Source organism: Bacillus sp. AFS077874 (assembly GCF_002566505.1).
Taxonomy (GTDB): domain Bacteria; phylum Bacillota; class Bacilli; order Bacillales; family Bacillaceae_G; genus Gottfriedia.
In genome coordinates this window covers 1-57,671 of record NZ_NUYF01000047.1, presented here as the reverse complement: position 1 = coordinate 57,671, position 57,671 = coordinate 1, and the positions used below count along the sequence as shown (strand labels likewise).

56 protein-coding genes and 2 other annotated features (1 of these 58 running past the window's edge) are annotated in these 57,671 nt (G+C 33.4%); of the genes, 46 read left to right on the top strand and 10 right to left on the bottom strand.

Annotated elements, in window-relative coordinates; all coding sequences use genetic code 11:
* The 3 genes in view from queA to yajC are tightly spaced (at most 27 nt apart) and all read left to right on the top strand, a layout consistent with a single transcriptional unit that may run on beyond the window.
* Positions 1–584: the 3' portion of a tRNA preQ1(34) S-adenosylmethionine ribosyltransferase-isomerase QueA gene (queA, locus tag COJ46_RS20170; RefSeq protein ID WP_097978899.1), read on the top strand. It extends 445 nt beyond the left edge of the window; 584 of the gene's 1,029 nt are visible here — the last part of the coding sequence; the start codon falls outside the window, past its left edge; its stop codon occupies positions 582–584.
* 20 nt (positions 585–604) lie between these two features.
* Positions 605–1,744 (top strand): tRNA guanosine(34) transglycosylase Tgt, encoded by a 1,140-nt coding sequence (gene tgt / locus COJ46_RS20165; RefSeq protein ID WP_097978898.1) that lies wholly within the window; start codon positions 605–607, stop codon positions 1,742–1,744.
* Positions 1,745–1,771: 27 nt separating this feature from the next.
* Positions 1,772–2,044, top strand: coding sequence for a preprotein translocase subunit YajC (gene yajC / locus COJ46_RS20160; protein ID WP_286133679.1), 273 nt, complete (start codon positions 1,772–1,774; stop codon positions 2,042–2,044).
* 248 nt (positions 2,045–2,292) lie between these two features.
* On the opposite strand, the gene COJ46_RS20155 is transcribed toward yajC, so the two are convergent.
* Entirely contained in the window at positions 2,293–2,676 is a 384-nt protein-coding gene (locus COJ46_RS20155) for a TIGR04086 family membrane protein (protein ID WP_069035161.1), read from the bottom strand.
* 223 nt (positions 2,677–2,899) lie between these two features.
* Between COJ46_RS20155 and COJ46_RS20150 the strand changes: the two genes are divergently transcribed.
* Entirely contained in the window at positions 2,900–3,550 is a 651-nt protein-coding gene (locus COJ46_RS20150) for a DUF421 domain-containing protein (RefSeq protein WP_097978897.1), read from the top strand.
* Positions 3,551–4,215: 665 nt separating this feature from the next.
* On the opposite strand, the gene spoVB is transcribed toward COJ46_RS20150, so the two are convergent.
* Entirely contained in the window at positions 4,216–5,772 is a 1,557-nt protein-coding gene (gene spoVB / locus COJ46_RS20145; RefSeq protein ID WP_097978428.1) for a stage V sporulation protein B, read from the bottom strand.
* Positions 5,773–5,928: 156 nt separating this feature from the next.
* Between spoVB and COJ46_RS20140 the strand changes: the two genes are divergently transcribed.
* The 13 genes from COJ46_RS20140 to COJ46_RS20080 all read left to right on the top strand — a co-directional run bounded on the left by COJ46_RS20140 (position 5,929) and on the right by COJ46_RS20080 (position 20,764).
* Positions 5,929–6,207, top strand: a complete 279-nt coding sequence (locus tag COJ46_RS20140) for a post-transcriptional regulator (protein WP_097978429.1) — start codon at positions 5,929–5,931, stop codon at positions 6,205–6,207.
* Between the two features lie 102 nt (positions 6,208–6,309).
* Positions 6,310–8,547 carry a protein translocase subunit SecDF gene (secDF, locus tag COJ46_RS20135; protein ID WP_097978430.1) on the top strand — a complete coding sequence of 746 codons (2,238 nt, stop codon included), beginning with the start codon at positions 6,310–6,312 and terminating at the stop codon, positions 8,545–8,547.
* 134 nt (positions 8,548–8,681) lie between these two features.
* Positions 8,682–9,593 carry a cation diffusion facilitator family transporter gene (locus COJ46_RS20130; protein WP_097978431.1) on the top strand — a complete coding sequence of 304 codons (912 nt, stop codon included), beginning with the start codon at positions 8,682–8,684 and terminating at the stop codon, positions 9,591–9,593.
* Between the two features lie 39 nt (positions 9,594–9,632).
* Complete coding sequence (recJ, locus tag COJ46_RS20125) at positions 9,633–11,984, top strand: single-stranded-DNA-specific exonuclease RecJ (protein WP_097978432.1); 2,352 nt, start codon at positions 9,633–9,635, stop codon at positions 11,982–11,984.
* On the top strand, positions 11,984–12,496 hold the full coding sequence (locus tag COJ46_RS20120; protein ID WP_069035154.1) for an adenine phosphoribosyltransferase: 513 nt from the start codon (positions 11,984–11,986) through the stop codon (positions 12,494–12,496). The genes recJ and COJ46_RS20120 overlap by 1 nt, the downstream gene beginning before the upstream one ends.
* Before the next feature lie 162 nt (positions 12,497–12,658).
* On the top strand, positions 12,659–14,854 hold the full coding sequence (locus COJ46_RS20115) for a RelA/SpoT family protein (protein ID WP_097978433.1): 2,196 nt from the start codon (positions 12,659–12,661) through the stop codon (positions 14,852–14,854).
* 15 nt (positions 14,855–14,869) lie between these two features.
* The gene (gene dtd, locus COJ46_RS20110) at positions 14,870–15,310 is read left to right on the top strand and encodes a D-aminoacyl-tRNA deacylase (RefSeq protein WP_097978434.1); all 441 of its coding nucleotides are present in this window, start codon (positions 14,870–14,872) and stop codon (positions 15,308–15,310) included.
* 132 nt (positions 15,311–15,442) lie between these two features.
* Entirely contained in the window at positions 15,443–15,622 is a 180-nt protein-coding gene (locus COJ46_RS20105) for a hypothetical protein (RefSeq protein ID WP_097978435.1), read from the top strand.
* 274 nt (positions 15,623–15,896) lie between these two features.
* On the top strand, positions 15,897–16,070 hold the full coding sequence (locus COJ46_RS24640; protein WP_088013656.1) for a hypothetical protein: 174 nt from the start codon (positions 15,897–15,899) through the stop codon (positions 16,068–16,070).
* Positions 16,071–16,141: 71 nt separating this feature from the next.
* Positions 16,142–16,369 (top strand) — a binding site (T-box leader).
* A 67-nt stretch (positions 16,370–16,436) separates the two neighbouring features.
* Entirely contained in the window at positions 16,437–17,702 is a 1,266-nt protein-coding gene (hisS, locus tag COJ46_RS20095) for a histidine--tRNA ligase (RefSeq protein WP_097978436.1), read from the top strand.
* A gap of 19 nt (positions 17,703–17,721) precedes the next feature.
* A complete protein-coding gene (gene aspS / locus COJ46_RS20090) occupies positions 17,722–19,491 on the top strand; it encodes an aspartate--tRNA ligase (protein WP_097978437.1) in 1,770 nt (589 codons plus the stop codon).
* 165 nt (positions 19,492–19,656) lie between these two features.
* Positions 19,657–20,424, top strand: a complete 768-nt coding sequence (locus COJ46_RS20085; protein WP_097978438.1) for a tRNA threonylcarbamoyladenosine dehydratase — start codon at positions 19,657–19,659, stop codon at positions 20,422–20,424.
* 91 nt (positions 20,425–20,515) lie between these two features.
* Positions 20,516–20,764, top strand: coding sequence for a hypothetical protein (locus tag COJ46_RS20080; protein ID WP_097978439.1), 249 nt, complete (start codon positions 20,516–20,518; stop codon positions 20,762–20,764).
* Between the two features lie 169 nt (positions 20,765–20,933).
* On the opposite strand, the gene COJ46_RS20075 is transcribed toward COJ46_RS20080, so the two are convergent.
* Both COJ46_RS20075 and COJ46_RS20070 read right to left on the bottom strand, forming a co-directional pair.
* Positions 20,934–21,152, bottom strand: a complete 219-nt coding sequence (locus tag COJ46_RS20075; protein ID WP_097978440.1) for a hypothetical protein — start codon at positions 21,150–21,152, stop codon at positions 20,934–20,936.
* Between the two features lie 99 nt (positions 21,153–21,251).
* Entirely contained in the window at positions 21,252–21,683 is a 432-nt protein-coding gene (locus COJ46_RS20070) for an SANT/Myb-like DNA-binding domain-containing protein (RefSeq protein ID WP_097978441.1), read from the bottom strand.
* A gap of 138 nt (positions 21,684–21,821) precedes the next feature.
* Here COJ46_RS20070 and COJ46_RS20065 point away from each other — a divergent pair, with 138 nt between their 5' ends.
* Positions 21,822–23,111: a replication-associated recombination protein A gene (locus tag COJ46_RS20065; RefSeq protein ID WP_098566222.1), complete on the top strand. Its 1,290-nt coding sequence runs from the start codon at positions 21,822–21,824 to the stop codon at positions 23,109–23,111.
* Between the two features lie 44 nt (positions 23,112–23,155).
* On the opposite strand, the gene COJ46_RS20060 is transcribed toward COJ46_RS20065, so the two are convergent.
* Together COJ46_RS20060 and COJ46_RS20055 are read right to left on the bottom strand one after the other, a co-directional pair.
* Positions 23,156–23,788 carry a DUF2306 domain-containing protein gene (locus tag COJ46_RS20060; protein WP_097978443.1) on the bottom strand — a complete coding sequence of 211 codons (633 nt, stop codon included), beginning with the start codon at positions 23,786–23,788 and terminating at the stop codon, positions 23,156–23,158.
* 225 nt (positions 23,789–24,013) lie between these two features.
* On the bottom strand, positions 24,014–25,774 hold the full coding sequence (locus COJ46_RS20055; RefSeq protein ID WP_097979033.1) for a hypothetical protein: 1,761 nt from the start codon (positions 25,772–25,774) through the stop codon (positions 24,014–24,016).
* Positions 25,775–26,082: 308 nt separating this feature from the next.
* Between COJ46_RS20055 and COJ46_RS20050 the strand changes: the two genes are divergently transcribed.
* Together COJ46_RS20050 and COJ46_RS20045 are read left to right on the top strand one after the other, a co-directional pair.
* Entirely contained in the window at positions 26,083–26,415 is a 333-nt protein-coding gene (locus tag COJ46_RS20050; protein ID WP_056472677.1) for a DUF4257 domain-containing protein, read from the top strand.
* 43 nt (positions 26,416–26,458) lie between these two features.
* Positions 26,459–26,671 (top strand): hypothetical protein, encoded by a 213-nt coding sequence (locus tag COJ46_RS20045; RefSeq protein WP_056472680.1) that lies wholly within the window; start codon positions 26,459–26,461, stop codon positions 26,669–26,671.
* Between the two features lie 70 nt (positions 26,672–26,741).
* Here the strand turns inward: COJ46_RS20045 and COJ46_RS20040 are convergent, their stop codons facing one another.
* The 3 genes from COJ46_RS20040 to COJ46_RS20030 form a co-directional block, all read right to left on the bottom strand.
* The gene (locus tag COJ46_RS20040) at positions 26,742–27,359 is read right to left on the bottom strand and encodes a dockerin type I domain-containing protein (protein WP_097979032.1); all 618 of its coding nucleotides are present in this window, start codon (positions 27,357–27,359) and stop codon (positions 26,742–26,744) included.
* 127 nt (positions 27,360–27,486) lie between these two features.
* Entirely contained in the window at positions 27,487–28,389 is a 903-nt protein-coding gene (locus COJ46_RS20035; RefSeq protein ID WP_097979031.1) for an Fn3-like domain-containing protein, read from the bottom strand.
* Between the two features lie 122 nt (positions 28,390–28,511).
* Positions 28,512–30,440: a S8 family serine peptidase gene (locus COJ46_RS20030; RefSeq protein ID WP_097979030.1), complete on the bottom strand. Its 1,929-nt coding sequence runs from the start codon at positions 30,438–30,440 to the stop codon at positions 28,512–28,514.
* 444 nt (positions 30,441–30,884) lie between these two features.
* Between COJ46_RS20030 and cymR the strand changes: the two genes are divergently transcribed.
* The 26 genes from cymR (at position 30,885) to COJ46_RS19900 (ending at position 56,231) form a co-directional block, all read left to right on the top strand.
* Positions 30,885–31,301, top strand: coding sequence for a cysteine metabolism transcriptional regulator CymR (gene cymR, locus COJ46_RS20025; RefSeq protein WP_056472685.1), 417 nt, complete (start codon positions 30,885–30,887; stop codon positions 31,299–31,301).
* A 52-nt stretch (positions 31,302–31,353) separates the two neighbouring features.
* Positions 31,354–32,499, top strand: coding sequence for a cysteine desulfurase family protein (locus tag COJ46_RS20020; protein ID WP_097979029.1), 1,146 nt, complete (start codon positions 31,354–31,356; stop codon positions 32,497–32,499).
* 28 nt (positions 32,500–32,527) lie between these two features.
* Complete coding sequence (gene mnmA / locus COJ46_RS20015) at positions 32,528–33,646, top strand: tRNA 2-thiouridine(34) synthase MnmA (protein WP_097979028.1); 1,119 nt, start codon at positions 32,528–32,530, stop codon at positions 33,644–33,646.
* A gap of 207 nt (positions 33,647–33,853) precedes the next feature.
* Positions 33,854–34,513 (top strand): tetratricopeptide repeat protein, encoded by a 660-nt coding sequence (locus tag COJ46_RS20010; protein WP_098566221.1) that lies wholly within the window; start codon positions 33,854–33,856, stop codon positions 34,511–34,513.
* Between the two features lie 37 nt (positions 34,514–34,550).
* Positions 34,551–36,908: an SF1B family DNA helicase RecD2 gene (recD2, locus tag COJ46_RS20005; protein WP_098566220.1), complete on the top strand. Its 2,358-nt coding sequence runs from the start codon at positions 34,551–34,553 to the stop codon at positions 36,906–36,908.
* A 51-nt stretch (positions 36,909–36,959) separates the two neighbouring features.
* Complete coding sequence (locus tag COJ46_RS20000; protein WP_097979025.1) at positions 36,960–37,208, top strand: hypothetical protein; 249 nt, start codon at positions 36,960–36,962, stop codon at positions 37,206–37,208.
* A gap of 13 nt (positions 37,209–37,221) precedes the next feature.
* On the top strand, positions 37,222–37,356 hold the full coding sequence (locus tag COJ46_RS19995; protein WP_082459514.1) for a DUF3918 family protein: 135 nt from the start codon (positions 37,222–37,224) through the stop codon (positions 37,354–37,356).
* A gap of 689 nt (positions 37,357–38,045) precedes the next feature.
* The gene (locus tag COJ46_RS19990) at positions 38,046–38,600 is read left to right on the top strand and encodes a GNAT family N-acetyltransferase (RefSeq protein WP_098566219.1); all 555 of its coding nucleotides are present in this window, start codon (positions 38,046–38,048) and stop codon (positions 38,598–38,600) included.
* Positions 38,601–38,639: 39 nt separating this feature from the next.
* A complete protein-coding gene (locus COJ46_RS19985) occupies positions 38,640–39,707 on the top strand; it encodes an AI-2E family transporter (protein ID WP_097979023.1) in 1,068 nt (355 codons plus the stop codon).
* A 356-nt stretch (positions 39,708–40,063) separates the two neighbouring features.
* Entirely contained in the window at positions 40,064–42,715 is a 2,652-nt protein-coding gene (gene alaS, locus COJ46_RS19980) for an alanine--tRNA ligase (protein ID WP_097979022.1), read from the top strand.
* Positions 42,716–42,829: 114 nt separating this feature from the next.
* On the top strand, positions 42,830–43,096 hold the full coding sequence (locus tag COJ46_RS19975; protein ID WP_056472706.1) for an IreB family regulatory phosphoprotein: 267 nt from the start codon (positions 42,830–42,832) through the stop codon (positions 43,094–43,096).
* Positions 43,097–43,099: 3 nt separating this feature from the next.
* On the top strand, positions 43,100–43,516 hold the full coding sequence (ruvX, locus tag COJ46_RS19970) for a Holliday junction resolvase RuvX (protein ID WP_097979021.1): 417 nt from the start codon (positions 43,100–43,102) through the stop codon (positions 43,514–43,516).
* Between the two features lie 108 nt (positions 43,517–43,624).
* Complete coding sequence (locus tag COJ46_RS19965; protein WP_056472710.1) at positions 43,625–43,915, top strand: DUF1292 domain-containing protein; 291 nt, start codon at positions 43,625–43,627, stop codon at positions 43,913–43,915.
* 122 nt (positions 43,916–44,037) lie between these two features.
* On the top strand, positions 44,038–45,132 hold the full coding sequence (gene mltG / locus COJ46_RS19960; protein WP_286133684.1) for an endolytic transglycosylase MltG: 1,095 nt from the start codon (positions 44,038–44,040) through the stop codon (positions 45,130–45,132).
* 367 nt (positions 45,133–45,499) lie between these two features.
* Positions 45,500–46,159: an O-methyltransferase gene (locus tag COJ46_RS19955; RefSeq protein WP_097979020.1), complete on the top strand. Its 660-nt coding sequence runs from the start codon at positions 45,500–45,502 to the stop codon at positions 46,157–46,159.
* On the top strand, positions 46,152–47,084 hold the full coding sequence (locus tag COJ46_RS19950) for a peptidase U32 family protein (RefSeq protein WP_098566218.1): 933 nt from the start codon (positions 46,152–46,154) through the stop codon (positions 47,082–47,084). The genes COJ46_RS19955 and COJ46_RS19950 overlap by 8 nt, the downstream gene beginning before the upstream one ends.
* A 93-nt stretch (positions 47,085–47,177) precedes the next feature.
* Positions 47,178–48,455, top strand: coding sequence for a peptidase U32 family protein (locus COJ46_RS19945; RefSeq protein WP_097979018.1), 1,278 nt, complete (start codon positions 47,178–47,180; stop codon positions 48,453–48,455).
* A 20-nt stretch (positions 48,456–48,475) separates the two neighbouring features.
* Positions 48,476–49,111, top strand: coding sequence for a uridine kinase (gene udk, locus COJ46_RS19940; RefSeq protein WP_056472723.1), 636 nt, complete (start codon positions 48,476–48,478; stop codon positions 49,109–49,111).
* A gap of 211 nt (positions 49,112–49,322) precedes the next feature.
* Positions 49,323–49,799 carry a transcription elongation factor GreA gene (gene greA, locus COJ46_RS19935; RefSeq protein ID WP_097979017.1) on the top strand — a complete coding sequence of 159 codons (477 nt, stop codon included), beginning with the start codon at positions 49,323–49,325 and terminating at the stop codon, positions 49,797–49,799.
* A 73-nt stretch (positions 49,800–49,872) separates the two neighbouring features.
* Positions 49,873–51,633 carry a peptidoglycan D,D-transpeptidase FtsI family protein gene (locus COJ46_RS19930; protein ID WP_098566217.1) on the top strand — a complete coding sequence of 587 codons (1,761 nt, stop codon included), beginning with the start codon at positions 49,873–49,875 and terminating at the stop codon, positions 51,631–51,633.
* A 67-nt stretch (positions 51,634–51,700) separates the two neighbouring features.
* Positions 51,701–52,297, top strand: a complete 597-nt coding sequence (locus COJ46_RS19925; protein WP_097979015.1) for a YrrS family protein — start codon at positions 51,701–51,703, stop codon at positions 52,295–52,297.
* Positions 52,298–52,498: 201 nt separating this feature from the next.
* A complete protein-coding gene (mtnN, locus tag COJ46_RS19920) occupies positions 52,499–53,191 on the top strand; it encodes a 5'-methylthioadenosine/S-adenosylhomocysteine nucleosidase (protein ID WP_097979014.1) in 693 nt (230 codons plus the stop codon).
* Positions 53,192–53,361: 170 nt separating this feature from the next.
* Entirely contained in the window at positions 53,362–54,081 is a 720-nt protein-coding gene (locus COJ46_RS19915; protein WP_097979013.1) for an ABC transporter ATP-binding protein, read from the top strand.
* Positions 54,078–55,094 carry an ABC transporter permease gene (locus COJ46_RS19910; RefSeq protein ID WP_097979012.1) on the top strand — a complete coding sequence of 339 codons (1,017 nt, stop codon included), beginning with the start codon at positions 54,078–54,080 and terminating at the stop codon, positions 55,092–55,094. Before COJ46_RS19915 ends, COJ46_RS19910 begins: the two co-directional genes overlap by 4 nt.
* 3 nt (positions 55,095–55,097) lie before the next feature.
* On the top strand, positions 55,098–55,742 hold the full coding sequence (locus COJ46_RS19905; RefSeq protein WP_097979011.1) for a TetR/AcrR family transcriptional regulator: 645 nt from the start codon (positions 55,098–55,100) through the stop codon (positions 55,740–55,742).
* Between the two features lie 255 nt (positions 55,743–55,997).
* The gene (locus COJ46_RS19900; protein WP_176522677.1) at positions 55,998–56,231 is read left to right on the top strand and encodes a YrhC family protein; all 234 of its coding nucleotides are present in this window, start codon (positions 55,998–56,000) and stop codon (positions 56,229–56,231) included.
* Positions 56,232–56,303: 72 nt separating this feature from the next.
* On the opposite strand, the gene sigK is transcribed toward COJ46_RS19900, so the two are convergent.
* On the bottom strand, positions 56,304–57,023 hold the full coding sequence (gene sigK / locus COJ46_RS19895; RefSeq protein ID WP_069035122.1) for an RNA polymerase sporulation sigma factor SigK: 720 nt from the start codon (positions 57,021–57,023) through the stop codon (positions 56,304–56,306).
* Between the two features lie 258 nt (positions 57,024–57,281).
* Positions 57,282–57,509 (top strand) — a binding site (T-box leader).
* Positions 57,510–57,671 lie beyond the last annotated feature (162 nt).

The following is a 57,671-nucleotide window of genomic DNA, read 5'->3' as shown; positions in this document are numbered from 1 at the left end:
CGCTTCCTCCATATATTAAAGAAAAATTAGAAGATAAAGATCGTTATCAGACTGTATTCGCAAAAGAAATTGGTTCAGCGGCGGCACCTACGGCAGGTTTACATTTTACAAAAGAACTCTTAGCTAAAGTTCAAGAAAAAGGTGTAAAGTTAGCATTTATTACATTGCATGTAGGGTTAGGTACATTTAGACCGGTAAATGTAGAGTCCATTGAAGAACATGATATGCATTCAGAATACTACTATATGTCTGATGAAACGGCTAAACTGTTAAATGAAACGAAAGCAAACGGTGGTAGAGTCATTACTGTTGGAACAACTTCTACACGAACAGTTGAAACGATTGCTACGGCAAATAACGGTAAGTTTGAAGGGTCTAGTGGTTGGACGTCTATCTTCATTTTCCCAGGATATAAATTTATGGGAATTGACGGGATGATTACGAACTTCCATTTACCAAAATCAACTCTAATTATGCTAATTAGTGCTTTAGCTGGAAGAGAACCAGTTTTATCTGCTTATAAAGAAGCAGTAGATCAAAAATATCGCTTTTTTAGCTTTGGCGATGCAATGTTAATACTTTAAGAATTGAAAGGAATCGAAAAATGACAGCAATTCGTTATGAACATATTAAAACTTGTAAGCAAACAGGTGCGAGATTAGGAATTGTCCATACTCCACATGGTTCATTTGAAACTCCAGCATTTATGCCTGTTGGAACTTTAGCCACTGTTAAAACAATGTCTCCTGAAGATTTAAAAGCAATGGGATCAGGTATTATTTTAAGTAATACTTACCATTTATGGTTAAGACCAGGACATGAGATTATTAAAAAAGCTGGTGGCTTACATAAATTTATGAACTGGGATCGAGCAATCTTAACAGATTCAGGTGGATTCCAAGTATTTAGCTTAAGTCAATTCCGAAAAATAGAAGAAGAAGGCGTACATTTCAGAAATCACTTAAATGGCGATAAATTATTCCTTTCACCTGAAAAGGCGATGGAAATTCAAAATGCATTAGGTTCTGATATCATGATGGCGTTTGATGAGTGTCCACCATACCCTGCTGAGTATGATTACATGAAACGTTCAGTTGAAAGAACTAGCAGATGGGCAGAGCGTTGTTTAAATTCTCACCAAAGACCAGAGGATCAAGGATTATTTGGTATTGTACAAGGTGGAGAATACGAAGAACTTCGTAAACAATCCGCAAGAGACTTAGTTTCTTTAGATTTCCCAGGCTATGCAATTGGTGGATTATCAGTTGGTGAACCAAAGGATGTAATGAATAGAGTTTTAGAATTTACGACTCCTTTACTACCAACGGATAAACCAAGGTATTTAATGGGGGTAGGTTCTCCTGACTCATTAATTGATGGTGCAATTCGTGGAGTGGATATGTTTGACTGCGTACTTCCTACGCGTATTGCTCGAAATGGTACATGTATGACGAGTGAAGGTCGATTAGTAATTAAGAATGCAAAATATGCAGAGGACTATTCTCCACTTGATCCTAATTGTGATTGTTATGCATGTAAAAACTACACACGAGCATATATCCGTCATTTAATCCGATGCGAAGAGACGTTTGGAATGCGTTTGACTACTTACCATAACTTACATTTTCTGTTACAATTAATGGAACAAGTTCGCCAAGCAATCCGCGAAGACCGTTTAGGTGATTTCCGAGAAGAGTTTTTTGAACAATACGGTTTTAATAAGCCGAACGCTAGGAACTTCTAAAATTTACATATTGAAAGGAAGATTAAGATGGGTAATGGTTTAATGGGGATTTTACCTCTAATATTAATGTTCATAGTTTTCTACTTCTTACTAATCCGTCCACAACAAAAGCGTCAAAAGCAAACAGCTAATATGCAAGCTGGAATTAGCAAAGGCGATATGGTTGTAACAATCGGTGGATTACACGGTTTAGTTGATGCTGTTAACGAAGAAAATAATACAATTACTTTAAAAACTACTGATGGATCACGTATGGTATTTGAAAAAAGCGCAATTCGTGAAACAAGAACACAAGCTTAATTTTAATTAATTGTATCGTAAGAAACGCTAGTTCCATTTCGGAAACTAGCGTTTTGTTTATTTTGTAAGAAATTTAAATTAGTGTTCTAGACAAAACCCAAAAAAGTTGAGATTAGACTGATTGCAAGCGTTTGTCTTTCGAGGCGCGAAGCCTGATGAGGAGCGGAGTTACCTTAGAAGGTAATGAGCACCGCGCAGGCAGGCGAAGAAACGAAGAAAGCGAGCGTTTTCGGGCAGTCTGAGACTGATTATTTATTATAAGATTTATTACTTGCTGCATTCACTCCAAAAATTGACCCTAACATACAAACACCTAAGAAGATCCCATGATACATTATTTGTTCCTGTGAAAAAGTTCGGTCATAGCCAAGAAACTGTACAAAAAATACAAAAATAGAATACGCCCCACTCGTTAGTAATCCAAGAATCCAACCCTTTTCTTTCCCTTTCGCTCCTGTAACAAAACCACCAATTAACATAACGATAAATGATAGGATAAGAGTTGTTGTTGTGACACTTGCTTCTGTAAGTGAAGTTAGTTTAAGTAATAATGATAAAATCAAACTAATTGACAATACTAATAATAGAATAGTTAAAAAGCCAAAAGAGACAGCTACAGCTGTTTTTTTCATTCATATTCCCCCTTGTACACTCTTTTAATACAAGCATATTCATGAGATGAATTTTTAGAATACTTATAGGGCAATTACAAATAGTAAAATTATAAATAAAATTCTACTATTATTTTCTTTATGGAAAATTAGTTGTATTTTAACTCATATTTACAGGTATTAAGTGCTAGCTAAAGAACATGTTTTTTAAAATCAACAAGTTTTGGATGTGAGGGTAAGAAAAATGGAATTAGGTTCTATGACGATTCGGACGATTTCAATCTATTTAATCATTGCACTTTTCTTTCGATTAATGGGTAAAAGAGAAATTGGGGAGTTAAGTTTGTTAGATTTGGTAGTATATATTTTGTTAACTGAAATAGCAGCTATCGGAATTGAAACCCACAATGAACCGATTATAAAAGTGATTTATCCAATGTTTTTAATTGTGGTTATACAAATAATTTTTTCTCTTATCTCATTAAAAAGTGTTATGTTTAGAAAAATATTAGATGGACATCCAGTATTAATTATTAGTAAGGGAAAAGTACTAGAGAAAGAGATGAAAAAACAGAGATACACATTTGATGATCTATTACTACAACTAAGAGAGAAGGATATTGGGGATGTTAGGGATGTTGATTATGCATTACTAGAGCCTACAGGAAAATTATCAATATTTAAAAAAGAAATAAACGGTGATATAAACTATAGTTCACTCACATTTCCATTAATATTAGACGGTGTCGTTCAAGAAGATAATTTAAATCAGTATTATAAAGATAAACAATGGTTATTAGAGCAGTTAAAAAAACATGGCTATGATGATTTTAAACAAGTATCTTATTGCAGCTTACGAGGCGGAGAAATATTTTTTGATAAAAAAGACGAATAATGAAGGATCTAGGGTTGTATCTGCAGTGGAAATTAACCAACATATACATAAAAGAAAATTAATAAACCACAAAGCACATTTAATTATTTTGTGGTTTCAGAGTTTTGAAATATAAAACGGTCAGTAACAAGACGTACATTAAGTGAACATTTTAATGATTAAATTATCAATTTTGGTGAGAAATTAATGATTTTAAATGTTAATATGTTTGTGCAGTTATATATATCAACGAACTCTAGGAATTGATTATTATTGATTAGTTAAAAATAAATAAGAGCTAACTCATAGAAAAACAATTTCAAATGATTATTATAATACGTTGGTGTTCGATCTTAATTGACCTACAAACTGAATAACGCTACCCTTAGTAATGGATATTAAATTAGGTTTTTTAGTGTAAACTTTTTTTGATGAAAAAGTTGATTGGAACGGAAGGATGCTCGACTCCTATGGGATTAGCGGGAAGGCTGAGACCCCGCAGGCTTGCCGAGGAGGCTCAGGTCTCGCCCCATGGAAAGCGAGCATCCTGNNTGTAGTGGAAATCAACATCAATCAACTCCTTTACGAAAATTTGATAACTAGTTTACAAAAGTGTTTTTCAACAGAGTGAAACCACAAAGTGTATTATTACTTTGTGGTTTTGTTATGATCTATTCTATTGTCAATTATCTTGTAATTAGCTTTTTAAAAAATGGGATTCGGATGATCTCATCTTTCTTAACTAGGTTAAATAATAAAATTAATAAGATATACATTAATGTAACAACAGAAATACTCACTAAGGTTTGTACTAATAATGAAGGTGAAAAAACTACATATTCTTTGATGAATTTTCCGACATAAATACAAATTCCTAAAATGATTAGACAATAAACATAATCCTTAACAAAAATTGAAAAGTTGATGGCCTTTAATACAGTGAAATAGTGAAGAACTGTTATTGTTACAATGCTAATATTCATAGCTAAGGCAACACCGTTAATACCGAACTTTGGATTTGTAGCTAGTAATAAAATACTAGCGATTTTAACGACTGAACCGACAAAGCTATTTATCATAGCTGAATTTGCAAGATTAAGTGCCTGCAATACAGCTTGTAGTGGTCCTTGGAAATAGTAAAATATAAAGCATGGTGCTAAAAGTAATATAAAATTCGTAGCTTGGTCACTTTTGTACATTAGTGTTAAAATCGGTGAAGCAAAGACGTATAAAATGACAACAGACCAACCACCAGCAATCATTGAGTAACGTAGTGCTTGTTGCAATCTTCTTTCAACAGTTACACGATCTTTTTTGGCCATTGCTTCACTAATCGCTGGCACAAGTGCAGTAGATAGTGCATAAGTAATAAACGCTGGTAAAAGTAAAAGTGGTAAAGCGTATCCTGCAAGTAATCCATATTGTTTTGTTGCAACAGCTGCAGTTACCCCTGCAATCGCTAAACTTTGTGAGACAACGATTGGTTCTAAAAACATTGATATTGAACCAATTAAACGACTTCCAGTTGTTGGTAATGCAATACTTAATAGATCGCTAAGCGTTTTTCTTCCATCTTTAATATTGTTCTTAAATCCAGAAATGAACTTTGCATTTTTTTCTTTCTTAAAAACATAAAGCATATAAATTAAAGAAGCTAATTCTCCTAATACTGAAGAGATAATGGCGCCACTAGCGGCAAATTCAACTCCATATGGTAAAAAAGTTTTAGTACAAACTGCAACTAGTACAATACGAACAACTTGTTCAATAACTTGGGAAAAGGAAGAAGGGCGCATATTCTGTACGCCTTGAAAATATCCGCGTAAAACTGATGAGATTGCGATAATTGGAACAACCGGAGCGATGGCAATTAATGGGTACATAGTCCTTGCATCCGTTAATAAGTTTTTAGCGATGAAAGGGGATAAAAAGATCATTGCAGTAGTAAAAATAATACTTAAAATGCCAGTTATTGACATTGAAACAGCTAAAATCTTTTTTATCCGATCTTGTCTATTTTGAGCAACTGCTTCTGCAATTAATTTTGAGATGGCAATTGGTAGGCCGAGCTGTGTTAGTGTCATGACCAAAAATAGTGTTGGTACTGCCATCATAAATAATCCTACGCCTTCTTCACCCATAATTCTTGCTACAACAATACGATTAAAAAATCCTAATATTCTTGTGATGAGCCCTGCAATAAGTAAAAAAAACGTTCCTCTTAAAAACGTTTGCTTTGTCATTACTTTTACCACCTTCTCAAACAGCCTAGAATGATTTACAATTATATATATGCTAGAAATGTAGGCAAGCATGACAAGTTAGTTCAACATCTAGGAAATGAATGTGAAGGTCTAAAATCATTTTTCTAAAAATACAGAAAATTAGGAGGGAAGAGTATGTCGACTTTTCATCAACAAGCTGCAGAATTTAAACCACAGCTACAGGTAGTAATTGAAAGTAAACTGGATGAATTTAGAATGCTTGGATTCGATACTGTCAGTGAGGATGACTTATGGGAATGCCTCGAAAGAACTATATGGCGAAAGAAAGAGGATGAACCAAAGCTTTTTCAACTGGTAGAAGACATACTCTCATTAACTGTAAACGATTATATGAATTATATTCGAATCGAAGCATTTAAATCACCTACTTGGCAGTTTGGTGAGTCAGTTTAACCATTAATTGACAATAAAAAAATTGCATTTGTATAATATAAGAATGAAAACATACCATTTTCGTACTAGAACTTGAACTAGTTAGAGGAGGAAATTCACAACATGGTGAAGCGTAACAGGATTGTTGCCTTCTTCTTAATTATTGCTGTGTTAGCAGCAGTAATTGGCACAACTGTATTTGGTACCGCGAAAAATATTAAACTTGGTCTGGATTTACAGGGCGGGTTTGAGGTGCTTTACAAAGTTAAGCCGATTAAGAAAGGCGATAAAATTAACAAAAATGTTTTAGTAAGTACAGCAAAAGCTCTTGAAAAACGTGTAAACGTATTAGGAGTAAGTGAACCAAACATTCAAATCGAAGGGAAAGATCGTATTCGTGTACAATTAGCTGGTGTAAAAGATCAAGCTAAAGCACGTGATATTCTTTCTACGGAAGCGAACTTAACAATTCGTGACGTAAATGATAAGGTTCTAATGACTGGAGCGGATTTAAAAGAAGGCGCTTCAAAGCAAACATTTGACCAAATGGGTAAACCTAGTGTATCAATCACATTTAAGGATGCTTCTAAGGTTAAAGATGTTACAAGTAAAGTGTTAAAAATGGGTGCTCCAAATAATATGATGGTTATTTGGTTAGATTTCAAAGAAGGAGAAGACTCTTTCAAAAAGGAATCTGCAAAAGCAAAGCCTAAATTCTTATCTGCAGCTAGTGTAAATCAAGTATTTACCGACGATTCACTTTCAATTGTTGGTTCTACTTTCACAGTTGAAAGTGCAAAAGAACTTTCAGATTTATTAAATGCAGGGGCTCTTCCAGTACACCTTGAAGAAATGTATTCAACATCAATCGGTGCAAAATTTGGTACAGATGCTTTACATGAAACAATTTTTGCTGGAATTATTGGTGTATCAGTTATTTTCTTATTTATGCTTTATTTCTATCGCTTACCAGGTTTAATCGCAAGCATCATGTTAATGGCTTATACTTATGTAACATTACTTGTATTTGACGGCATGAATGCTGTATTAACACTTCCAGGTATTGCGGCATTAATACTTGGTGTTGGTATTGCGGTTGATAACAATATTATTACTTTTGAGAGATTGAAGGACGAGCTTAAATTAGGAAAATCAGTTGCATCTGCGTACCGTGCAGGTAATCAGCGTTCATTTGGAACGATTTTTGATGCAAATATTACAACTTTACTTGCTGCTGTAGTATTGTTCTCATTCGGTACAAGCTCAGTAAAAGGATTTGCAACAAGTTTAATTGTTAGTATTTTAGTAAGCTTTTTAACTGCAGTATTCGGTACTCGTTTATTACTTTCATTATTAGTTCAAAGTCGTTACTTAAATAATAAGAAGACATGGTTTGGTATTAAACAAAGTGAAATTCTTGGTTTAAATCATAACTTAGCACACCCTCCTACAAAATATGATAAAGTCGATTTTGTAAGCGTTGGTCGAAAATTTGTTTATTTTTCAATTGTTACATTAGTAGTTGGGGTTATTCTACTTTCTATTTTCCGATTAAATTTAGGAATTGATTTTGCAAGTGGTACACGTGTAACATTTGAATCAAAATCAGCTGTTACAAAACAAGTTGTTAATGATGAAATTTCAAAAATGAACTTGAAGCCTGAAAGTATTACTGTTTCTACAAATGATGCAAAAACAGGTTCAATCGTATTTAAAGGTGTATTAACAAAAGATCAGATTAATGATTTGAAAAAGGATTTTACAGCTAAATTTGGGGTAGAACCAAACGTAAGTACTGTTGATCCAGTTGTTGGTAGAGAATTAGCAGCTAATGCTATTAAAGCACTAATTATCGCATCAGCAGGTATTATTCTTTACGTAACATTACGTTTCCAATTCTCATATGCGATTGCTTCAGTAATTGCCCTACTACATGATGCATTCTTCATTGTTGTAGTATTTAGTGTTTTTAGATTAGAAGTAGATATCACTTTCATCGCAGCGGTACTAACGATTGTTGGTTATTCGATTAATGACTCGATCGTTACATTTGACCGAGTTCGTGAAAATATGAAGCTTAAGAAGAAAATTCGTTCTAGAGAAGAATTGAAACAAGTTTTAAATGAATCAATTCGTCAAACTTTAGGCCGATCTGTTAAAACAGTTCTTACTGTACTATTAGCAGTACTTGCATTGCTTTTATTCGGAAGTCATGCGATTCTTAACTTCTCACTTGCATTATTAATCGGTTTAGTTGTTGGAACATATTCTTCAATCTTTATCGCTTCACAAATTTGGTTATTTATTAAAGGTCGCCAACTTGATAAAAACCAAGTAATTGATGTTGAAGAAGCTAAATAAACAAAAAAGAGTATAGGCTATTGCTTATACTCTTTTTTGTATTAAATTCATTATGATTTGAAGATACTAATATAATGTGTTAATAATGATAAGTGTGTTTTTTAGAGTTAGAAAAAGGGAAGTAGGTAAAGTATATGGAACAGGAAGAGCGTTATAAGGAAGCCAGGAAAGGGGCTTATATCGGAATATATGGAAATTTACTTCTAGCAATTGTTAAAGCAGTTATCGGATATATTGGAAATAGTAAAGCGTTAATGGCCGATGCAGTACATTCTGCGTCAGATGTGGTCGGTTCGATAGCGGTTTTATTTGGTTTAAGAGCTGCGAAAATGCCTCCAGACGAGGATCATCCTTATGGACATGGTAAAGCTGAATCAATCGCTGCAATTATTGTTGCCGTACTTTTATTTATCGTTGGAATTGAAATAACTAAATCCTCTATAACCGCGTTTTTTAAACCAGTTCATCCACCAGAGTTAATCGCTTTATTAGCAGCTTTTATATCTATATTTTTAAAAGAATGGATGTTTCGCTATAAATATGCTTTAGGGAAAAGGTTAAATAGTGACGCAATCATCGCTAATGCATATGAACATCGCTCTGATGTATACTCATCTGCTGCAGCTATGGTTGGTATTGGTATTGCAATTTTAGGTACTAAATTTAATATGCCAGTACTTTTATATGCAGACCCTGCGGCTGGGCTTATTGTAGCAATTATGATTTTAAAAATGGCTTGGGATATAGGAGCAGAATCAATACATACAACAATGGATCATGTCCTTCATGAAGAAGATATTGAACCATATAAAGAAATCGTTAAAAACGTAGAAGGTGTTAAAGAGATAAATTCTCTCTATGCAAGGGAACATGGCTATTACGTCATAATCGATATAAAAGTCTCAGTAGATCCATATATAACGGTTGAAGAAGGACATAAGATTGGTAAAAATGTTAAAGCAAAGTTGATGGAACAAAAAGATGTGGAAAATGTTTTTGTCCATATTAATCCATATAATGATAAAAATAACTCTTTCATCCAATAAGTTTACTTTAGTATAATAGTACAGTTAGGGGTGAGAGTATTGTTAAAGTCAAAAGCACGTTGGAAACCGAAATTATCGAATCACCAAGAAGAGCAATTATTAAGTAAAGAATTACAGATTTCCCCTCTATTAGCTAAACTACTTGTTACTCGTGGATTTAATACAGTAGATGCAGCAAGTAAGTTTTTATATGAAGATCAAATGAGCTTTCATGACCCGTTTTTATTAGAGGGTATGGATATTGCAATTGACAGAGTATTTCAAGCGATTGAAGAAAATGAAAAAATATTAATTTTTGGCGATTATGATGCAGATGGAGTTAGCAGTACTTCAGTATTGTATTTAACATTAATCGAACTAGAAGCAAAAGTAGATTTTTATATACCTAATCGTTTTACTGAAGGGTATGGTCCAAATAAGAATGCATTTAAATGGGCGAACGAACAAGGTTATTCATTAATCATTACTGTAGATACAGGTATTTCAGCAGCTGAGGAAGTTAATTTTGCAAATGAACTAGGTATGGACGTAATTATTACGGATCATCATGAACCACCAGAGGAATTACCAAATGCTATTGCAATTATTCATCCAAAGCTAAGTCCTAGCTATCCTTTTAAAGAATTAGCAGGTGTAGGAGTTGTGTTTAAATTCGCTTCCGCATTATTAGGTAGGGAGCCAGAGGAATATTTGGAACTAGTTTCGATTGGGACGGTTGCTGATTTAGTACCTTTAGTTGATGAAAATCGTTTAATCGTAAAAAAAGGTGTAAGGCAACTGAAGCAAACTCAACGTGAAGGACTAAGAGCTCTTTTAGAGATTAGTGGAACTACAACAGATTCAATTACGGAAGAAACAATTGGATTTGCAATTGGTCCTAGAATTAACGCAGTTGGTAGACTCGGTGATGCTAAGCCTGCAGTAGACTTAGTTTTAGAAAATGATCGAGCACTTGCTAAAAAAAGAGCAGAGCAAATTGAAATTCTAAATAAGGAACGACAAGAATTAGTTTCACGTATGACAGAAGAGGCAATTAAGCAAGTTAACGAACTTGATTCATCTTGTTCAAATAAAGTAATTATTGTCGCAAAAGAAGGTTGGAATGCAGGGGTAGTTGGAATCGTTGCTTCGAAATTAGTTGATCGCTTTTACAAACCAGTAATTGTTCTAAGTATTGATCATGAAAAAGGAATAGCAAAAGGTTCTGCAAGGAGTATTGAAGGTTTTTCTCTATTTGAAAACTTAACAAAATGTAAAGATATTTTACCTCATTTTGGAGGTCATACACTTGCTGCTGGTATGACATTGGCTATTGAAGATGTCGAGCTATTAAGACAACGATTAAATGAATATGCAGATCTAATTATGACAGATGAAGATTTTATCCCATTAAAAGAAGTGGATTTAAAATGTCAGGCTAGTGAAGTTTCAATCTCATTTATTAATGAATTAAATATGCTGGCTCCTTTTGGTATGCATAATCCAAAACCTGTTTTAGAAATAAACGAGGTTGATGCTCTAAATATTAAACAAATCGGTAATGAAGGTGCACATCTTAAAGTACAACTAAAAGATGACGTTACATTCCTTGATGCTGTAGGGTTTGGATTTGGACATGTTGCTAATGAAATTGCAAGTGGGTCAAAAATTTCCTGCTTAGGAATGGCTTCTATTAACGAATGGAATGGTAAACGAAAGCCACAGTTAATGATTCATGATATTAAAGTAAATCATTGGCAGTTATTTGACTTAAGAGGTCAAGAGCCACATCGATTAACTTTACCTAATACTGAAGAAAAATTCATATTTTTACATCAATCATCAAATGAATATGAAAATTTAAAGACTAAATATCCTATTTCTACGTTTGTTGCATATGAAGATGTACTAAACTTAGATATTAATATACAAAATAATTATGTGATCCTACTTGATTTACCTAGTTCTGAAAATGATTTGAAAGAGGTTTTTCGAAAAGGGTTATCAGAACGGATCTACTTAATTTTTAATCAAGAAGAATTACATTTCTTCTCACCAATTCCGAGTAGAGAAAGTTTTAAAAAATTCTATTCAATCTTAGCAAATACCAATCCATTTGACATGAACATGTATGAAGTGGCATTATGTCGTAAGATGGGATGGAAAAAAGAACAAGTCGATTTTATGACAAAGGTGTTTTTTGATTTAGAATTTGTTACAATAGAGGATGGAAAAATTCGTTTGTTGCCACAAACTGAGAAGAAAGATCTCTCTTTATCTAATACGTATGCAAAAAAATTAGCTAGTATTGAACTAGAACGTTTGTTTCTGTACTCAAAATGTGATGAATTAACTACATTTTTTCAAAATATGAAAAGTCATTTTTCCGAAAATGGGGAGGCACTTATTTAATGAATTTAAAAGATTATATAACGATCGTACCGGACTGGCCAAAAGAAGGCGTACAGTTTAAAGATATTTCATCATTAATGAATGATGGAAAAGCTTATAAAGAAGCAACTGATCAAATCGTAGCTTATGCGAAAGAAAAAGATGTTGATTTAGTAGTTGGACCAGAAGCTCGTGGATTTATCGTTGGTTGTCCAATTTCTTATGCTTTAGAAATTGGTTTTGCACCTGTTCGTAAACCAGGTAAATTACCTCGTGAAGTTATTAGCTACAATTACGATTTAGAATATGGTACAAATACGTTAACAATGCATAAAGATGCTATTAAACCAGGTCAACGTATTCTGATCACTGATGATTTATTAGCTACTGGTGGTACGATTGAAGCTACAATCAAACTAGTTGAAGAATTAGGTGGAATTGTAGTAGGAATTGCTTTCTTAATTGAGCTTTCTTACTTAGAAGGTCGTAAAAAATTAGAAGGCTATGATATATTTACACTAATGACATATTAATTTTTAACATATGATATTGTTATCCAAATAGGGTACTCTGATTAATCAGAGTGCTCTTTTTCTATCAAAGATCTGCAAAAAAAAATGAAATTTGACGACTCCTGCTTTACAAAAAACGAAATTTTCATGATAATAGAAGAAATAATGATTTAAGGTGATTAGATGGCTACTGAGCAAGTTTTGACAGCAGAACAGGTTTTAGAGCAAGCGACCCATTATTTAAAAGAAGATGATGTGGCGTTTATTAAACGTGCTTATGAATATGCTCGTGACGCACATAGTGAGCAATTTCGTAAGTCAGGTGAACCATATATTATACACCCGGTTCAAGTAGCAGGTATCCTTGTTGGCTTGGAGATGGATGCTACAACCATTAGTGCTGGGTTTCTTCATGATGTAGTAGAGGATACTGAAGTATCTAAAGAGGACTTAGAGAACCAATTTGGCAAAGAAGTATCTATGCTTGTAGATGGTGTAACAAAGTTAGGTAAAATCAAGTTTAAATCGAAGGAAGAACAGCAAGCTGAAAATCATCGCAAAATGTTTGTAGCGATGGCACAGGACTTGAGAGTAATATTAATTAAATTAGCCGATCGCCTTCACAATATGAGAACGTTAAAACACTTACCTCAAGAAAAACGTATGCGAATTGCGAATGAAACGTTAGAAATATTTGCACCGCTAGCTCATCGACTAGGGATTAGTAAAGTAAAGTGGGAGCTTGAAGATACGGCATTACGCTATTTAAATCCACAACAATACTATCGAATCGTTAACTTAATGAAGCGAAAAAGAGCAGAGCGCGAGCAATATTTAGAAGAGGTTATAAACGAAATCTCATCTCAACTTGAAGATGTGGAAATAAAAACAGAAATTTCTGGACGACCTAAGCATATTTATAGCATTTATCATAAAATGGCTAAGCAGAATAAACAATTTAACGAGATCTATGACTTATTAGCCGTACGTGTGATTGTTAATAGTATTAAAGATTGCTACGCTGTTTTAGGCGTTATTCATACATGCTGGAAACCAATGCCAGGCCGTTTTAAAGATTATATTGCAATGCCTAAGGCAAATCTATATCAATCACTTCATACGACCGTAATCGGTCCAAAAGGTGAGCCATTAGAAGTACAAATTCGTACACAAGAAATGCACCAAATTGCTGAATATGGTGTTGCAGCACACTGGGCATATAAAGAAGATAATGCAAATCTTCCTTCACAAAAAACGTTAGAAAATAAATTAAGTTGGTTCCGTGAAATTATCGAATGGCAAGATAATTCTACAAATGCAGAAGAGTTCATGGAATCAGTAAAAATGGACTTATTCTCTGATATGGTTTTTGTATTTACTCCAAAAGGTGATGTTTTTGAATTACCACTAGGATCTGTTCCAATCGATTTTGCTTACCGAATTCACTCTGAAATCGGAAATAAAACAATTGGTTCAAAAGTAAATGGAAAAATGGTACCCCTTGATTACAAACTTAAAACCGGTGATATCGTTGAGATTATGACATCGAAGCATTCGTATGGTCCTAGCCAAGACTGGTTGAAGGTCGCTCAGTCTTCACATGCTAAAAATAAAATACGTCAATATTTTAAAAAGCAAAGAAGAGAAGAGAATGTTGAAAAGGGCAAGGAATTAGTTGAAAAAGAAATTAAAGCTCTAGAATGTGATTTAAAAGAAGTATTAACGTCTGAAAATTTAAAACGTGTCGCAGAGAAATTTAATTTCTCTAATGCAGAAGATATGTATGCAGCCGTTGGATACAATGGAATTACTGCAACACAGATTGCTCACCGTTTAACAGATAAATTCCGTAAACGTACTGAAATTGAACTAGAAGACCGATTAAAAGAACTTTCTTCGGATCTTAAAAAAGCTCCATCTCGTCGTAAAGATGCTGGTATTTCTGTAAAAGGTGTAGATAATTTATTAATCCGTTTATCAAAATGCTGTAATCCTGTTCCTGGTGATGATATTGTTGGATATATCACAAAAGGTAGAGGAATCTCAGTTCATAGAAGCGATTGTGTAAACATGTTAAATGATAGTGAAGAAGATCGTTTTATTGAAGTTGATTGGGAAGAAAGCCCTACATTTGAACGTGATTATAACGTCGATATAGAAATTTTTGGTTACGATCGTCGTGGTCTTTTAAATGAAGTTCTTTCAGTAGTAAATGAAACAAAAACTAATATCTCTTCAGTAACAGGAAAAAATGATCGAAATAAAATGGCAACTATTACAATGAGTTTATCTATTCGTAATATAAACCACCTGCAAAAAGTAGTGGATAAGGTTAAACAAATTCCAGACATTTACTCTGTGAGACGTATTTTCCACTAAAAGGAGGTGCCACTTATGAAAGTATTATTACAGCGCACAAAAGAAGCAAAAGTCGTAGTGGACGGACAAGTAGTAGGTCAAATACCTAAAGGGTTATTATTACTAGTCGGAATAACGCATGAAGACACGATAGAAGATGTGAAATATTGTGCTGACAAAGCAGTTAACCTAAGAATTTTTGAAGATGAACTCGGAAAAATGAATTTATCATTAAATGATGTTGGTGGCCAGATTCTATCCGTTTCTCAATTCACCTTATATGGCGATACGAGAAAAGGTAGACGTCCAAGCTTCACAGATGCAGCTAAACCAGATATCGCAAATGAATTATACGAATATTTTAATTCATATTTACGCGAACAAGGATACGAAGTACAAACAGGCATTTTTGGTGCAGATATGGATGTAACCTTTACAAACTGGGGACCAATTACAATTATGATTGAAAGTAAATAAGCCAATCTTTAACCTCCTTTTCCAAAAGGAGGCATTTTTTTTTTGCTAGAATTAATTATTAAAATAATAACTTCTTAGAGCGAATATACTTAATTACACGGTTTTTACAAAGAATTTAGAGGAGGCAACTATATGGACATAATTACAATTGTGTTAATCCTTATCGCTGGTGTAATTTTGTTTACAATCCTCAAAAGTTTCTTTAAAGCACTTTTATTTGTTATTTTAATCATCCTAGTTTATTACGGATTAATGTATTTCATTGACGGATCAGTTGAAAGCATTCAATCTAGTTTAAGAATATTTCATTAGACCATGGTATGTACCATGGTTTTTTTAGTTGAAATGAGAATGTCAGATGTAGTAAATAATAGCTGGGAATGGCAAAATAAAACGTGGGATCGCAATTAAAACCCAGGAATCACTAATAAATCCTGGAATCGCAAATAAAAAAAGTGAATAGTCAAATAAAAATCTGGAATCTCAACTAAAAACTTACTTAAGTTTCACAACAGTATTTTAATTGTTTAATCCATTAATTATTTGGACATCCTATATAACAACATACTTGGAAGGAGACTGCAGCATGAGAATAAATAATCGTAATAGTCTAGGATCAGGTAGAAAAGGTGTCTTGAATATGGATTTTCATGAGTTTCAAAATAGGGGACAAGAATCTAATTCATTAGAGATGGCAAGTGAGTTTGGTTTAACTTTAAGAGAAGTGCGTGATTTGAAAAGACAGTTAGAGCGTTCGTAAAAAATTTTTAACTGTTCTTGACATTTGTTGTATCCGAACGTAAGATATTAAATAACATATTGATACATAGTAACATTCCATAGACGGAGAAAAGTAGGATAGAATCTCTTGTAGAGAGAGGAAATGCCGTGGCTGAGAGCATTTCCACAAGTAGACTATTTGAAAGACACTCCCGAGGCTTTATCCTGAACGATTTCTAGTAAGGATAAACGTAATCGGCGTTAACGATGAAAGTGGGAGAACAGTTTATTGTTCTTCAATTAGGGTGGCACCACGGGCTTATAACTCTCGTCCCTACTGTTTTTATTTCAGTAGGCACGAGGGTTTTTTGTATTTATAAAGGTTTATTATTTAGGAGGATTTACAATGTCGATTAATATCCCAAGAGGAACTCAGGATCTTTTACCTGGTACGATTGAAAAATGGCAGTATATTGAAAAGTTTGCACGTGACTTATGCAAACGATATAACTATAACGAAATTCGTACACCAATCTTTGAACATACTGAATTATTCCAACGTGGTGTTGGAGATACAACGGATATTGTTCAAAAAGAAATGTACACATTTACTGATCGTGGAGATCGTCAATTAACATTACGTCCAGAAGGAACAGCGTCAATCGCTCGTTCTTATGTTGAAAATAAAATGTACGGAAATAGCAATCAACCTACTAAGTTGTACTATATCGGTCCTATGTTCCGTTATGAACGTCCACAGGCTGGTCGCTATCGTCAGTTCGTACAATTTGGTATCGAAGCTTTAGGAAGTAATGATCCATCTATCGATGCAGAGGTATTAGCTTTATCAATGGATTTATATCGTGGTCTTGGATTGAAAAATGTTAAGTTAGTTCTTAATAGTTTAGGTGACTTAGAAAGCCGTAAAGCACACCGTGAAGCGCTTGTGAATCATTTTAAACCGGTAGCACATGAGCTATGTAGTGATTGTAATAATCGTTTAGAAACTAATCCATTACGTGTTTTAGATTGTAAAAAGGATCACGATCACCCTTCAATGAAGACAGCTCCATCGATATTAGAATATTTAAATGAAGAATCTATGAACTATTTCAAAGCTGTTCAATCTTACTTAACAGCTATGAAAATTCCGTTTGAGATCGATGCAAACTTAGTACGTGGGTTAGATTATTATAATCACACTGTATTTGAAATTATGTTAGAAGGTAAAGGATTCGGTACAATTTCAACTTTAAGTGGTGGTGGTCGATATAACGGATTAGTTGAAGAAATCGGCGGACCTAACACTCCAGGTATTGGTTTCGCATTAAGTATCGAACGTTTAATATTAGCTCTTGAGACAGAAGGAATCGAACTTCCAATTCAACAAGAAATGGATGTATTCCTAATTGGACTTGGAGAAGAAGTGAAAAAAGAAGCGGCTGCTATTTTATATCAATTGCGTAAAGCTGGTCTAGTTTGTGAAAAAGATTACCAAGATCGTAAAATAAAAGCGCAATTCAAAGCAGCGGACCGTTATAAAGCAAAATATGTAGCGGTTCTTGGTGAAGAAGAATTATCTCGAGGTGTCATTAATCTAAAAGACCAAGAGACTGGTGTACAAGAAGAAGTTGCATTAGACATCTTTGTAAAATACGTAAGCTCTAAATAAACAAATGGGGGAATTGAAAATGGAACAACGAACGCATTTATGTGGAGAACTAAGAGAATCACATATTGGTCAAAGTGTAACACTTAAAGGATGGGTACAAAAAAGACGTGATTTAGGTGGATTAATTTTTATTGATTTACGTGACCGTTCTGGACTTGTACAAATCGTTTTTAATCCTGAAACTTCAGGTGAAGCTTTAGCTCTAGCTGAAACTGTACGTAATGAATTTATTCTTCACGTTCACGGGAAAGTAGTATCTCGTGGTGAAGGTACAGCTAATCCAAATCTTGAAACGGGAGCAATTGAAGTTTCTGTTGACAAGCTTGAGATTATTAATAAAGCTAAGAATCCTCCATTTGCAATTGAAAATAAAACGGAAGTAGCAGAAGACCTTCGTTTAAAATATCGTTATTTAGATCTACGTCGTCCAGTTATGTATGACACATTTAAATTACGTTCAAAAATTACAAAATCAATTCGTGATTTCTTAGATGGTGAAGACTTCTTAGAAGTTGAAACGCCAATTTTAACGAAGAGTACACCAGAAGGAGCTCGTGACTATTTAGTTCCTAGCCGAGTACATCCAGGTGAGTTTTATGCTTTACCACAATCACCTCAAATTTTTAAACAATTATTAATGGTTTCAGGATTTGAACGTTATTTCCAAATTGCACGATGCTTCCGTGACGAAGATTTACGTGCTGACCGTCAACCAGAATTTACTCAAATAGACATTGAAACTAGCTTCCTTTCTCAAGAGGAAATAATGGAAATGTCTGAAAGAATGATGGTTAAAATGATGAAGGAAACAAAAGGTGTTGACCTAGTTACTCCACTTCCTCGTATGAGCTATGATGAAGCGATGAATCGCTACGGTTCTGATAAGCCTGATACTCGTTTCGGATTAGAGTTAATTGATGTTTCTTCTTTTGCTAAAGAAAGTGGATTTAAAGTATTTACTTCAGCTGTTGAAAACGGTGGCCAAGTAAAATGTTTAAATGTAAAAGGTCAAGCTGCAAATTATTCTCGTAAAGACATCGATGGTCTTCAAGAATATGCTGGTCGATATGGAGCAAAAGGTCTTGCTTGGTTAAAACTTGAAGAAGATGGTTTCAAAGGTCCTATCGCTAAATTCTTTAGTGAAGAAGAATTTGCTACATTAAAATTAGCTGTAGAGGCGGAAGCAGGAGACTTAATTTTATTCGTAGCTTCAGATGCTTCAGTAGTTGCAAATAGCTTAGGTGCACTTCGATTAAAACTAGGTAAAGACTTAGAATTAATTGATCAATCTAAATTCAATTTCTTATGGGTTACTGACTGGCCATTACTTGAATATGATGCAGATTTAAATCGTTATTTTGCTGCTCATCATCCATTCACATCACCTGTTCGTGAAGATATTGATAAATTAGATACAGATCCAGGTAGTGTAAAAGCTCAAGCTTATGACTTAGTACTAAATGGTTACGAGCTTGGTGGAGGATCAGTTCGTATTTACGAAAGAGACATACAAGAAAAAATGTTCAAATGCTTAGGATTTTCTGACGAAGAAGCACAAGCGCAATTTGGTTTCTTAATGGAAGCATTTGAATACGGAACTCCACCACATGGCGGAATTGCACTAGGATTAGACCGTATTGTTATGTTACTTGCAGGTCGCTCAAATTTACGTGACACAATTGCATTCCCTAAAACAGCATCAGCAAGTTGTTTATTAACAAATGCACCAAGTCCAGTTTCTTCTGCACAATTAGAAGAATTAGCGTTAAAAACAACTGTAGAAGAGTAAAATAAAAAGGAAGGGTGAAGGAATTAATTTTCTTAATCCTTTCCTTTTTCTTGTTGAGGGATTAAGAAAAATTCTGTTTTTCTTTAATTCAAGCTTGATGTAAATAGCTTGTATCATGTATATTTAAATCATTGTAATCTGATTAAGATAGTGGGAGTTGAATAAATGTTACACCAATTTTCTCGTAATGAGCTTGCTTTTGGTAAAGCAGGTTTAGAGCGATTACAAAACAGTACGGTAGCTATTTTAGGTATTGGAGGCGTTGGCTCATTTTCTGCAGAAGCTTTAGCTCGTTCTGGAGTCGGACGTTTAATACTAGTGGATAAAGATGTTATTGATATTACAAACGTGAATAGGCAAATTCATGCATTATTATCAACAGTTGGAGAGCCTAAAGTAGAAATGATGAAGCAACGGATTCTTGAGATTAATCCTGAGTGCGAAGTAATTACACATAGAATGTTTTATACAGAAGAAACATTTGAAAAGTTTTTCGAAATTCCATTAGATTATGTAATTGATGCTTCTGATACAATTACATATAAAATTCACTTAATTAAAGAGTGTCGTCGCCGTGGAATTCCACTTATTTCAAGTATGGGTGCTGCAAATAAGATGGATCCAACTCGATTTAAAATTGCTGATATATCAAAAACAACACACGATCCTATTGCAAAGGTTATTCGAACTAAACTTCGCAAAGAAGGTATTCAAAAAGGAGTAACAGTTGTCTATTCAGATGAAAGTCCTATTGTTATTCGTGAAGATGTACGTAAAGAAATCGTACCAGATGAAAATACAAAAATTCGTAAAGCGAAAATGCCACCATCTTCAAACGCCTTTGTACCATCGGTTGCCGGCTTAATCGCAGCTAGTCATGCAGTTCGTGAATTAATAAAGGATATTGAAATTAAGCGTGTAGGTAAAGAATAACTAATGCTCAAACATTGCTGACTGTAGGAATTAATTTCCTACAGTTTTTTTGTTTATTAATGTAAAAACTACCTTCAATAGGAGGTGTTTGATGTTGAATAGAGCCTTAAAAGTATTTTGTACTTTCGGATTATCATTATCATTATTAACTGCTTGTAACAGTACAAGTGACGTGGAAAAAGATTCAAAACAGCATCATGTAGATAATTTATCCAATCGGATTAATGTTAAGTATAAAAAGAAAAATAATGTTGTCGAGAAAAATGGTAAGGTTGGCAAAGATGGCGTCGTTAACGATATGGAATCCATTGAAATGAATAAACGTAAGCCTAATAAATAAAAAAGACCCCCAAATTATTGGGGGTTTCAGACTGCCCGAAAACGATCGCTTTCTTCGTTGGCTCATTACCGCGTAAGGGTAACTCCGCTCCTCACCAGGCTTCGCGCCTCGAAAGACAAGCGCTAGCAATCAGCTGATCAGACACATTACCATATAGTGTAAAAGGGGATTACATATTTAAATCCTTCTCATTTTTAGAACTATTTTTATGTCTTCTCACAAAATGGCGTCCAATTAGAGAAATAACTAATAGTCCAACTACAAGAAGTAGAATTTGAAGATAGGATAAGTTAAAGTATTTAGCACCGGTAACAATTAAAAGTGTAGATAACGTACCTTTAATAATAAAAAATATAATTATCCATAAACCGCCTTTTTTCCAATTCATTTCATTATACTCCTTACTATTGCTTGCATTTTGTTACTTCATTATACAATAGTACAAGTGATAATATACTGTGAATGTTTTACATTATTTTGTCCAAATTTATTCTGTTAGATTGATCAATACATTTTGTTTCTTTTGGATTAATGTTTTTAGATTAACAATTTTTTTGTTTAAATTTTCATTTTCAATTTTTAATTTAACTACTCTTTCTTTTAACTGCCTATTTTCCTCCGAAGCTTTATGCTTTTGTTCGAAATTCATTAAGAATTGGATGGCCATTTCAATATTCATTGAAGGTGGATTTATAGGGTTATTTAATTTGGTAACTTCTTTAGGTTTGTTTATTTCTTTAAATTGATCTTTTGATAGTTTTCGGTATCTAGACGCACATGCTGTCTTTGTCCGATTAATAATATTTGCTACCATTTCAAATGCTTCTTGCTTTGATTTACCTTTGCTTTCGTATTTTTCAACTAGTTCAATTAATGTGTTTTCATCTTCTAGTGACCATTTTGTTTTTGGGGCATTCATTTTTTCACCTTCTTTATTTCAACTATTATTATCTTCACCAAATAAATGATTAGTAAAAAGAAATATTTGCGGGGTGCAGATGAAAAATGTTTCCAATTCAATTACAATAGTAAAAAGAGTTGTAAAGGAGGGAGAAAATTGAGTCATGAACCTCTAGCATACCGTATGAGACCAGGAACGATAGATGAATTAATTGGTCAGGAAAAAATTATCGGAAAAGAATCAGCGTTATATCGATTAATACATAACGGACGAGTTCCTTCAATGTTAATTCACGGGGAACCTGGAATAGGTAAAACATCGTTTGCCCATGCAATTGCTGGTACGGTTGATAAACGTTTTGTAACTGTTAATGCGACTACTTCTGGTAAAAAAGAACTTGAGGATATCGTTCATGAGGCGAAAATGTTCGGTGAAATCATTCTATTTGCAGATGAAATTCATCGTTGGTCAAAGCTGCAACAGGATTATTTATTATCATATGTAGAAAGCGGATTTATTACGTTAATTGGGGCAACAACTGAGAATCCATACCACGATGTTAACAGTGCCATACGATCTCGCTGTAACCACATTTTAAAATTAGAACCGCTTTTACCAAAACATATTTATAAATTATTAGATAAAGCCTTGAGAGATGAGGATAGAGGATTAGGAAACTTGCAAATCCAAATTTCAGAGGAACAAATTTTAAAAATTGCTCATGGAGTAAACGGAGATGCAAGATCATCATTAAATATTTTGGAATCAATCGTATACGGTTCAACAAAGGAGTCAGACGGAACGATTATAGTACAAGATGAAATTATTGATGAATTTCTTCGTTCAAAAGGTTTTAATCATGATAAAAATGGAGACTTTCATTATGACACATTGTCTGGTTTCCAAAAGAGTATTCGTGGAAGTGATGTAAATGCGGCACTTTATTATTTGGCAAGGCTCATTGAAGCGGGCGATTTAACTAGCATTATTCGAAGATTATTAGTGATTGCTTATGAGGATATCGGATTAGCTGGCGACCCATGGAAAGTTGTCCTGGCTTGTGAAGCCGCAAAGCAAGTTGGATTTCCTGAAGCAAGAATTATTCTTTCAAATGCAGTAATTGAGCTCTGTTTGTCATCCAAATCTAATTCTAGTGTCACATCAATTGATCGAGCATTAAATGATGTGAGAAGTGGGCTACATGATGATATCCCAGCACATTTAAAAGATGCGCACTATGCTGGTGCGAAGGATATGGGGCATGGGATAGGTTATATTTATCCGCATGATCATCCTTTAGGTAATTTTGGCGGTTGGGTAAATCAACAATATCTTCCAGATCGATTAGTAAATCAAGTTTACTATAAACCAAAAGAAGCAGGAAACGAAAAACGTTACGGGGCTATTTTTGAAAAACTACAGCAGTTTAAGAAAAATCGTAATTAAGTCATTAATTAAAGAGAAGGTAGATATAAAGTGAAATTGGTCGCTTAATCTACCTTCCTTTTTAATATGATCCACTCAATTATGATTAAATTTATTAATAAACCTACCCATATATTAACATTTAGGGCTTCCTCAACCATTCGTTCTCTTCCACCAGGTATATGCAATCCATTTAGCGAAAAGTAGGCTAATAATATTAATGGTACTAAAACCCTACCACTAACTGCTACTAATGTGATTCCAAAACTTCGAGTCATCCAGATTTGGTGAGCTATGTAATTTTTCTTCTTTGCGCTATGAATACCTTTAATTGTAGTGAAAATCCAAAGTATAGCTAAAACAAGAAAAGACATTACTTTTGAAAAATTTTCAATATAAAATATTACGATCAATGACAAAATTCCGCTTATAAAAACGCTAGTATAGTAAGTAGTTCCAATCATTCGATGGATTCTTGGGTAACGAGTTCTAATGTTCTTAACAAACTGAATGAACCCAGCAATTAAAGCAATAAATGCAAAAAAGATATGTGTAATTAAAGCAGGGTATTGAATTGAAGTTGAACTAATTTGGATACGACTTTTATCTGGATCAATAAGAAAATAAGGAGCCATAAATGGAACAATGACACAAAGCGAAATAATAAATAAAATCCACCAACTTTTTTTAGAATTCATAAATAAACCTGTCCCCCGAAATTTAGTTTGATAATATGTAATTTAGTATAAAATTATTTAATTAATATCATAACAACCTAATATGAACGGAACATGAATAAAAAAAGTCGAGATTCGGGTCTCGACTTGGTGTATAAACCATATTCTAAAAACTTGATTCTCAGACTGATTGCAAGNNAGCAACGAAGAAAGCGAGCGTTTGGCGGGCAGTCTCGAGTCTCGACTTTAAGCACTAACATCATTTTCAAACACTTCAATAGTTGGAGAATCAACTAAATGACTAGTTAATAATTTTATCTCGAGGAAAAGTAAATCGGGTTTAATAAAAGTTGAAGGGATTGATAAAATCTCTTCGTCATCTTTATCATAGAAAACAATATAATTAACTTTTCGTTGATATGCTGCCATTTTACCTTCGTTTTTACCCCATTTTCGGAGTTCGATCGTCATCCGGTTTATCTTATGAAGCTCGATCGACTTCAATTCATTACCTTTTTTTAAGGTTAGCTGTCTACTTGTTAAAATTACTTTAGATTCTTTTCGAAGTTGAATTGTTGCATACACTTTATATAAGAAAATAATCCATAGTAAAGCAAGTAATAAAAAATAAATAGGATCGTGATTTCCAAAAGCAGTACCGGTTCTAACAGCAGTTAGAAAGCCTAGAAAATAAGTACCAAAATGCCAGCTTGGCTTTGATTCCAAAATGACTTCTTGACCTATTTTATCGTTTTCTTCTTTATTTAATAATTCAAGTTGGGCTTTATGTTCATCCTCAGTATATTTATCCCATTTTGTAAATGCCGTAATTGTTTCATCGTAAAATCGTGGGCTAGGAATTTGGTCAGAAATATAAGCCCCTACATATGCAGCCATCCAATCATTTTCTTCCCAATTTTCTTGGTGACTACGAAATTTAGTTAAATAATAAGTTACTTCTTGTTCATAATAGTTTGAAGTATCATAACGCTTTATAATTTCGATCTCGTCGGGAATCACACCAAAATCTTCATGAGCAATTAAATAAAGAAACAGTCTGTTTTTTACAAAACTATGTTGATGCACTTCCGTAAATGTGTAGATATCTTTCTTTGAAAATTCATTTAATTTTGTATAAAACCATACCGCAGATTCAATATTATGAGCACAATAATCAAGGATTTCTTTTTCAATTTGTACGCCATGTTCCATCAGTGATATAACAGCATCCACTTTTAGGTAAGGATCTTTATATTCAAGTGCTTCATTTAAATATTCATGCATGTGATCGTCAAAATAATATTGCATTAATTGAAGGCAAATACCCATTTCTGTTCGAACGATGAGGTAAGATTCTTTCCAAGCTTGGTATACATATTTTAAGTTGTAATCTTGATCATAATTTAAATATGATTCTCGTTTAAGCTTATATAAAACTTTAATTTGTTCGATTATATAATTGTTCTCATCGGATGAAAAAGGTAAAGAGATTGAATTTCTTTTACACAATAGAATCAGATGAAAAATTGAAACTGCAGTTTCTTCATTTTCGATTAAACGTAATAGTTTTTTTACAAGTTCTGGAGCCCAATTTGTCTCTTCGAAAATGAATTGAACATCGATATCAAGCGAGTACCGTTTACTATTTTTTTCAATGATTCGTATATAAGCATCTCTAGCTAACTCTGAGTTCAGACTTATTAATAAATAGAGGGCTTGAAGTTTTGCTCGTTCACTATATGCTTTAAAATTCTTTTCGATTGGAGTTATTAATTCTTGGAGTGCAAACTCTGAACAAAATCCAACTAAGTGATAGCTTCCATCATCCCAATCTTCTATTGATTTCGGGAAATTGCTTCCCGCTTCTTCTAATAAATAAATTAATGATTCAATAGAAGCACCTGATCGAAGAGACTTTCTAAGTTGGTCTATGCCTTTTGCACGCTGATATAGATCTTCGTGGTGTAATTGTTTTACTATTCTCTTGAATTTTCTTTGTACAGCCAACTGAAAACCTCCTCTAGCTTCTTTTTAATTCCAATATATCATAATAAGGGTAATGAGAAATAGTTAAATAGTCTTGTGGTGTATTTGTTTAAATGAAAATTTAGGTCTTTTACCTCATTTTTTGTCACAATTGGATAAATTTTACAAAATAGTTTTGATAATTTATTTTTAAGCTTTTATAATAATAAGAACAAGCTGTTCATATTTTATATAGAACTTGTCCAATCCTAGCGATCATTTCGATTAACTTATTCTCGAAACGAAAGTAGGAATTTTTTTTGTACCTAAAAATAAGAAGGAGGATGAACATGGTTAAACTCTATGTCCTGGCGGTTGTCATTGGTGGAGTGACCGGATTTATTTTTCACATCCTGTTTAACAAAGGTACGATTATGCTCCCAGTGAGACGAAAGAAAGGCTTTTATTTAGGTTTTCTTGCAGATATTTTATTTGGAGCAACAGCCGCGACATTATTTGTTTCTTTATTTATACCAGAAAACATGTTAAAAGATATGCGAATGGTAATCGGATACTGTATATTAGCTGGTCTCTCATCTCAAAGCTTTCTTTTAAGCAGGGCACTTAACACTGAACGGGAAAGGGTAAGTTCACTGCATAATATTTCTAAGCAAATTGTGTAGTATTTTCAATAATTTACTTGGCAAAAGATGAAGGAGGCATGTAATGAGGCTAGTGCTAACACCCGAAGAGAAAGCCATTTATTTAGATTTATTAGAGGATTTATTAAATGCTGATACTGAATACGAAATTAAAAGTATCGAATTCCAAGTCATAAGCTTTTTAAACAACATAAAAGAATCTAGAAAAAATGTTGAAGATTTCGATGAAAAAGCGGCAGCTGCTCAATTCGTACGTGCTGGTAAATTGAAAAGTTAAGCAAGCATTTAATTGACTTTATTCAACAACTAAAAACTGGAACTCAAAATTAGAGTTCCAGTTCTTTATTTTAGTTAATTCCTAGTTTTGCTTTAATTGTTTGGATTGTTTGACCATTAAGCTCTTGGACTGGACTCGGTGTATCTAACACATAATCATTTTCTTTTAAATAATTGGATTCTAGTAATTTAAAATCTTTAGCATCGGTAATGCCATCAAAGTTTATGTCAGTATTTCGATTGTTTTTATTCCAATTAGCTTCAATCAAAAGTGCATCATTTAGATCGACCACGTTGTCTTTATTGATGTCTCCAGCTTTCGATTTAGCAGTGTAATAATAAATGCTTTCTCCAATGCTTATATTTCCAGCTTTTCTTCCAACTTCAAGCGGAGTGTAAGTAGTAAAATGTCCTGGAACATCTACAATAACAGTGTAAAGAAGTTCATTCGAAGGCAAGTTGTTAATAAAGATTTGACCGTTTTTTTGAATTTCTCCTGTATATAAATTACCTTTAGAATCTTGTACTTTAACACTTGCACCAACAGTAGTGTAATCCGTTGAATAATTGTAAGTGCCATCTACTTTATATAGGCCTTGGGCTCCAAGCTGAGCTTGTACTTTTGAATATGGTGCAAAAATTGGCAGTAGACCTGTTTGAATCAGTGGTCTAACAGTTGCTCCACTCAAATCTTTGTATGCCCCTCCGTAAATAGTAAATAGTTGACTAAGTACATTTACATATTCATCTGCTTTCGTATTAATGGCACATCGCCTGAAATACCATCGTTAGGCATTTTTAACGTAATGTTTGAAGTTAAGCTAGTTGTACCGCTAGTAGTAGTATTAAGTTCTGTACCATCTGGTAATGTTTTGTTTTTTCAATCCCAACAGAATCAAAATATTTATTTAAGTAATTTAGCGAAAAGCTCATTTCTTTAGCGTTCTTTAATCCATGGCTAAACAAAGTATAGGTTATTTTATCACCCATTGTTATTGAGTCTTTATTTGGCTTAGCGTAAATGTATTGCGATCCAGCTTTTACATAGTAAATAACTTTTGGTGCAACAGATGAATTACCAGCTCGATCAGCACCTACAAATTGAAGCATTGTAGCGGACGAAGATCCAGTAACAGAAATTTCTTTCGAGAATTTACCATTTTCATCTACGCTTGTGTTAATTGATGTGATTAAGCCTAAATCTTTATCTGTTTTTGGATCTACTAAAACAAAATCGATTGTTTTCATAGGTGAATTTAAATTAAAATCTAAATCAGTATCTTTAACACTATATTGTGCAATTACACGATTATTTGAGATAGAAGGGGAGTGGGTCGCAAAATATTTAAATCCTTCTTCAACAACTCGTGCGCCGAATGGAATTTGATAATTCTCTTCAGGATTTTTTTCATTTTCAATACGGATGTATCCTTCATATGTTCCTTTTTCAGTTGTTTTTGGAACTGTTAGTGAGACAGAAAGCTCTTTTTGGGTACCTGATTTTACCTTAAAAGAATCCTCAGATAAGTTTACATTTACACCGTTTTTTTCTGCATCCAATGAGCCTTGCGCACCTACATTATATTCTACAGAAATAGCATATTTTTTCATTTTTTTGCTTGAGTTAGAGATTACAAGTTTCTTTGACTCGTTGAAAGAAGTTTCATTATTAATCGGAATAAAACCATAGCTAAGACCACCTGTTTGCTCTTGAATCATATGCTCTTGTCCATTTTCAATATACGGAGTTTCATCTAAAACTGAAATTTCTGTATCAGAATGAATCGCTTCATAAGGGTCAACCCTGCCTGCGCCTATCTCAAATACACTATTTTTACCTTTTAATGGATCTGCTGTTTCATTAATATTGTTTTTATATCAGCAGGTGTATAGCTTGGACTTGCTTGCAGTAAAAGTGCTGCAATACCTGCAACATGGGGAGTGGCCATTGATGTACCTGACATTCTTTCATATGCAGATGAATAATCATTCTTATCATTTTTATTATTGATATAGGAAGGAACTGTTGAAAGTACATTTACGCCTGGCGCTGTTATTTCTGGTTTTATATCGTATAAAGTTCCAGATGGACCTTTTGAACTGAAGTCTGCTAATTCGTCACCAGGAATTTCACTCTCTCCGAGTGTACCTAGTGAAACAGTTAATGGACCAGTTGGTAATAAATCCCTAACAGCTGAGCCAGTGTTATGATCCAACGAAAATACTGGAATATTGTCATTGCTTTCTCCTAAGAAGTATGGAATCTGCCCCTCGTTGCTATTATTGTTGTATATAATAATTCCTTTTGCACCGTTTTGTTTTGCATATTGCATTTTATCGATTAAAGCATATGTGCCACGTACAACAAATGCTATTTTACCTTTTACATCTTTTCCGGAATAATCATTTGGACCACCTTCACCAACATTGACAATATCGAATGATTTTCCAGAAAGATTGCTAAAGTCATCTGTCCATTTTTTAGTCATTAACTGTAAAGTTCCGTTTATTTTTCTTTTTCCTACTTTGAAACTACTTTTAAAGGTTGTTACTTTAGTAGATGCGGAGCTTGCCCCAACGGTTAATGCTAGTGCAGCTGCACCAGGTGAGCCCAATGTAGACATCCCGTACTCACCTGAATTTCCTGCTGCAACAACTGCTGTGACACCACTTAGTACAGCATTATCAATTGCTAGGCTGGTAGGATCTAATGGGTCATTATAATCGCTTCCCAAAGATAGGTTTATCACATCCATGCCATCTTCTACGGACTTATCAATTCCAGCAATTACTGAAGAATTTGCGCCGCTACCATATGGGCCTAAAACTCGATATACATATAAATCAGCATCAGGCGCTATGCCTGTTACTTTGAAATCTGAATCGTTTTTAGCTTGTCCAGCAATCGTACCTGAAACGTGCGTACCGTGCTCTGTATAATAAGAACTACCATTATAAAATTCCGGGTTTCCAGATTTTTTCCAATCATCGTAAGTAGTTTCCATTGGATTGTTGTCATTGTCTACGAAGTCATATCCACCTTTATATGCATCCTTTAAATCAGGATGATTAAGATCAATGCCTGTATCAATTACGCCAATCTTTATCCCTTTTCCAGTAATCCCTTCTTTATGAAGCTGATCTATTTTTAAAAATGGTATACTGTCAACGTTTGTTTTGTCTTTTGATTCATCAATCTGTTTTGGAGGATTCACTCGAACTTGAGAATCACTGTAAATTGCTTTAACATCACTGAATTGCAATAATTTTTTTATTTGATTAGCAGGGAGTGTTAATGAGACTCCATTAAGTGAATGCTTATAAGTATGTTTAATCTGATAAATAGTTCGATTCGATTTAGTATCTTTTCTTATTTTTTCTTTTAAATCTTTTTTAAATTGAATGTGAGATTTCTCTACTTTGGCCATAGCAGTATTAAGTGAAATGTTTTTTCCCTCAGCAGCAGCAGTTAACTGTTCAGTTTTTGCAGGAAGAACTTTAAATTCAACAATTACAGAAACTTCTTTTGAACTATTTAAGTCTACATCTGATGATAGATGCAATCCCGTTTTAAGTTCGTTCGAATTTAATGCTAGTAGTGCCTCTCTTTGTTCTGGAGTCAGTTTAGCTAATATCGCTTCACTTGAAGTAATTGTTTCTGCCTTTGCATTAAAATGATCAGTAATTGGTGTAAAGGTTCCAAACAGTAGACAAGTACTTAATCCAATGGATGTAAGGTGTTTCGTTTTACTTTTCTTTGATTTTCGCATTTTTCCCCACTTCTTTCGCTATTAATAAACTACTAGTTTTATTTTACAGAATATTCTTTGAATAAAAGGCGGGTTATTTTTAATGCATTTTTGTTAATTTTAACTGATTAAATTGTAAGGAATTTAGTGAAAGCTTGAATTAACAACATTCATGTAGAAATATATTGGGCGGATTTTTTAGGACAGCAAATATTTTGTGGAAATGAAGGAGTAAGACTAATAGTTTTTAACTATGGTTTGTTAAAAAGTTAGACTAGTAAAACTAAAAAATCTTACTTACTATTTTTAGATGGATATTGCACTTTTCCAATTGGTTTAGTGCATTTTTTTCATGTCATGTGAATTTATAGGATAAATAGTGTACAATAATTGTATTACTACAGTTTAAAAATAGGATAAATCAGATAAAAATAAGAGATACAGTTTATTGAACGGAGTGAATTAATGAAGATTTCAACTAAGGGAAGATACGGACTGACAGTTATGATTGAATTAGCTAAAAGATATTGTGATAAACCAATTTCACTCAAGAGTATTGCGAAAGCACAAAATCTTTCTGAGCATTATTTAGAACAAATTATTTCATTATTACGTAATGCAGGATTAGTTAAGAGTATTCGTGGAGCATATGGTGGGTATATTTTAACAAAGGAACCGAATGAAATTTCTGCAGGTGAAGTAATAACTGCACTTGAAGGATCACTATCTCCAATCGAAAATCTTGAAGATGAAAATCCTGCACAAAGAGAGTTGTGGACTCGTGTTCAAAAAGCGATTAATGAAGTTTTAGACCATACGAGTCTTGAGGATTTAGCAAAATTAGAATCTGATGATTTAAATGGGTATATGTTTTATATTTAATTAGTGCGTTCAAAGATAGGTGAACGCTTCATAAAGAAAGGGTTTAATAAAAATGGAACGTATTTATGTAGATCATGCTGCGACTTCTCCAATGCATCCAGAAGTAATTGAAAAGATGGTTGTAGAAATGCAAGAGACTTTTGGAAATCCATCTAGTATTCATTCATTTGGCCGACAAGCTCGTCAAAAGATTGATACTGCACGCATGATTTGTGCAAATAGTATAGGATCAAAAGTTAACGAAATTATTTTTACAAGCGGTGGAACAGAAAGTGATAACCTTGCTGTTTTAGGCGCTGCTTATGCGAATCAAAAATATGGTAAGCACATTATTACCTCTAGCATCGAGCATCATGCTATATTACATACATGCCAAGCTCTTGAAAAGGAAGGCTTTGAGGTAACGTATTTACCTGTTGATCATACAGGTCGTGTGAATGTAGAAGATGTAAAGGCTGCACTGCGTGATGATACAATTTTAGTATCAATTATGATGGTTAATAATGAAATCGGAACTGTTCAACCAATTAAAGAAATTGGTGAACTTCTTAGTGACCATAAAGCTCATTTCCATACAGATGCAGTACAAGCTTACGGCTTAATTCCAATTAATGTTGAAGAACTTGGAGTCGACTTTTTATCCATTTCCTCACATAAAATTAATGGACCTAAAGGTGTAGGTTTTCTTTATGTAAGTGAAAATGCAATTTTTACACAATTACAATATGGTGGACAGCAAGAGCGAAAACGTCGTGCGGGTACAGAAAATGTTCCTGGTATTGTTGGATTAGCTAAAGCAGTAGAAGTAATTCACATCGAAAGAGATGAACGTATAGAAAGCTATTTGCGTTTCCATGAAATTTTAATGAATGTTCTAAAAGAAAATGGAATTCGTTTTGAAAAGAATGGAAATGAGTCATTTTTTGCACCACATGTGTTAAATTTATCATTTGAGGATATTTCAATTGAATCATTTTTGGTAAACCTTGATTTATCAGGCATAGCAGCTTCAAGCGGGTCTGCTTGTACAGCTGGTAGTATAGATCCATCACATGTGTTAGTTGAAATGTTTGGAATAGATTCACCTAAAATACGTTCTTCGGTACGGTTCAGCTTTGGTTATGGAAATACAGACGAACAAATCCGTATAGTCGGAGAACGTGTATCTTCAATTGTAAAACGATTAGTTAAAATATAAATTTTTATAGTGCGAGGGGATATTATTTATGAATAAAAAAGATCCAAAAGACACTCGCGTAGTAGTAGGAATGTCAGGTGGTGTAGATTCGTCTGTAACAGCATATTTATTGAAACAACAAGGATATGATGTCATCGGTATTTTTATGAAAAACTGGGATGACACAGATGAATTTGGCGTATGTACAGCAACTGAGGATTATGAAGATGTAATTGCAGTTTGTAATCAAATAGGAATTCCGTATTATGCAGTGAATTTTGAAAAGCAATATTGGGATAAAGTGTTTACCTATTTCTTAGATGAATATAAAAAAGGTAGAACACCAAACCCAGACGTAATGTGTAATAAAGAAATTAAGTTTAAAGCATTTCTTGAACATGCAATGGAGCTTGGAGCAGATTATGTAGCGACAGGTCATTATGCTGGAGTTGAGTTTCGTGACGATGAATATAAAATGTTACGAGGAATTGATAGCAATAAAGACCAAACTTATTTCCTAAATCAACTTGGTCAAGAACAACTATCGAAAGTTATGTTTCCACTTGGAGGCTATTTAAAGCCAGAAATCCGTAAAATTGCTGAAGAGGCAGATTTAGCGACAGCTAAGAAAAAAGACAGTACTGGAATTTGCTTCATAGGTGAACGTAACTTTAAAGAATTTCTAAGTAATTATTTACCTGCACAACCTGGTGAAATGAGAACGATGAACGGGGAAGTTAAAGGTAAACATGATGGGCTTATGTATTATACAATTGGTCAACGTCATGGACTTGGAATCGGTGGAAATGGAGACCCATGGTTCGTTGTAGGAAAAGACTTGAAAAATAATATTTTATTAGTTGAACAAGGTTTCCATAATGAGTTACTTTATAGTAATGAAGTACTTGCTTCTGATATTAGTTGGACATCAAATAAACCGAAAGAAGGTTCATTTACATGTACTGCTAAATTCCGTTATCGTTCTGAAGATAATGAAGTAACAGTTCACATTTTAGATGATAACTCAGTAAGAATTCTTTGCCACGAAAAAATTCGTGCAATCACTCCAGGACAAGCCGTTGTATTTTACGACGGGACAGACTGTCTAGGTGGAGGAACAATTGATCGTGCATTTATCGATGGTAATGAATTAACTTATTTAAGATAAATCTATTTACCCCAATCATAATGGTTGGGGTTGTTTTTTTGAATGGAAATACATAATTTATCGTAGAAATTTTGAAGAAACGTTCCTTTGAAATGTATACTATGGTGTGATAGTGTTAAATAGGTATATTAAGTTTCTTAAACTGATTAGTACAGAAAATGGAGTCTATCAAAAATAATTGAAAGAAAATACATAGAGGTGTCATATATGAATAATTTTGAACGTGGAGTAGCAGCCCTACAAGAGGGAAAGTTAGAGGATGCAGCTAATTTTTTAACGAAAGAAATTGAAGAAAATCCTACTAATACATTAGCATATGTAAACTTTGGTCAGCTTTTACTATCAATGGGTGATGTCGAACGAGCTTGTCGTTTTTTTGAAAAGGCTTTAGAAATTGATCCGGAATTGGCTGCAGCGCATTATGCAGTTGGAACAGTATATTTTGAAGATGGAAAGTTTGAATTAGCTAAAAAATATTTTCAACATTGTGTGAAACTTGGCATGAATGATAGTGATGTCCATTTTATGATTGGATTATGCTGTGTTAATAATGGCGAAGATCGTTTTGCACTTCCATTTTTTCAACGAGCGATTGAGCTAGATGATCAAGATGTTGACGCATTATTCCAATATGGCCTTACTTTAGCTAAATTAGAAATGCTAGATGAAGCAAAAATTAATTTAGAAAAAGTTTTACAATTAGATGAACTTCATGCTGATGCACATTATAATCTAGGCATAATTGCAATGTTTAATGATCAAGTTACAATTGCGAAAGACCATTTTAATAAAGCGATTGAAAGTCAAGATGATCATATGCTTGCTATGCATGCTTTAAAAGTAATTGAAAATAAAGAAGTAGAATGAAACTAGTTTAGTTGTGTAAGTTCGGGGAGGTGGAGAAATGCAAACCCAAAGTGAAATGGAATTGTTTGTTGATGAGACACCATATATTAAAGGGCATATCACAACAATCATCTTTTATAATGCAGAAAATTTTTATACTGTTGCAAAGGTAAAAGTAGTTGATACAAATTTATCAAATTGTGAACAGGAAATGACCATTACTGGGAATATTCCAAGGATGAATGAAGATGAAACATATACATTTAAAGGGATTGTAAAAGACCATCCGAGGTATGGTAAACAGTTTCAAATTTCATCATTTGAAAAAGAGCTTCCATCTACTAAAAAAGGTGTTATTCAATATTTATCATCAGATTTATTTAAAGGAATTGGAAAGAAAACAGCCGAGAAAATCGTTGATCATTTAGGTGAAGGTGCGATTAATAAAATTTTAGATAATGCAGATAGCCTAGAAGGTGTTCCCGGGCTGGCAAAATCTAAAGCTAAAGAAATTTATGAAACAATTTTATCCCATCAAGGTCTTGAAAAAGTAATCAGCTTTTTAAGTAGCTACGGTATTGGAACGGGTTTATCGATAAAAATTTATAAGACTTATAATGAATCAACTCTTGATGTTATCAGAACAAATCCATTTAAGTTAATTGAAGATGTGGATGGGATTGGGTTTGGAAGAGCAGATGAAATTGGTCGAGCTATCGGTATTACAGGAAATCATCCGGATCGGATACGAGCGGGTTGTATTTATATTTTAGAACATTTATCGATGCAAGAAGGACATGTTTATATAACGCAAGATCAGTTTATTGATGAAACTAGACAATTATTAATGAAACAGGATAAAGAGCTTGTCGAAGCAGTCGACATTTCTCGGGAAATGAAACGATTGATAGCTGACGGAAAGCTAGTAATGGAAGATGAGAGAATCTATTTATCTGCGCTTTATTACGCTGAGAAAGGCATTGTAAATGCGATCCGAAAATTATTAAGTGGTGCTCCAGATTTAGGAGAAATGACTGAAACTAGATTTGCAAAAGAGCTAGAAGACCTCGAATCAAAAATGAATGTAAAATATGCCCCTTCACAGGCACAAGCAATCAAAAAGGCTATGGAGTCAGCTATGATGGTCCTTACAGGTGGACCAGGGACAGGTAAAACGACAGTTATTAAAGGAATTGTTAATCTGTTTTCAACAATCCATGATTTATCATTAGATCAGCATTCTTACCCGAAAGATGATCCATTCCCTTATTTGCTTGCTGCACCTACAGGTAGAGCGGCAAAAAGAATGAGTGAAGCAACTGGATTACCGGCAGTAACAATCCATCGTTTACTCGGTTGGACAAGAGAAGGGGAGTTTAGCCATCATGAGGAAAATCCTTTAAATGGAAAGTTACTAATTATTGATGAGTTTTCAATGGTCGATGTTTGGTTAGGGAATCAATTACTCAAAAGCATTCCAGAAGGATGCCAAGTCATTTTTGTAGGGGATGAGGATCAATTACCTTCTGTTGGCCCAGGTCAAGTCTTAAAGGATTTATTAAACTCTGGTACAGTTCCAACAGTACGATTAAAAGATATTTACCGTCAATCAGAAGATTCTTCGATTATTACGCTTGCACATTATATAAAAGATGGAACAATATCCGAGGATTTATTTGAACAAAGAAAAGATCGTTCATTTATCGGTTGTTCAAGTCAACAAGTTGTTGAAGTCGTCAAAAAAGTGTGTGAAAACGCCAATAAAAAAGGTTTTCCTGTAAGAGATATCCAAGTATTAGCACCGATGTATCGTGGCCCAGCAGGAATTGATGCTCTAAATGAAGGGCTTCAAGAAGTGTTTAACCCCAAAAAAGAAAAGCAACGTGAAATGAATTTTGGTGATACAACTTTTCGGACAGGTGATAAAGTTCTCCAACTCGTAAATGTTCCTGAAAATAATGTTTTTAATGGAGATATGGGTGAAATTGTAAACATTTTTTTCGCCAAAGAAAATGTAGAACAACAAGACATTATAATCGTTTCATTTGATGGTAATGAAGTGACGTATACTAGACCAGACTTTTCTCAATTAACTCTTGCTTATTGTTGTTCAATTCATAAGTCTCAAGGTAGTGAATTTGATATTATTGTGCTTCCGATTGTCAAAAGTTATTATCGAATGCTTCGAAGAAATTTAATTTACACTGCAGTGACAAGAAGTAAGAAGTTCTTAATCATGTGCGGTGAACAAGATGCATTTATTCAAGGCATTGGCAGAACAGATGATGGTCAAAGACAGACTACTCTACGTATGAAACTAAAAGGGATTGAAAATGGAGAAGTACAACTAAACGAGGATTTACCATTTCAGCTTTCAGACGAATTACCAAATCTTTCACCTTATGATTTCATGTAAATGACTAAGAATATATAGTGCAAGACGATTCCTGTACTAACGTATATTTTTATGAAAATTTGGTCACAATGCTTAGAAACATTGCCTTTTTTGGCTAAGGGAGCGAGCGTTGTGATTTGTCCAAATTGTCATAGTAAAGACTTAGGGAAAATAGGTGTAAATCAATATTATTGTTGGGGATGTTATATTGAACTAACAATTAATAAAGGCATAATTTATACCCACCAAGTTGAAGAAGATGGTACGTTAAGTTCGTTGGATGATTTATTTGACGAAGAGGATCGAAAACTTAGTATGTAGGAGTGGGTAATTAATGGCTAGAAAAAGCTCTTTATTAGGTTTAGGTTTAGGTGCAGGTGCACTTGCGATGAAGTTAATGTACGATAACAAATGGCTTACTTCAAAGAATATGAAACGTATGAGAAAGTCATTGAAAAAAATGCTTTAATTTTTTTAAGCACATGTCTATAGGGCATGTGCTTTTTTACTGCAGAAAAAGAGTTAGTCAATTTTTTACTAATATTTAACCCGAAGCGCAGTCGGTAGTTAGCACATGTCTAAAAAGAACCTGTTACGCTGTTGAAATACAACCTATCAATTTAATTATCAAATTTTCGTAAAAGGAGTAAAATGATGTTGATTTCCACTTCAGGATGCTCGCTTTCCATGNNGCCTCCTCGGCAAGCCTGCGGGGTCTCAGCCTTCCCGCTTATCCCATAGGAGTCGAGCATCCCTTTTGTTCCAATCAACTTACTCATCAAAAAATGGTTACACTAAAAAACCTAATTTAATATCCTTTACTTTGAGTAATATAACAGCTTGTTTTGTTAATGAGTTTGTAGGTCAGTTAAGTATTTGTTTTTCTAAAAATTAGCAATTATATTTTTTAAACTTCTCAAGGTTAAACAATTACTTGAGTTTGTTGATCTTATAAAACCTCTCAAACATATAACATTTAAAATCATTATTGTATAAAAATCTCTGAAATGTCTCATAAAAGACATTTGCTTTGTTTTTTAAATTTATTAAATCCAATCCAATCCTAATTAAACATTCCAAATTTATTTAAAAGTTTTCATTGAGAAAATGAACATCTTCTTTTATCATTTATAAAAACATGGAAAAGAGATGGTAAATATGGGAGTGGGAGTTAGGCTTGTTAAGAATGATGTAAAGTATGCAGAGCAGGTTTTTAAGTTGTCATCAGATCCAGGTGTGAAAGATGTTTTAGGAATAAAAGTAGATCATATTGATGATACAATTGAATTTATTAGTAATATTGTTCAGCAGGAATCAGAAGGTAAGGTAATTAATCGGATAATTTTGAATGAGCAAGATGAGGTTGTCGGTATAACTAGTTTAAAGCATATTGACCGAGGAGATGGAATTTGCCATATCGGTACTTGGATAGGAGTTCCATTTTGGGGGCAAGGGTATAATGAAGCTTCAAAAGTTGAAATCTTAAAAATTGCTTTTAACGAGTTGAAGATGGACTATGTTTTTGCTGGAGCAAAAGAGTCAAATACTAGGTCAAGGCGTGCACAAGAGAAATTAGCTTATATGACAATTGGTGTAGAGACGGAATTTCCAAATGAACTAACAATTGTTGAAAAAGAAGCAAAAACCAAATGTGTATTGAATGTTGTTAAGAGAGAAGACTTCGCAAAATTTTTAACAGGTCACATAATTTAATTGAAATTCTCCATACTATTACCAGTATGGAGGTTTTTTATGGACGGTTTAAAGTTAAAATGGATATACCGATTATGTTTAATTTTGCTAATTGGATTAGTTGGAATCGTTTTTTATTATTTAAAACCGGTTTATTTACATATTGTAATTGGTGTTTTAAAATCGATGGTTCCATTTTTAATTGGTTTAATCATTGCCTATTTGTTACATCCTGCAATTGAATATATTCATAATAAAGGGATAAAACGAGTAATTGCGATTTTATTGATCTATTTATTATTTTTTGGAGGGTGTGTACTAGGACTTTATTTATTACTCCCTATTTTTAAACAACAGTGGCAAGATATTTTAAGAGCTTTTCCTAAAGTAATGGCATTATATGATAATTTCTTATCAAAAATCGATCGAAAAACTTCGAGGATGCCAATTTTTCTTCATAATCGTATTGATTTAATGATTAATGGCGCTGAAAGATCAGGATTATCATTATTGAATAAATCTGGTGAATGGATGAAGCAATTAGTAAATAATATTATTTCACTCTTTATCATTCCGTTTATCGTTTTTTACTTTTTAAAAGACTATAAGGTCTTATCGAATATGTTTTGGAAAATTATCCCTTACAAATGGCGATATGAAGCAAAAGGTTTAGCAAAAGAACTTAATAATACATTTGGAAAATATATTCGTGGTCAAATATTAGTTTGTTTTTTACTGTTTGGATTAGCAACAATATTTCTATGGATAGTTCGAATGAAATATGCTCTCGTATTAGGAGTGATCATAGGAATAACAGATATCATTCCATATTTCGGACCGGTTATTGGAGCTGTACCAACCTTGTTTCTAGCCGCTTCGGAGGGGACCAGTTTATTAATTAGAGTAGGTATTACATTAATTGTATTACAATTGATTGAAGGGAACGTCCTTTCTCCGCTCATTATTGGAAAATCAATTCATACACATCCAGTTATTATTATGTTTTCATTATTAGTTGCAGGTGAAATAGCTGGTTTTATTGGTTTGTTAATTGCGGTTCCATTATTAGTTGTCATTATTTCTGTTATTCGCTATTACAGTAATAGAAAAGAACGTCTCTCAACTTGACTTTCATTTTTGACAATGATACTATTTTTTCATACAATTTATATTTGCAAAATTTTGAAGGAACAAGTATGTCACTAAACCATTTAAGCTTATGCAAAAGAGAGAAGTTTCCAAGGCTGAAAGAAACTTTAATGAAGGGTGACAGAAAAGCTACTCCTGAATGCAGCTAATCACTGACGCGTCAGACCACGTTACGGTCTCTTGAGGTGATGAATAGACTTCGAGGCATTTTGCCTAAGCAATAAGCTTTCTATTCATAATCAGGGTGGTATCGCGAGTAAATCTCGTCCCTGTTTTAGGGACGGGATTTTTTTGTTTTTATAACATTATAAATTTACTAAATGGAGGTTAATATAATGAAAAAGCTAACTGCTGCTCAAATTCGTCAAATGTACTTAGACTTCTTTAAAGAAAAAGGTCATTCGATTGAGCCAAGTGCATCTCTAGTACCAGTAGAAGATCCAACTTTATTATGGATTAATAGTGGTGTAGCGACATTAAAAAAATATTTTGATGGTCGAGTAATTCCAGAGAATCCAAGGATAACAAATTCACAAAAATCAATTCGAACAAATGATATTGAGAATGTTGGAAAAACAGCTCGTCACCATACATTTTTTGAAATGTTAGGTAATTTCTCAATCGGGGATTATTTCCGTGAAGAAGCTGTAACATGGGGTTGGGAGCTTTTAACTTCATCTGAATGGTTTGGTTTTGAAAAAGATAAGTTATACGTTACTGTTTATCCTGAAGATAAAGAAACGTATGATTTATGGATTAAATTAGGATTAAATCCTGAGCATATTATCCTGTTAGAAGGTAACTTCTGGGAAATTGGTGAAGGACCATGTGGACCATGTACAGAGATTTTCTATGATCGTGGAACAAAATATGATCCAGAAAACATTGGAATTAAATTATTAAAAGAGGATTTAGAAAATGATCGATATTTAGAAATTTGGAATATTGTATTCTCTCAATTTAATTCAAAAGATGGTTTAGACCGCAAAGAATACCCAGAATTACCAAACAAAAACATTGATACTGGAATGGGCTTAGAGCGTATGGCAAGTGTACTACAAGAAGTAGACACAAACTTTGACACTGATTTATTTATGCCAATTATCAATGTTGTTGAAACAATCTCTGGTCAAAAATATCGAAATGGACAATTAGATCAAGATACTGCTTTTAAAGTAATTGCTGACCATATACGTACAGTGTCTTTTGCTGTTGCAGATGGCGCTCTTCCTTCAAATGAAGGTCGTGGATATGTATTACGTCGATTAATCCGTCGTGCAGTTCGTTTTGCTAAAAAACTAGGTATTGAACGTCCATTTATGTTTGAACTTGTTCCAGTTGTTGCTGAAATCATGGAAAGCTACTATCCAAATGTAAAAGAAAAGGTACCGTTCATTCAAAAAGTAATTAAAAATGAGGAAGAGCGTTTCCATGAAACATTACATGAAGGATTATCCCTTCTTACAAATGTAATGAAGGATGCAAAAGCAAAAGGAAGTTCTGTTATTAAAGGTGAAGATGTTTTCCGTCTTTATGACACATATGGATTCCCGATTGAATTAACAGAAGAATATGCAGAAGAAGAAGGATTAACAGTTGATCATGACGGTTTCGAAGTTGAAATGGAAAAACAACGTGAGCGTGCTCGTTCTGCAAGACAAGATGTTGACTCAATGCAGGTACAAAGTGAAGCACTTCGTGAAATCAAGGAAACTTCAACTTTTGTCGGTTATAGCAAAGGTTCGATAGAATCTACAGTTCTTGTTCTAGTACAAGACGGAGAGCGAGTTGAAGATGTAGCAAATGGCGAAGAAGCTCATTTAATTCTTGATGTAACTCCTTTCTACGCTGAAAGTGGAGGTCAAATTGCAGACCGTGGAACGTTAACTGCTCCTGGTTTAAAAGTAGAAGTTCTTGATGTTCAAAAAGCTCCAAACGGGCAAAATTTACATCGAGTGAAGGTTGTTGAAGGTGCGTTATCAGTTGGTGCTAAAGTTGAATCAACAATTAATAAAGCTAACCGTTCGAGTATTGTAAAGAACCACACAGCTACTCATTTATTACACCAAGCATTAAAGGACGTACTTGGAACTCATGTAAATCAAGCTGGTTCATTAGTAAACCAAGAACGCTTACGTTTTGACTTCTCACATTTCGGTCAAGTAACGTCTGAAGAACTTGAAATAATTGAAAAAATTGTGAATGAAAAAATTTGGGAAAGCATTCCAGTTCAAATTTCGGAAAAAGCAATTGCTGAAGCAAAAGCAATGGGAGCAATGGCATTATTCGGTGAAAAATATGGTGATGTAGTACGAGTAGTACAAGTTGGAGATTATAGTCTTGAGCTATGTGGTGGATGTCATGTTGATAACACAGCATCAATCGGTACATTTAAAATAATTTCTGAGTCAGGTATTGGAGCTGGTACGCGCCGTATTGAAGCAGTAACTGGCAAATCAGCTTACGAATATATGCAAGAACAAATTGGTCAACTAAAAGAGGCAGCTAGCCTATTAAAATCAAATACGAAAGACGTTGTTGCTCGTATTGAAACTTTACAATCAGATTTAAAACAAGTACAAAAAGAGAATGAATCACTTTCTTCAAAATTAAGCAATATTGAAGCAGGAAATATTAGTAATAACGTGAAAGAAGTAAATGGAGTAAAATTCGTTGCTGCTAAAGTAAATGGAGCAGATATGAATAGTCTTCGCACAATGGTTGATGACCTTAAAAATAAAATTGGTTCTGTTGTTGTATTACTTGGTTCTGCTAATGAAGGTAAAGTAAACTTAATTGCTGGCGTTACAAAAGATTTAGTAGGTCAAGGATATCATGCAGGAAATCTAATAAAAGAAGCTGCTTCAATTTGTGGCGGAGGAGGCGGAGGCCGTCCTGATATGGCTCAAGCTGGCGGTAAAGATCCTTCGAAATTAGACGAGGCTGTTGCTTTTGTTGAAAAATGGATGAACACGATTTCAAAATAATACAAAAATCGTGTACAATAACAGATATAAAAATTTTTAGCTGATTCGTAACTGCGTAATAAAAATGGTACAATGTAATTAGCTAAAAATATACGGATAAGTGGGGTGCTTTGTATGGATTCATTTGATAAAACGATGAAGTTTAGTTTGCAAGATGAAGGTCAAGATATACGAGTTAATGAAGTTTTGTTAAAGGTTCATGACGCGTTACAAGAAAAAGGCTATAATCCAATCAATCAAATAGTAGGATACTTATTATCAGGTGATCCTGCATACATTCCTCGTCACAATGACGCAAGAAGTATGATGAAAAAATTAGAACGTGATGAAATCATTGAGGAATTAGTTAAATCTTACTTACAACAACATCGTGGAGAATAATTAATGAGAGCACTTGGGCTAGATGTAGGTACTAAAACAATTGGTGTAGCTGTAAGTGATGCTCTTGGTTGGACAGCTCAAGGTATTGAGACAGTCAAGATTGATGAAGAACGTCAGAAATTTGGACTAGACCGACTAAAAGAAATCATCGACAGCTACGAAGTCGAAAAAATAGTTGTAGGCTTACCTAAAAATATGAACGGAAGTATTGGAGAACGCGGTGAAGCTTGTACGCGTTTTGGAAAAATGATTGAAGAAGAATTCAATCTTCCGGTTATACTATGGGATGAAAGACTTTCAACAATGGCTGCCGAACGTTTTCTAATCTCTGCTGACGTAAGTCGTAAGAAAAGAAAACAAGTTATCGATAAAATGGCTGCAGTAGTTATTTTACAAAACTACTTAGATAGTATAAAGTGATAAAGAAGAATGGAGCCTGGCCGACAATAAGTGTATTATCTAACTAATTGGGCGGCCCCTCCAACTATTCACTTATACATAAAAGGATAAATAATTGAGGTGATATAAATGGAACACGGTGAAGACAGACAAATTACAATCATCGATGAGGAAGGTAATGAGATTCTTTGTAATATTATCATGACTTTTGAATCAGATGATTATGGTAAATCATACGTAATTTATAGTCCAGTTGGACAAGAGTTTGATGAAGATGGAGACCCAATCTACCATGCATCTAGCTTCATTCCTGCAGAAGATGGTGAAGATGGAGAGTTATATCCAATCGAATCTGACGAAGAGTGGGAAATGGTTGAAGAAGTATTAAACACTTTCTTTGACGAAGAAGAAGGAGAATAATATCTCTGGATTTAAAAATGCTAAGCGCTTATAAAAGTGTTTAGCATTTTTTTTATGTAGAAAATTGCCGATTTAGCACATATTTGTAGTATACTATAACGTGGAAAAGGAGGTAGATAAGTTTGTCATTTAATGATTTTGATAAAAATGGATACAAGAATACAAATAAAAAAAGCAGAGGTATGCTTATTTTTACATATTTACTTATTGCTTGTATTGTCATAGTTGGTGCGGGTTTTGCAACTTATAAATATATGTTAAAACCTGTTAATTCAGCAAATAAACAAATTAAATTGGTAACAATTCCTGAAGGAAGTTCTGTTGATAATATTGCAGCAATTTTTAAAAAGAAAAACTTAATAAAAAATACATCAATTTTTAAACTATATGTGAAGTTGCATAACAACGCTAGTCTAAAATCAGGGAATTATCAATTTAGCGAAAACCAAGGGGTTGCAACGATTGTAAATCATTTACAGGTAGGTGGTAAATATCAAGTTGCTGTAAAGGATTTAATGATTCCTGAAGGTTCTCAATTAAACGAAATCGCAGCGATTATCGCAAAAGAATTTAAATTAGATCAAGCAGCTGTACTAAAACAGTTGAATGATAAAGCATTTATTCAGGGGCTACAAAAAAAGTTTCCTCAATTAATAACGAATGATGTTTTTAAACCTGGAATTCGCTATCCGTTAGAAGGGTACTTATATCCTTCAACTTATATGTATGGGGATTTTACTCCGAGCTTAGAAGAAATTATCACTCCTATGCTAAATGAAACAGTGAAAATTTTGGACCAATATAAAGCAGAAATGAGTAACAAAAAACTTACGCCTCATCAGACATTAACAATGGCCTCGTTAATTGAGGAAGAAGCAACTGGTACAACCGATCGAAAGTTAATTTCAAGTGTATTTTATAATCGACTTAAAGTTGGAATGCCATTACAAACGGATCCAACAGTTTTGTATGCACTGGGTAAACATAAAGAACGTGTATTATATAAAGATTTAGAAGTTAAATCTCCTTATAATACTTATTATGTTAAAGGGTTACCGGTAGGACCAATCGCAAGTGCTGGCGTTGATAGTATTGTAGCTGCACTTGAGCCTGCCAAATCAGATTATTTATATTTCCTTGCTGATAAAACAGGAAAAGTAATCTTTACAAAATCGTTAGCAGAGCACAATACAGAAAAAGAAAAGCATATAAAATAAAAAGTTGGAAATACTTGTATATTATAGAAAACTCGTCGAGTGAAAAGTCTTATAGGCGAAGACAGAGGCGTAGTTGCACTTATACTTTATTCCTAAAATTGGCAACCACGTCGAGTACTCTACCTTGCTGCCAATTTATAACTTTTTTTAAAGTGAAAATATTAAATTCCTCAGTAGTATAAATAGTCTACTGAGGAATTTTGTAAATTAAAAAATAGTGAAAGCGTTGTAACTATTCTTGGTACTAGCCAAGGGTCTTTTTTTTATGTTAGAATATTACGGGTCTAAAAAAATTCAGATACACAGAAATTTTACTTACACCTTGTTTTAAGACAAGGTTGTATTTCTATTGGAGGCTTTATAAGCAATGAATGACGTTTTAGTTCGTCAATACTTGGCGAATTTTTATAAACATAGAGAACCTTTTATAGAAGAAATGGAAACATATGCATTGGAGCATCATGTGCCGATAATGGATAAAGCAGGCATGGAATTTATGCTTGGTTTACTTTATTTAATACAGCCAACTTCCATTCTTGAAATTGGTAGTGCGATAGGTTATTCAAGTATTCGAATGGCAAAAGAGTTTCCAAATGTGAAGATTGTTACAATGGAGCGAAATGCAGAGAGAATTCGAAAAGCAAAAGAGTTTATTGAGCGAAGTGATTACAGTAATCGAATTTTACTTTTAGAAGGTGATGCTTTACTTTTAAAAGAAAAGTTGCCTGAGAACAGACAATTTGATGTTATTTTTATCGACGCAGCTAAAGCTCAGTATAAACGATTTTTTGAATTATATGAGCCTTTGTTATCGGACAGAGGTGTTATCATTTCAGATAATGTTTTATTTAAAGGCCAAGTTGCTGAAAGTGCGGATTTAGTTGATGACCGACGAAAGAAAGCTTTAATAAAAAAGATTCAAAATTACAATGAATGGCTAATGAATCACCCTAAGTATGATTCGACAATTATACCAATTGGTGATGGAGTTGCTATTAGTAAGAAAAGGGGAGTTAATAATGATTAAGCCTGAATTATTAGTTACGCCAACTAACCTAAATGATATAGATAAATTAGCTGATGCTGGTGCAGACGCAGTTATTATTGGTGAACAACGTTTTGGATTACGCTTAGCGGGCGAATTTAGTCGTGAAGCTGTAAAAGAAGCAGTAGAAATTGCACATAAAAAAAATGTAAAAGTATATGTAGCGATGAATGGCGTTTACCATAATGAAATTCTTGATGAAATTGAAGATTATATTGCTTTTTTAAGAGATGCAAATGTGGATGCAATTGTATTCGGAGATCCTGCTGTTCTTATGTCAGTACGTGCGATTGCACCTAATATGCAATTACATTGGAATACAGAAACAACGGCTACAAACTGGTTTACTTGTAATTACTGGGGTAAACGTGGATCAAAACGTGCGGTATTAGCTAGAGAATTAAGTTTTGAAGCTGTCGCTGAAATTAAAGAAAATGCTAAAGTAGAAATCGAAGTACAAGTACATGGAATGACTGCTATGTTCCAATCAAAACGTTCACTTGTTGGTAACTATTTTGAATACCAAGGAAAGAATTTAGAAATCGTTGAGCAAAAGAAATATGAAGAAAATATGTTCTTAGTTGACCACGAGCGTAATAATAAATATCCAATTTTTGAAGATCAAAATGGAACTCATATTATGAGTCCAAATGATATTTGTATCGTTAACGAGTTAGAAGAATTAGTTGATGCAGGTATTGATTCATTCAAAATTGATGGTGTCTTAAAATCTTCAGAGTATATCATTGAAGTAACAAAACTATACAGACAAGCTATAGACCTATGTGTAGAAGACCGTGAAGCTTACGAAGAAATCAAAGACGAACTTTTCGACAAAATCGAAGCAATCCAACCTGTAAATAGACCACTGGACACAGGATTCTTCTTTAAAGAAACAGTTTATTAATAGAGGTAAGATTTATGATGGAAAAGCAGGAAAGCCAGGGAATTCTAGAACTAGAACCTTGTACCTTACCTGTATTAAAGAGGAGGACTAATAATGGCAATTGGACAATTAGATAAAATAGTTGATGGCAAACGTGTAATCGTGAAGAAACCTGAACTATTAGCACCAGCTGGTAATTTAGAAAAATTAAAAATTGCAGTAAGATATGGCGCAGATGCTGTATTTATTGGTGGTAGAGAGTTTGGTTTACGTTCGAATGCAGATAACTTCTCTATTGAAGAAATGGCTGAAGGTGTAGAGTTTGCAAACAAATTTAATGCGAAAATTTATGTAACAACAAATATATTTGCTCATAACGAAAACATGGACGGATTAGTTGAGTATTTACAAGGCATTGAAGCTGCAGGAGTTACAGGTATTATTGTAGCTGACCCATATATTATTGAAACATGTAAAGAAGCTGCACCTAAATTAGAGGTACATTTAAGTACACAACAATCGTTATCAAATTATCGTGCTGCACAGTACTGGAAAGAAGAAGGATTACATCGATTAGTATTAGCACGTGAGACGAGCTATGAAGAAATAAGAGAAATCAAAGAAAAAGTAGACGTTGAAATTGAAACATTTATTCATGGAGCAATGTGTATTGCTTATTCTGGCCGTTGTACGTTGAGTAATCATATGACTGCACGTGATTCAAACCGTGGTGGATGCTGTCAATCATGTCGTTGGGATTACGATTTAGTTCAAACTGAGTCTCAAAATCCGGATGCTTCAGAAAATGCTTTATTTGCTGAAGAAGATGCTCCATTTGCAATGAGCCCGAAAGATTTAAATTTATTACGTTCAATTCCTAAATTTATTGAAATGGGTGTAGATAGTTTAAAAATTGAAGGACGTATGAAATCAATTCATTACGTAGCAACAGTAGTATCAGTTTATCGTAAAATAATTGATGCATATTGTGCTGACCCAGAAAACTTTGAATTTAGAGAAGAATGGGTTGAAGAACTAGATAAATGTGCGAATCGTGACACTGCTTCTTCATTCTTTGAAGGGTTCCCAGGAATGAAAGAGCAAATGTATGGAAATCATAGCAAAAAAACAACGTATGATTTTGCAGGTCTTGTATTAGACTATGATGATGAAACTGGTATCGCAACAATCCAACAACGTAACTACTTCAAACCAGGTGACCAAATTGAATTCTTTGGACCTGAAATGGAAAACTTCAAACAAACAGTTGGTGTAATTGTTAATGAAGAAGGAACAGAAGTAGACGCTGCAAGACATCCATTAGAAATTGTAAAAATTAAAGTGGATCAAAAAGTTTATCCTTACAACATGATGAGAAAAAAGTTAGTTTGATAAGAAAGAGGGATTGAAGTATGGGGAATAAGCCCATTGTAATTGGAATTGCTGGAGGGACTGGCTCTGGTAAAACTTCTGTAACAAAAGCAATCTATGATCAATTTAAAGGTCATTCAATTTTAATGATTCAGCAAGATTCTTATTATAGAGATCAAACGCATTTACCAATGGAAGAAAGATTGAAAACAAATTATGACCATCCATTAGCATTTGATAATGATTTGTTTATTGAGCATATAAAAGATTTATTGCAATACAAAGCAATTGAAAAACCTGTATATGACTATACAATTCATACAAGATCTTCAGAAACAATCCCTGTAGAACCAAAAGAAGTAATTATTTTAGAAGGTATTCTAGTATTAGAAGACGAGCGTTTACGTGACTTAATGGATATAAAAATATTTGTAGATACGGATGCTGACTTACGAATTCTTCGTCGAATACAACGAGATATAAAAGAACGTGGAAGAACAGTCGATTCTGTGGTAGATCAATATGTAAATGTTGTACGCCCTATGCATAATCAATTCTGTGAACCATCTAAGAAATTCGCAGATATTATCATACCAGAAGGCGGTCAGAACTTTGTGGCTATTGATTTAATGGCTACAAAAATTCAGACTATACTTGAAAGAGTAAGTGTATTATAATACGTTCATATAAGAGAATAATTCCTAAATATAATTTTGGAAAGATGGAGAAGCACTTACTTCTTCATCTTTCTATATAAAAGAATGCGTTTTCATAAGTTGAATGTTTCATTAATTATTCTCATACACTGTTTGTACAACTACATTGTATAAACATATATTTAGAAGTTTTACATAAAAGAAACGGTGGATACTAAAAGGAGTGTACAAAATGGCTAACGAAAAAAAATTCCCTATGACTTTAGCTGGGAAACAAAAATTAGAACAAGAATTAGAAAATTTAAAAACAGTAAAGCGTGCTGAAGTAGTAGAGCGTATTAAAATTGCTCGTAGCTTTGGTGACCTTTCAGAGAACTCTGAATACGATGCTGCAAAAGATGAACAAGCATTTGTTGAAGGTCGTATTACAACTTTAGAAAATATGATCCGTAATGCTGAAATTATTACTGAAAATAATGATGCTTCAGATACAGTAACTTTAGGTAAATCTGTAACTTTCTTAGAATTACCAGCTGGTGACGAAGAAACTTACACAATTGTAGGTAGTGCTGAGGCTGATCCATTTGAAGGTAAAATTTCAAATGATTCTCCAATCGCAAAAAGCTTATTAGGCAAAACTGTTGGTGAAGAAGTGACAGTTAATACTCCAGGTGGAGATATGCAAGTAAGAATTATTGCTGTTAAATAATTTGATTTGTTTAACAATTTAATTGTTTGAAAAAAGAACACCCCGTCTACACTGTAGATGAGGTGTTTTTTATATGCATAGACGGATAAAAGCCATATTAATTATTATTTCGTTACTATTTTCGTTAATCGTATACAGATGTTTAGATATTAGTGTACTTCATCAAAAGAATTTTGGCCCACAAAAGGTAAATTTAATCGAACGAAGTGTTGCTCAAAGAACATTTCAGTTTCGGATTGATAATGGACGTGGACAAATACTTGACCGAAATGGAAAATTATTAAGTGCAGCTTACACTCCAAAAGTTATTTTATTTCCCTTTTTAAAAACAATCGATTGGCCGATTGATAAATTATCATCGATTACAGGAGTACCGGTTGCAAAAATTAAAAATCAGTTTAATGGTAAAAAAGAACCTTTTACATTAGAAGGAATGACAAAAACTTTAACATCGGAAAAAATTGATGAAATAAATAATTTACATGTTTCTGGATTAATTTCCATGTTGTCTCAAGATAAAGACGATAAACAATTGGCAGAACACCTAATTGGAATAGCTAGAGAAAATAAAGAACAATATGAAAAACAGTATGAAAGTGATCGAGATTATAAGCCTAAAGAATTTGGAGTAATTGGTTTAGAAGCTCAGTTTGAAGATTTCTTAAAATCTGATGGTACATCTAATTTAATGCTTCACGTAGATAATTTAGGTAAACCGATGTTTGGAAATGAAGTAAAATACGCAAAACCTAGTAATCCATTTTATCCAGTTTCCCTTTCAACTACATTAGATAAAGATTTACAACAAATATTAGAACAAGCTATAGACCAAGCTAAACTTCAAAAAGGTGCAGCAGTGCTAATTGACGTAAAGACTAACAATTTATTAGCAATGGTTAGCCGGCCAAATATGAATTTCCAAAATTTATATTCTTCGAATGATAATACAGCGACTAATTATGCACTATTAGCTAGTACACCTGGTTCAGTCTTTAAAACAGTTGTAGCGGCTGCCGCAATAGATCAAGGAATTGTGAAAGAAAATCAAATGTATAATTGTAATAATAATCTAGTCGGTAAATACGAAGATGAAGAGAAAAAGCGAAAAGGTAATTTAAATTTTCAACAAAGTTTCTATGAAAGTTGTAATTACACATTTGGCCAATTAGGTAAGCAATTAACTTTAAAAAATAAAGATATGTTTCAAGCATATGCCAAAAAGCTAGGATTAGATGGTCCAGTAGGATGGACAGGATCTGTCTATCATGAGTCTAATTTTAGTCAATTTCAAAATGAAGGGAAACCAACTTATTTTGTAGGAAACTATTTAAGTGATAAGCTCTTAAATAGTTCCATTGGGCAACAGGATGTAAAAGTATCCCCTTTAGCCGTAGCTAATATGATGGCTACTATTGCACGAGGTGGTAGCCCAAAACAAGTAAAAGTAGTAGATTCTGTATTATATAAAAATGGTACAGAAATGTTTAAATTCCCAGAACAGACATTAGTAGATGATTATCTAGCTCCAGATTCGATGCAACAATTAAGAGAGTTACTTCGAGGTGTAGTGACAGATGCAAAAGGAACGGGAAATCGCTATACTAGTTTGCCTTATTCTTTAGCAGGGAAAAGTGGTACAGCTGAAACAAAAGTAGTAGATGGTAAAATTGTTGAACAAAACAAATGGTTTGCAGGTTATTTTCCATATGATAAGCCCAGGTATGCATTTGCAGTAGTTAGTTTAAATGTTTCAAACGAAGTTACATCTACCTCTGACACTGTGACAAGTTTAATAAAATCAATATATAACTTTGATAAAAACCACACAAAATAGCTATTTTTAATTAATTAACTCTATGTTAAAATAGGGAAAAATTAGTTGTTTTTGGAGGATTTTGTCAATGTCTTCGATTGAACCAAACAAAAGGGTCCAAAAATTAAGACGAGTACGAAGAGGAAATTATTTTTACAGAATACTACTTATTCCACTTCTTTTTGGGATCATCTATTTAGGGATAAAAATAACTTTACCGATTGTCAACCAACAAAAGATCGAGCCTAATACAGCAAAAGCTAAGATTACTACGATTGCTCAAGAACCAAAGCAAATGACTGATATACCGAATCCATATCAAGCGAAATATCGTGAAAAAGTAAATGAGATTATTAAAGATTCAATAAATGATGAAAATATTATAGAATCGACTGTAAAAGAATGGACACCGAACAAAACAAGACAAATTGAGCCTCATACAGTTCACTATAGTCATAGGTCTCAGGACTTTTATGAAATGGAAGAAGCAGTATCAAATGCGATTTCTTTAACAAAAGAAGATTATTCAGTTTGGCATATTGGTCAAGGATATGATCAGCAAAGTATAAAAATATACGTTGCCACAAACGACTTAAGCTATAAATATGTCGTATACTTACACTGGGTTGTAAAAGAGGGCTGGCTCCCTATTTTGGTACAAGAAGTAAACGAGTTAAAGTATTAAAACGCGAGAATAAAGTTTCAGTCCCTGCAGGAGCAACGGTATGCTTACGCCACATAGTAAGCGAGCTCCTATAAGGTAAAAAAAGGTCCTTCTTTTTAAGAATTAAAGTGTTTTTTGTTGTACGTATTCTTAAAGATGAATGATATGTCGCTATATGGTAAAATGATTAAAGTTTGAAAGAGAAAGTAGGGAATTGAAAGAATGAAAATAGCTATTATTGGAGCAATGGAAGAAGAAGTACATGTATTACGTGATAAATTAGACAACCTGAGAAAAGAAGAAGTTGCAGGCTCAGAATATAACATAGGTACATACGAAGGAAAAGAAGTAATTTTATTAAAGTCTGGCATTGGTAAAGTTAATGCAGCAATGGCAACAGCAATTCTTTTAGAAAAATATCAGCCAGATGTTGTTATTAACACAGGATCTGCAGGCGGACTTCATACTGACTTAAATGTTGGCGACGTTGTTATCTCAACTGAAGTGCGTCATCATGACGTAGACGTTACAGCATTCAATTATGAATACGGACAAGTTCCAGGTATGCCAGCTGCATTCCCTTCTGATGATAAATTAAAGTCTATCGCTAAAAAATGCGCTGAAAAAATTAATGGTATCCAAGTTGTTGAAGGATTAATCGTAACTGGCGATTCATTTATGAACGATCCAGTAAGAGTTGACTTCGTAAAAGAGAAATTTGGTGATCTGTATGCTGTAGAGATGGAAGCAGCTGCAATTGCTCAAGTTTGTTATGCTTTTAAAGTACCATTTGTTGTAACACGTGCGTTGTCAGATATTGCAGGTAAAGAATCAAATATTTCATTTGATCAATTCCTTCATACTGCGGCTGTTAATTCAACATTAATGGTTGAGGAAATGATTAAAGCGTTATAAATTGTTTAAAGAAAGATGTCTTATAGGCATCTTTCTTTTTTTGTTTAAATACAATTGAGTGAGTACTCACTTTTTGTTGACTAGCAATAAAAAGTAAATTAAGATAAAGGTATAAAGTGAGTACTCACTCATTGTACTAGAAAAGATATAGACTTGAACGGAGGAATAAAATGAGCTATGTTGTTCAAATCCAAAAAGTTGATCGTTTATTTGGAAAAAGAGCTGTACTAAAAAATATTTCAATGAACATTCAAGAAGGGGAGATATTTGGGATTTTAGGTCCATCAGGTTCTGGTAAAACAACTTTAATAAAATTGATTGCAGGGATCGATAAATGTTCAAGAGGAGAAGTATTAGTTTATAATAACCAAATGCCTAATTTCACAGTCCTTCCGTCAATAGGCTATATGGGACAATCTGACGCTTTATACAGCGATTTAACGGGTGCTGATAATTTAAGTTTTTTTGGTGCCCTATATAATTTAAAAGGTAAAGAACTTAAGTCGAGAATTCAAGAAGTAGCCCAAATCGTTGGGTTAGAGGATTCATTAAACAAGCCAGTTAATCAATATTCAGGGGGAATGAAAAAACGACTTTCTCTTGCCATATCAATCCTCCATAAACCTACTTTACTAATCCTTGATGAACCAACAGTTGGAATTGATCCAGTACTAAGAAAGCAAATTTGGAATCAATTTTTTGAAATGAAAAAACAAGGTACTACGATCATCATTACAACCCATATCATGGAAGAAGCTGAAAAATGTGAACGAATCGGATTAATTAGAGAAGGAGAATTAATCGCTTTAGATACTACTGAAAATTTAATCTCGCAATCTAAAACAGGCAAAATCGAAGACCTATATTTTAATACTGAGGTGAGCTCATGAGAGTCTTTGCTATTTCTAAACGAATAATAAAACAATTTTTAAAAGATAGAAGATCCCTTGCAATGATTTTTGTTGCTCCTATCGTATTATTGTTTTTATTTTCTTATATCTTAAAACAAGAAGACACAAAACCAACTTTAGCCCTAGTAGATGCCCCTCCAGCATTTGAGCAAATAGTAAAAGATTATGCAAAAGTAAAAAATGTAAATCCTTCAGACATTGAAGATAAATTGAAAAAGATGGATCTTGATGGTGCTGTCTTATTTAAATCAGGAGAAATAGTAGTACAGTTTGAAGGGACAGATAAAGCAAGAACAACTGCAGTAATGGATGCGATTCAATCAGCAGTTAAGGAAAATACACCTTCTAATTTTAAAATTGTAATGGACCCAATTTATGGTAGTAAAAATATGGAATCATTTGATTCAATTGGACCGATTTTTATTGGATTTTTCTCGTTCTTATTTGTATTTATCTTATCAGGTATTTCATTTGTAAGGGAAAGATTAACAACAACACTTGAAAGATTACTCGTCACGCCAGTTAAAAGATGGGAAATTGTTGTTGGTTATATTTTAGGCTTTGGATTTTTTGCTTTAATCCAATCGATCATTATAACTGTCTTTTCAATCAGTGTATTAGATATGTATAATGTAGGAAGTGCATGGGAAGTCTGCGTAGTTAATATTTTATTATCTCTAACTGCTCTTACACTTGGTATGCTGTTATCTGCATATGCAAATAATGAATTTCAAGTTGTACAATTTATTCCAGTTATTGCAGTTCCGCAAATACTTTTTTCAGGTATTTTCTCAACGGCGTTTTTACCAAATTGGTTCAAATTTATCGGGGGTATTTTACCACTAACATATGGAGCAGAGGCTCTTAGAGGTATTATGATAAAAGGGCAGTCGCTTTCTGATGTTTTATATCAATTATTGATCCTACTTGGATTTTCAATCGTATTTATTTCTTTAAATATAGTAGCATTAAAGAAACAGCGTTCAATTTAAGGAGTGTTACCAATTAAATTAGAAGAGTTTTTTCCAGAAGAAAAATTACAAGAAATGAATGAAAAAGAAATAAAAATTCTTGAAGCTGCAATTGAAATTTTTGCAGAAAAAGGTTTTGTTAGTACATCTACCAATGAAATCGCAAAAAAAGCAAATGTAGCTGAAGGTACTATTTTTCGTTACTTTAAAACTAAAAAGGATTTATTAAAAAGTATTATCAAACCGACCTTAGTAAAAACAATTGCTCCTTTTGAAATGGATCGTTTTTCTAAAGCAATATTTCATTTAGAGTACGAAACATTTGAAGATTTTCTTAATGCGCTGATTAAAAATCGTATGGAATTTGCTAAGAAAAATAAGGCAGCCGTAAAAATAATCATACAAGAAATGCCATTCCAAGACGATATGCAAGAAGAGCTAAAAAGACTCTTTAAAGATAAAATGTACCCTAAAGTAGCCACTGTATTACAATCGTTTATCGATAAAGGACAAATAAAAGAACTACCGATACCGACTGTACTAAGACTAATTATCTCAACAGTAATTGGTCTAGTGATCTCTTCAATCGTCCTTGAAAATACACCTTTTTGGAACGAAGAACAGGAAACTGAACGTACAATTGAGTTTATTAAGAATGGTCTAAAATAACTTATAGCTGACATAGTGAAAACATTCAAAGAAGAAAGGGATTATAAATAATTCCTTTCTTCTTTTTTACATTTTATATTTTAGCAATATAGTTTTAGTGAAAAATCAAAAAGTCTAAATCAGCAAGACAATACTTAATTCATTGACAAAATGTACTTACTAATCTCTACATGTACTACCTTTAATTACCTTCACTTTTTTTGTATAAAGTATGTTAAAGTTATTAAGTCAACAAGAAGGGAAGGTGTAGTATACGTGAATTTAAAAAAGCTACAGGCGAAGGTTAATGATTTTAAAACTTTTGGAGCAATAACAACAGCATTGGCTACTTTTTTCTATATCGGGACTCTCCTTCCAAAGGACGGATTAACCCAACATAAAATATTAATAGTCGAGAGTATCGTTTTTACAATGCTGATTATTGCATTAGGTTTCTTTCTGACATCCAATTATTTTAAACGCAAAATGCAAAAAGAAGAGCAAGCATAAAACCACTAAAAATGAATCACTCCAATTGTTAGTTCAGACTAACAATTGGAGGTCATATTCATCTTTAGTGGCTTATTTTTTATCTTTTTTCTTTTCTTTTTCAGCTCTTAAAAACTCGTGGTACATTTTCATTAAAGCACGTTTTTCAATTCTCGAAACATAACTTCTTGAGATTCCTAATTTCTTTGCAATTTCACGTTGAGTTAGTTCTTTATCCATATCAATACCAAAGCGTTGAATAATTACATCCTTTTCTCGGTCGTCTAGAATCTTAATATATTGCTTGATTTTTTCTAATTCCATATTAAGTTGAATTTGATCAACTACATCTTCTGTCTCAGTTTTTAATATGTCTAAAAGTGAAATTTCATTGCCCTCTTTATCCTGACCTATCGGATCATGAAGGGAGACATCTTTTTTTGTTTTCTTTAAAGCACGTAAATGCATAAGTATTTCGTTTTCAATACATCTAGCAGCATATGTGGCTAATTTTGTTCCTTTACCTTGAACAAAGCTCTCAATTGCCTTTATTAAACCTATTGTGCCAATCGAAATTAAATCCTCAGCATCTTCTCCGGTATTTTCAAATTTCTTAACAATGTGAGCAACAAGCCTTAAATTATGTTCAATTAATAAATTTCGTGCTTCTCCATCTCCATTTGCCATACGATTTAAATAGAGCGTCTCTTCGGCTTGAGAAAGAGGTTGTGGGAAGGCATTATTTTTAACATAGGAAACAAACACAAACACTTCTTTTAAGAAAAGACTTAAGGCGGTAAATAAACCAGGCATATAATCACTCCTAAGGAAGGTAAGGTTAGTTGTTATTTATATATTTATGTAATGTACAAATTCTGTGTGTCTGTACCATAAAAAAAATGTAAGCTGTGTAAAAAAAATGTTGAAAATAGTAAGCGCTACCATTCCGGTAGCGATGTATCTTTTTTAAAATCGTTACATATTCTAGAAAAAAAATGCATTGACAGCCTATTTAAAAGTGCTTTATAATCCTCATTAATAACTTTTTTAATGAATCTTTTGACAATTGAATATATTGCGTTGATAAGGGCACAGTAGGCATAACTTCCCTGTTTAAGAGAGCTGACGGAAGCTGCGAGTCAGTACATAAGGTATGCTGAATTACATTCTTGGAGCAATTTCTATTTTTATTTAATGAAAATAGAAACGGTCATTTTGATCGTTAACAAAATGAAGGTGGTGAACAGATTTTTTGTTCACAACTAGGGTGGTACCGCGATTATATAATTCGTCCCTACTGTTTATTCAGTAGGGACTTTTTGTTTTCATTTTTTACATACTTACATCTTGATAAAAGAAGTGGTATTGGAATAGACATTTAAAATTTGAGGAGGAAAAAGAAATGAGTACAAATAATGAGTTAGTGCAATTACGTGATAAGGTTGATGAGATTAATTTAAA

What these genes read in the sequence shown, in the direction of transcription:
- ruvX (WP_097979021.1), top strand. Translation starts at nt 43,100, where the DNA reads ATGAGAGCACTTGGGCTAGATGTAGGTACTAAAACAATTGGTGTAGCT.
- COJ46_RS20155 (WP_069035161.1), bottom strand. Translation starts at nt 2,676, where the DNA reads ATGAAAAAAACAGCTGTAGCTGTCTCTTTTGGCTTTTTAACTATTCTA.
- COJ46_RS19925 (WP_097979015.1), top strand. Translation starts at nt 51,701, where the DNA reads ATGTCTTCGATTGAACCAAACAAAAGGGTCCAAAAATTAAGACGAGTA.
- COJ46_RS19990 (WP_098566219.1), top strand. Translation starts at nt 38,046, where the DNA reads ATGGGAGTGGGAGTTAGGCTTGTTAAGAATGATGTAAAGTATGCAGAG.
- COJ46_RS20130 (WP_097978431.1), top strand. Translation starts at nt 8,682, where the DNA reads ATGGAACAGGAAGAGCGTTATAAGGAAGCCAGGAAAGGGGCTTATATC.
- COJ46_RS19945 (WP_097979018.1), top strand. Translation starts at nt 47,178, where the DNA reads ATGGCAATTGGACAATTAGATAAAATAGTTGATGGCAAACGTGTAATC.
- COJ46_RS19930 (WP_098566217.1), top strand. Translation starts at nt 49,873, where the DNA reads ATGCATAGACGGATAAAAGCCATATTAATTATTATTTCGTTACTATTT.
- COJ46_RS24640 (WP_088013656.1), top strand. Translation starts at nt 15,897, where the DNA reads ATGAGAATAAATAATCGTAATAGTCTAGGATCAGGTAGAAAAGGTGTC.
- hisS (WP_097978436.1), top strand. Translation starts at nt 16,437, where the DNA reads ATGTCGATTAATATCCCAAGAGGAACTCAGGATCTTTTACCTGGTACG.
- COJ46_RS20045 (WP_056472680.1), top strand. Translation starts at nt 26,459, where the DNA reads ATGAGGCTAGTGCTAACACCCGAAGAGAAAGCCATTTATTTAGATTTA.
- COJ46_RS20150 (WP_097978897.1), top strand. Translation starts at nt 2,900, where the DNA reads ATGGAATTAGGTTCTATGACGATTCGGACGATTTCAATCTATTTAATC.
- COJ46_RS20020 (WP_097979029.1), top strand. Translation starts at nt 31,354, where the DNA reads ATGGAACGTATTTATGTAGATCATGCTGCGACTTCTCCAATGCATCCA.
- aspS (WP_097978437.1), top strand. Translation starts at nt 17,722, where the DNA reads ATGGAACAACGAACGCATTTATGTGGAGAACTAAGAGAATCACATATT.
- COJ46_RS20070 (WP_097978441.1), bottom strand. Translation starts at nt 21,683, where the DNA reads ATGAATGCCCCAAAAACAAAATGGTCACTAGAAGATGAAAACACATTA.
- COJ46_RS19985 (WP_097979023.1), top strand. Translation starts at nt 38,640, where the DNA reads ATGGACGGTTTAAAGTTAAAATGGATATACCGATTATGTTTAATTTTG.
- COJ46_RS20060 (WP_097978443.1), bottom strand. Translation starts at nt 23,788, where the DNA reads ATGAATTCTAAAAAAAGTTGGTGGATTTTATTTATTATTTCGCTTTGT.
- COJ46_RS19995 (WP_082459514.1), top strand. Translation starts at nt 37,222, where the DNA reads ATGGCTAGAAAAAGCTCTTTATTAGGTTTAGGTTTAGGTGCAGGTGCA.
- greA (WP_097979017.1), top strand. Translation starts at nt 49,323, where the DNA reads ATGGCTAACGAAAAAAAATTCCCTATGACTTTAGCTGGGAAACAAAAA.
- cymR (WP_056472685.1), top strand. Translation starts at nt 30,885, where the DNA reads ATGAAGATTTCAACTAAGGGAAGATACGGACTGACAGTTATGATTGAA.
- COJ46_RS19915 (WP_097979013.1), top strand. Translation starts at nt 53,362, where the DNA reads ATGAGCTATGTTGTTCAAATCCAAAAAGTTGATCGTTTATTTGGAAAA.
- COJ46_RS20140 (WP_097978429.1), top strand. Translation starts at nt 5,929, where the DNA reads ATGTCGACTTTTCATCAACAAGCTGCAGAATTTAAACCACAGCTACAG.
- mtnN (WP_097979014.1), top strand. Translation starts at nt 52,499, where the DNA reads ATGAAAATAGCTATTATTGGAGCAATGGAAGAAGAAGTACATGTATTA.
- COJ46_RS20000 (WP_097979025.1), top strand. Translation starts at nt 36,960, where the DNA reads ATGAAAATTTGGTCACAATGCTTAGAAACATTGCCTTTTTTGGCTAAG.
- COJ46_RS19955 (WP_097979020.1), top strand. Translation starts at nt 45,500, where the DNA reads ATGAATGACGTTTTAGTTCGTCAATACTTGGCGAATTTTTATAAACAT.
- COJ46_RS20075 (WP_097978440.1), bottom strand. Translation starts at nt 21,152, where the DNA reads ATGAATTGGAAAAAAGGCGGTTTATGGATAATTATATTTTTTATTATT.
- COJ46_RS20105 (WP_097978435.1), top strand. Translation starts at nt 15,443, where the DNA reads ATGGACATAATTACAATTGTGTTAATCCTTATCGCTGGTGTAATTTTG.
- yajC (WP_286133679.1), top strand. Translation starts at nt 1,772, where the DNA reads ATGGGTAATGGTTTAATGGGGATTTTACCTCTAATATTAATGTTCATA.
- COJ46_RS20035 (WP_097979031.1), bottom strand. Translation starts at nt 28,389, where the DNA reads ATGATTCAAGAGCAAACAGGTGGTCTTAGCTATGGTTTTATTCCGATT.
- COJ46_RS19975 (WP_056472706.1), top strand. Translation starts at nt 42,830, where the DNA reads ATGGATTCATTTGATAAAACGATGAAGTTTAGTTTGCAAGATGAAGGT.
- mnmA (WP_097979028.1), top strand. Translation starts at nt 32,528, where the DNA reads ATGAATAAAAAAGATCCAAAAGACACTCGCGTAGTAGTAGGAATGTCA.
- COJ46_RS20115 (WP_097978433.1), top strand. Translation starts at nt 12,659, where the DNA reads ATGGCTACTGAGCAAGTTTTGACAGCAGAACAGGTTTTAGAGCAAGCG.
- udk (WP_056472723.1), top strand. Translation starts at nt 48,476, where the DNA reads ATGGGGAATAAGCCCATTGTAATTGGAATTGCTGGAGGGACTGGCTCT.
- COJ46_RS20120 (WP_069035154.1), top strand. Translation starts at nt 11,984, where the DNA reads ATGAATTTAAAAGATTATATAACGATCGTACCGGACTGGCCAAAAGAA.
- COJ46_RS19910 (WP_097979012.1), top strand. Translation starts at nt 54,078, where the DNA reads ATGAGAGTCTTTGCTATTTCTAAACGAATAATAAAACAATTTTTAAAA.
- COJ46_RS20030 (WP_097979030.1), bottom strand. Translation starts at nt 30,440, where the DNA reads ATGCGAAAATCAAAGAAAAGTAAAACGAAACACCTTACATCCATTGGA.
- COJ46_RS20085 (WP_097978438.1), top strand. Translation starts at nt 19,657, where the DNA reads ATGTTACACCAATTTTCTCGTAATGAGCTTGCTTTTGGTAAAGCAGGT.
- COJ46_RS20080 (WP_097978439.1), top strand. Translation starts at nt 20,516, where the DNA reads ATGTTGAATAGAGCCTTAAAAGTATTTTGTACTTTCGGATTATCATTA.
- alaS (WP_097979022.1), top strand. Translation starts at nt 40,064, where the DNA reads ATGAAAAAGCTAACTGCTGCTCAAATTCGTCAAATGTACTTAGACTTC.
- spoVB (WP_097978428.1), bottom strand. Translation starts at nt 5,772, where the DNA reads ATGACAAAGCAAACGTTTTTAAGAGGAACGTTTTTTTTACTTATTGCA.
- sigK (WP_069035122.1), bottom strand. Translation starts at nt 57,023, where the DNA reads ATGCCTGGTTTATTTACCGCCTTAAGTCTTTTCTTAAAAGAAGTGTTT.
- recD2 (WP_098566220.1), top strand. Translation starts at nt 34,551, where the DNA reads ATGCAAACCCAAAGTGAAATGGAATTGTTTGTTGATGAGACACCATAT.
- COJ46_RS19965 (WP_056472710.1), top strand. Translation starts at nt 43,625, where the DNA reads ATGGAACACGGTGAAGACAGACAAATTACAATCATCGATGAGGAAGGT.
- secDF (WP_097978430.1), top strand. Translation starts at nt 6,310, where the DNA reads ATGGTGAAGCGTAACAGGATTGTTGCCTTCTTCTTAATTATTGCTGTG.
- COJ46_RS20010 (WP_098566221.1), top strand. Translation starts at nt 33,854, where the DNA reads ATGAATAATTTTGAACGTGGAGTAGCAGCCCTACAAGAGGGAAAGTTA.
- COJ46_RS20050 (WP_056472677.1), top strand. Translation starts at nt 26,083, where the DNA reads ATGGTTAAACTCTATGTCCTGGCGGTTGTCATTGGTGGAGTGACCGGA.
- dtd (WP_097978434.1), top strand. Translation starts at nt 14,870, where the DNA reads ATGAAAGTATTATTACAGCGCACAAAAGAAGCAAAAGTCGTAGTGGAC.
- tgt (WP_097978898.1), top strand. Translation starts at nt 605, where the DNA reads ATGACAGCAATTCGTTATGAACATATTAAAACTTGTAAGCAAACAGGT.
- COJ46_RS19950 (WP_098566218.1), top strand. Translation starts at nt 46,152, where the DNA reads ATGATTAAGCCTGAATTATTAGTTACGCCAACTAACCTAAATGATATA.